A 57,671-nucleotide genomic window follows, 5' to 3' on the forward strand; every position below is an offset into this window, starting at 1 on the left:
TCGGACCCGGGAAGTTCTTCGTATTCCTCAGCATACCCGACATCGACGAACCGGAGCTGTGGGCCAGATGGTACGCGGGCATATTGAACGAAATACGTTTCTAGGAGTCTCGAAAGCTGGAAAGATTGGCTCAGAACTACTGAGATAACAATAAACGTAGCTCTTATAAATTGAAAACACGCCGGAGAATCCCTCTCCGGCGTGTTCGTTAAAAATACTCCTCAGCTTCGATTCACTCGAGCATTTTGCGTATCTTTTCGATGTCTTCTTCGACTTCCTCCGAAGGATCGATCTCCATGAGCGATTCGAGGTATTCCAGCCTCAGGTTCAGTCTTTTATCGACCCACGCCTCGTCGTCGTTTATATCCAGGGCGAGCGAGTTGTTTCTTAACAATATGCTCAGGAGATACACTCTGGTATCAACCGAGAGTTCTCTTTCCAGGAAAACTCCCAGGGCCGTCTCTATCTCTTCGATAGTGCCCAGCACATAATCCACAAAGTCCATGCCGTAACTACTCTGCTTGGCGTAAAAATATGCCGAATCGCTGAACGTGCGTTCAAGGTCCTGAAGAATTTCATTGTAGTAATCGCCGGCCACAACGGGGTCGTCGCCTTTCAGTCCGTACATCATCTGAAGTATCTGGCCCTTTTTCTCGCCCGTTTCGTACAGCCTGGCTATCGCCATTTCATAGCGCGGATCGTTCGTCAGGCCGAGCATCTGGGAAAGCTCAATGAAGACGGCGTACTCGACCGGCGCAGGGCTTTCGACCGCCCCATCACCGAAAAGCCTGGTGGCCAGACTGGCGATCATTTCAAGCGAACTTTCCCTGTCGGCGGATGCGTCTATGAAGCTTTTATAGAAGAGAAGTTCGCTGTCGAGTATCTCGAAATCGAATTTGTTGGCATCTATGTAGGCTTCGATCCACTCAACATAGACATCGTCACGGTACCTCTCGACAAAATCGCTGTATGTATCCTCGCTGGCTTGTAGGTCGGAAAGCGAATCGATCTCTATCCTTTCTTCGACCACTATCAGGTGATATCCCGACATGGTCTTCACGGGGCCGTAGAGCTCGCCCACTGGTGCCGTGAAGATGGCTTCCTCGAACTCGGCGACGGTGTCGCCTCTACTAAGATAATCCAGCTCTCCGCCGTTCAGGGCCGAACTGGAATCTTCCGAATACTGAGCGGCCGCATCGGCGAAGGTTGTCTCTCCGTTCTTTATTTTGTTTTTTAGAGAAAGCGCCGTGGCCTCTTCGCTGACCAATATGTGCCTTGCCTTCACCGTCTCGTACAGGTTCCGAATGGTCTCGATGTTTTCCGTAAAGTAAGTCAGAAGCGATTCCTCATCAGTCGGAATTGCTTTATCGAGAAAGCGATTAATCTTTAGCGAATAGGTGACATATTCTTTGATTTCTTCGGCAAAGACGTCTATTGAACCGTATGCCGCTTCTATCTGCCCGACTGTGTATAAGTCTGAAGTGTACATCGAAAGCATGGCTGCCGTCTCGCTGGCCACTTCGTCCTCTGATGGGAGGAGCCCGTTCTCCAGTACGTAATAGTCGACAAGCTTTTCGTCAACTAAATAGGAGATGATTATCAGCTTCATGTTGTGCTCGCTTGGAATGTTCATATTAGTGAAGTACGGGTCGAACACAATTCCCTGGCCGGCAGCGTCTGAAACGTTCGAATAGAAAGCCTGAACTAGTTCTTCTGAAGATATCCAGAACTCCTCGGGAAGAGCCTCGCCATTTCTGGTAACTTTTACTGCATATTCAACAGCCTGAAGAGTGATGGAGAAAAACACCAGTAGCACCAGTAGAAAAGCTTTTTTCATGACCTGTGCCTCCTAATAAAGTAGATACAACAATGATAGCACTTTGATATACGGGAATTGTCAAAACAGGTTCGGGAAACGAAAAAAACAACGGATCATTTGAATACCTGAAAATCCGATACAAAGACTCTGAAAAGCTCCCGGACCTCCTTGAGAGAGTCGCATTTCATGTATTCTTTTCTCATATTCGAGGCGTACCTGATGTTTCTGGTGTAACCGGCGAAGGACTTGCGCAGGTCTCTAACGGCCTGATCCTCACCGACTACGTCGGCCAGCCTTTCAATGTGGTTCAGAAAATGTTCCAGTCTCTCGCTCAAACCGAACTCCTCGTAAGCACCGAGCTCCATCAAATCTCTGGCCTGTTTGAAAATCCAGGGATTGCCTATCGCACCTCTGGCAACTACAACGCCGTCTATCGAGTGATTGTTGAGAGCCTCCGCAATGGCCTGGGGTGAAAACAGGTCGCCCGAACCGTAGGAAAGGATTCCTTCCCGACGGAGCGTTCCGGCGATCCTATCTATCTCTTTCCAGTTGGCCGAACCGGAATACCCCTGCGAAACGGTTCTTCCGTGAATAAAAACCGCGTCGGGTCTTGCTTCCGCGATGGGCGGGATGATTCTCTCGCTCTCGACGCTCTCCCAGCCGAGCCGGATCTTTACAGATACGGGTACGCACGATACTTCCTTCAGGGCTTTTATCATCTCTCCTATCTTGCCGGGATCTTTCAGAAGGGCACTCCCCGCACCACGCCTGGTTACCTTTCTAACCGGGCAGCCGGCGTTGATATCGAACCACGTGGCCACGTCCTTCAACTTCAGAGCGGCCTTCGCCATTCTGCCCGGATCGGAACCGAAGAGCTGTATCCGGCAGGGGCCGGAGGGGATCACTTCTTCGGTCTTTTCTGTAGATCTCAGCACGCCCTCCACGCTGAGCATCTCGCTGAAGGCGAAATCGGCGCCCCACTCCATGACCAGCTCCCGCATTACGCCGTCAGTGTAGCCGGCCATGGGGGACAGCCCTATTTCTTTATACATAAGTCTTTTCGACCTCTTCGATTATCGATCCGGGAACCATTCCCAGCAAAGATCTCTTCGATCTTACCCTCTTCCTTATCTCGGTAGATGAAAGCTCTATCATCGGCGCCTTAAGCAACACCGCTCCTTCCACAAGCTGCAACGGCTTTTCGTTGCACGAACGTGGATATACCGCCAGCCGGGACTCTTTCAGAAGCATTCTGTACTCGTACCAGCTTTCCAGGGCGCGATAACTGTCCTCACCGGCGATCAGGTAAGGTCTGCAAGAGTGTTTCTGCGAGAAGTACCTCATCGTGAAGAGCGAATAGGAGATACCTCCCCTCTCTTTTTCGTAATCTGAGATCACTATCTTTCCGATCCCTTCGAAGCCTTTTTCCAGCCATTTTTTTCTGAGTTCGTACGGTGCAAGGTTTATCTCTCTCTTGTGTGGAGGCAGATAGGCGGGGACGATGTACAACCTGTCCAGTTCCAGCTCTTCCAGAGCCCTGATCGCAATGATGATGTGACCGTTGTGGACCGGGTTGAACGACCCGCCGAACACTCCAATCCTATTCTCTGAAGACATATTCTCTATCATCTATCACGACGGTATCGCCCTCTTCGATACCGGCATTTTTTAATTTATTCGTGAGTCCGCCCTTTTCGAGCTTGTCCATTATGAATCTATCCCTGAACTTCTGCGCCTTGATTTTCCTGAAGTAGAAATCCACTGCCGGTCCGAAAACTACGAACCGGCCTCTGGAATCCTTCTCGACTTTGAAGTTCTCCGGTTCGGGAGCCGTGTACACGATAGCTTCCACTACCGGCAAGGGGAGATCTTCCTCGACTTTCAGCCTGTTCAGGAAGGACTCGCTATCGCCGATAACGTTCCATACGAGTCTTTTGAGATCATCGACTCCCTTCGAAGTGGCGGCCGAGATAGGCAGGATCTCCTTGCCGGTCTTTTCTTTGAAGAGTCTCACCCGCTCGTTCAACATGTCGGGGGTGAGAAGATCGCTTTTATTGCCGACCACTATCTCCGGCTTTTCCAGGAGCTCCGCTCTGTAAAACTCCAGTTCATAACGGATGTCGAAGTAATCCTGCACGAAATCCCTCTCCTCGGTCTGCGCAATATCCAGCAGATGGACGAGTATCTTGCATCTCTCTATGTGCCTCAGAAAACTGTGTCCGAGACCTACTCCCTGGTGCGCGCCTTTGATCAGACCGGGCACGTCGGCCACGATGTATCCCAGAAACTCCGTCGCCATTACGACTCCCAGATTGGGAGAGAGCGTTGTGAAGTGGTAGTTGGCTATCTTTGGTCTTGCGTTTGACACGACCGATATCAGGGTCGATTTGCCCACGTTGGGAAAACCGATGAGTGCAACGTCGGCTAGAATCTTCAATTCGAGCCGCACATACAGCTCCTCGCCGGGCTCGCCGTTCTCGGAGGCTTTGGGAGCCTGGTTGGTGGAAGAGGTGAAACGTGCGTTCCCCCTGCCCCCTTTTCCGCCCCTGGTGAGAACGACCGTTTCGCCGGGTCTGTTCAGATCGGCCAGCGTCTCGCCGGTTTCGGCGTCGTAAGCGATGGTTCCCACAGGCACTAGAATAACGAGGTCCCTGCCCTTCCTGCCGGCCATGTTTGACCCCCCGCCATTTTCTCCGTCCTGCGCCATGAATTTCCTTTTGTGTTTGAACTCGTAAAGCGTGTTCCTGCTGTTACTTGCTCTCAAGAAGACGTGTCCTCCGCTCCCGCCGTCGCCGCCGTCCGGTCCGCCGTAGGGTATGTATTTCTCTCTTCTGAAGGAGACGGCACCGTTGCCGCCGTCGCCGGCCTTGACGTAAATTCGCCCCGTATCTACGAGGCTTTCCTGATCGTTCGCGAGCATCCCAGCACCTCCTTGGGTCTTCTATTATGTTATAATAACATCGTTGAAGGAAGGAGGAAAGTCGAAGTGGACCACATTGTCAATATTGGTTTCGAATCTTTTGTCGTGAAAGATAGGGTACTGGCCGTTCTTCCAGTTGCAAGCTCGGCTGTGAGAAGATTGAAGCAGCTCGGTATGGAGACTGGAAAGATCGTCAACCTGACGTTTGGTAAGAGAACCAAGGCGCTTCTCATAACCGATAGTGGTCACATCATCTTCTCGTTCCTTCCGCCAAGAAGAATCATAGAAAAACTTTTCAAGAACTAGGAGGAATTATGGACATAAGTATGGCGCCTTTCGTACCCTACGTAGTTGAAGATAGAGGAAGGGGAGAGAGGATATTCGATATTTTCACCAAACTTCTAGCGGAAAGGATCGTCTTTCTTGGCTGGCAGATAGACGACGAGATCTCCAATATCGTCGTAGCCCAGCTTCTTTTCCTTGAGTCGCAGGATCCGGATAAAGACATCAATCTTTATATAAACAGCCCTGGTGGATCGATCACCGCCGGCCTGGCGATCTACGACACCATGCAGTACATAAAGCCCGATGTCTCGACGATTTGTATAGGCATGGCCGCTTCGATGGGAGCGATCCTCCTCACCGGCGGCACGAAGGGAAAGAGATATGCACTGCCCAGTTCGAGAATAATGATCCACCAGCCTTTCGGAGGCGCCGAAGGGGTCGCGAAGGATATAGAGATCAGAACCAAGGAGATCCTTTACCTGAGGGACGAACTCAACAAAATCCTAGCCTTCCACACGGGTCAGTCGATAAAGAAGATAGAGAAAGACGCCGACCGCGATTACTTCATGAGCGCGACAGAGGCGGTCGATTATGGAATGATAGACAAGGTGATAGAACCCAAGAATAGAGAGAAAGCCAAAGAGTGACTGATTTTTCTCTTATGGCCGGCGCAAAGCGCCGGCTTTTGACGTATCTGGGGTTGGTAGTGTGTCTGAGATAACACCGATGATGCAGCAGTATCTCGAGGTCAAAAACAATTACAAAGATTGCATAGTCCTCTTTCGTCTTGGAGACTTCTACGAGACGTTCTTCGACGATGCCAGACTGGTCGCCGATGAGCTTCAGATAGTGCTCACTTCGCGAAACGGCAATCCCATGGCCGGCGTCCCCTACCACGCGATCGACGGTTACGTGAAGAAGTTGATCTCCGCCGGCCATAAAGTCGCCATCTGCGAACAGACCGAAGACCCGGCGCAGGCTAAGGGATTGGTGAGGAGAGAGGTAACCCGCGTCATGACTCCTGGAACCCTCATGGAAGACGAGCTTCTCGCCAGCCAGTCCAACAATTATATGTTGACCGTGTCCGAAAAGAAGGGCACGTTTGCGGTTATCCTGAGCGATATTTCTACCGGGGAAGTGGTCGCTACTACCTGCGAAAGCCTTCCGGAACTCCTGGATATAATATCCGGTTTCGAACCGGCCCAGATACTTCTCAAGGAGAGTCTGAAAACCTTGAAAAAGGATATCATGACGGTTTCCAGTGCCTTCATAGAGATCTTCGAAGACTGGAACTTCGCGCTCTCCTCCAGTCTCAGGTATGTAAAAGAATTCTATTCTCTGGCCTCCATAGATCACCTGGAGCTCGATTCATCACAGCTGGAGGCTCTCGGAGCACTCTTCAAGTACCTTCAGATCACCAACCTCAAACCGATGAAACATCTATCGCTGCCCAGAGTTGTCAAAAAATCCGAAACCATGCAGCTGGACGCCTCCACGATAGAAAATCTCAACCTTCTGGCTAGCCAGGGAAAGGGTTCGCTCATAGCGATAATGGACGAAAACATGACCGGTATGGGAAAGAGGAAGCTGAAGCAGTGGCTTTTGACACCCCGTACCGATGTTCATAAAATAGAGCGGAGGCTCGATACCGTTCAAAGCCTTTCGGAGGATCCGCTCCTTCTGGAAGAGCTCAGGGAGTATCTCGGCTGTATCTTCGATCTGGAGAGAATAGTTTCCCGTCTGGCCAGCGACCGGGCCTCTCCCAGGGATCTCCAGTCTTTGAGAAACTCCCTCAGAATCCTTCCCCTCGTAAAGCAGCTTCTCATGAGCAACCCTTCTCTACGTGAAACGGGAGAGGGGATAATTCTCTTCTCGAAAGAACTCGAGTTACTGGAAAGGGCGTTGCAGGACGAACCGTCCGCGTTCGTCGGCGATGGCAAGGTGATAAGGGAAGGTTTCAGCCGGGAACTCGACGAGCTGCGGGATCTCATGGAGAATTCCGTCGAGAAGCTGAAGGAGCTGGAACGGAGAGAGAAGGAAGCGACTGGAATAAGCACTCTCAAGGTCAAGTACAACAAGGTATTCGGTTACTTCATAGAGCTGCCCAAGGCCCAGGCTTCGAAGGCTCCGGAAAGCTACACCAGGAAGCAGACCCTCGTGAACTGCGAGAGGTATATAACCCCCGAACTGAAGTCTTTTGAAGAAAGGGTTCTCAGCGCCGGCGAGAGAATAGATTCGCTGGAAAGATCGCTGTTCGAAGATCTCTGTCGCGAGACGGGAAACTCGGTGAAGGATCTGCAGGAGCTTTCAACAGTGTTAGCGGAGCTGGATGTCCTTCAATCTTTCGCCTCGATAGCCAGAAAGTACGGGTACATCAGACCCGAGTTTGCATCGGACGGTACCACCAGAATCGAAGCCTCCAGACACCCGATAGTGGAGAGGTTCGTGGGCGAGTTCACACCAAACGATATAGCCTTCGGCGAGGAAGGGCGTTTCTTCATACTCACCGGTCCCAATATGAGCGGGAAGTCCACATACATAAGGCAGATAGCCCTCATCTCTATAATGGCCCAGATCGGTTCTTTCGTTCCGGCCTCGAGGGCGGTTTTGCCTGTTTACGACCGGATCTTCACAAGGATCGGTGCCAGGGACGAGCTGGCCGGCGGAAAATCTACCTTCCTTGTGGAGATGATGGAAACGGCCACTATCCTTTCAAGAGCCACCGAGGGCAGTCTGGTAATACTGGACGAAGTGGGAAGGGGAACGAGCACTTTCGACGGCATTTCGATCGCCTGGTCGGTCTCGGAATACATATATGAAGCCATCGGGTGCAACACGGTTTTCGCGACTCATTTCACCGAATTGACGGAACTCTCTCAAATGTACTCAGGAATAAGAAATAAAACAGTTAAAATTATGGAGACCGAAAAGGGTATAGTCTTTCTACACAGAGTGATTGAAGGTGTTGCAAGCAAGTCGCACGGTATAGATGTCGCGAAACTGGCGGGTATTCCCGGCGTGGTTCTGGAGAGGGCCGAAGAGATACTCAGGGTTATCTCCAAACAGTCGGCGCTCGATAAGGCCGTTCGAGTGCTGACGACAGACGATCTTGTCGAAATACGCAGAGCAAAGAAGGGCAAGATGAACCGCAACCAGATAACGTTGTTTGACACATAGATCAATGGAGGTTGAGCATGTCGAGAATTGAACAATTCAGAAGCAAACTGGCCGAAATGGGACTTGAAGGTTTTGTCCTTTACAACTACGAATCGAGTAACAAGTCGAGTTCCTGGTACCTTTCGGATTTTTCCGGTTCTTTTTCTGTACTTGTCGTCTCCCCGGTAGGTGAGTATATCATCACCGACTCCAGATATTACACCCAGGCTTCGATCGAGACCGGTTTCAAATTGATACCCTACAAGAGCGGCGATGAACTCAAAGACTTGATTTCAAACATACTCAAGAACGATGGTGCCGGAAAGGTCGGCTTCGAAGAGGACACGATCAGTCACGGTCTCTACAAGAGAGTCTTCGAGAATCTCGGCGTTGAGCTTTTTCCAGCCGACGTGATTTTGAAGGAAATGCGTATGGTTAAGACGCCGCAGGAGATCGAGAAAATAAAAAGTGCCGTGGTAGTGGCCGAAGAGGCTCTCCTGGAAACTCTCAACTATATAAGACCGGGAAAGAGCGAAGAGGACATAGCGGCCATTCTCGAGCACGAGATAAGGACACGTGGCGGTTATCTAGCCTTCGACACTATAGTCGGCAGCGGTCCGAGAAGCGCGGTGGTACACGGTAAGCCTTCAGACAAAAAACTCCGCGAAGGCGAGTTCGTGCTCATAGATTACGGCGCGAGAGTTGACGGTTATAACTCGGATATCACCAGAACCTTTTCGCTGGGAAGTCCCAGCGAGGAGATGATAAAAGTTTACGAAGTCGTCTATGAGGCCCAGAAGGCGGCAAAAGAAGCGGCACGCGCCGGAATTATCGGCAGCGACCTGCACGAAGTGGCCGCTTCGATAATAAGGCAGGCCGGGTACGGCGAGTACTTCGGGCACGGTCTGGGTCACAGTCTGGGAATGGATACCCACGACGGATCCGGTGGCGCGAGCCCTTCGAACAAGAATCCCATTCCCGCAGGGGCCGTGATCACCATCGAGCCGGGTATATATTTGCCGGAAAAGTTCGGGGTCAGAATCGAGGACGACCTCTATTTCGGAGAAGATAAAACCGAGGTGCTTACGAACCTCGATAGAGAACTCAAGATACTGTAACGATCCGGAGGTGGCTTCTACATGATAGAAGTTGGCAAGTTAAGAAAGGGAATGCCTCTGCTTATCGATGGAGAGATTTACATCGTTCTGGAGGCGAATAAACACTCCATGGGACGGGGAGATGGAATAATAAGGACACGAATGAAGAACCTCAAGACCGCGCTGGTCAGGCAGTTCACCTTTCAGGCCAGTGAAAAGGTCGAGGAGGCTTCGCTTTCGATAAGGCACGTCCAGTACCTTTATTCCGAAGAGGATTTTTTCCATTTCATGGATCTTGAAACGTTCGAGCAGTACACGATCGGTCCCGACGAAATGGGAGACGGCCTCGAATATTTGAAGGGAAATGAAGAGGTAGATCTTCAATTCCACGAGGAAAGGCCGATCGGAGTGATCCTACCCAACACCTTAGTACTCCAGGTCACGGAGACGGCACCGGCCTACAAGGGCGACACAGTTTCCGGAAGCGGTAAACCGGCAGTTCTGGAGACCGGTTTGAAAGTGACAGTACCGTTCTTCGTTGAGAACGGCGAAATGATCAGAGTCGATACTAGAACCGGCGAATACATCGAAAGAGCCTGATAAGGAAAGGAGGGAGAAGAATGGATTTCGAAGAGACGGATCTTGGAAGGATCGAGATCTCTGAAGCCGTGATCCGGGATATAGCGATTCACTCCTACATTGAATTCTTGAAGTTCGATCCCAGAGAAAACAAAGCCAGGAAGGAAGCCAAATCAACCGTCGATATCGATCTTGACGAAAAAGTGGACGGAACGAAAACCGTTAAGATCACCGTGAATACGAAGATCAAATATGGGGTCTCTATTCCTTCTTATGCCAGAAAGATGCAGGAGAAGCTTAAGAACGACGTAGAGAGTTTCAGTGGTCTGAAAGTGGAGGATGTCTCGATAAGTATCGAGGATGTCTATGAAGAGCCCCAGAAGCCTGCCGTTATCGAAGAGGACGAGCCCGAGCACGAGGCGGCCCTTCCTCAGCAAGAGAGCCAGGCCGTTGAAAGCCCTGTTGCCGAAGAAGAGATAGAGAAGGAAGAGGAAAAGAAAGAGAAAGAGGTATAACTCCACAATGACGGGTCCAAACAAAAGCCGGCGGAAGATGCGCGAAATTGTCTTCAGCGCCATATACCAGTTCGACTTTACTGAAGATGCAGAGACTTCTTCTGCCTATCTTGAGAGGGAACTGAGCTTTTTTGCCATGGACATGGAGATGAAGCTCATAACCCGAAAGTATTTCGAAAATATACTTCGAAGAAGGGAGGAGATCGACGGGATAATAAGAAAACATCTGATGAACTGGACCTTCGACAGGCTCGCCTCGACCGACAGAAACGTATTGAGGCTCGGCACTTATGAAATCATCTATGAAAACGCGGTGCCGATTGAAGTGACGCTGAACGAAGCGATAGATATTGCAAAGAAGTACGGTTCGGAACAGGGAGGAAAGTTCGTCAACGGAGTTCTTGATAGGATTGCCAGGGAATGTGCACCTGTCGCAAAAAAAGACTTATAATGGGAGGGTCAGTATGTTAACCGATCTAGAAATAGCTCAAAAAGCGGAACTCAAAGAAATCAGCGAAGTAGCTTCCTCGTTGTCGATACCTGAAAAATACATAAGGCAGTACGGAAGAAACATAGCCAAAATATCCCACCACTATCTTGAAGAGCTGCAAGAAAAACCCGACGGAAAGCTCGTACTAGTTACAGCAATAAGTCCTACCAGCGCGGGTGAGGGAAAAACGACTACCTCGATAGGACTGGCAATGGCACTCAACAAGATAGGGAAAAAGACATTTGTTACTCTGAGAGAACCCTCTGTCGGCCCTGTGATGGGTATAAAAGGCGGTGCCGCAGGAGGAGGTTATTCTCAGGTCCTTCCGATGGAAGAGATAAACCTGCACTTCACTGGCGATTTCCATGCTGTTTCTCAGGCTCACAATCTGCTTTCAGCTGCAATCGACGCGCATATAAAGTTCGACAACAAGCTCGGTATCGATCCCGCAATGGTTTTCTGGCCGAGAACGATGGACATGAACGACCGCGCCCTAAGAGAAATCATCGTCGGTCTCGGCGGGAAGAGCAACGGCTATCCAAGAGAGGAGTCTTTCGTCATAACGCCGGCTTCCGAAGTAATGGCGATAATCTGTCTTTCCAAAGATATCGATGACCTCAAGGAGCGACTGTCTAGAATAGTCGTGGCGAGATCGAAGGATGGCGGCTTCATCACTGCGAAGGATCTCAAAGTCCACGGTGCCATGGCCGCCCTGTTGAAAGATGTGCTCGATCCCAACCTTGTCCAGACCATCGAGGGGACTCCGGCCTTCGTTCATGGCGGTCCTTTCGCCAACATAGCCCATGGGACAAATACAATAATCGCCACCAAGATGGCTTTGAAACTCTCCGATTATGTTATAACAGAGGCTGGCTTCGGCGCCGATCTTGGAGCGGAGAAATTCCTTGATTTTGTCTCGCCCGTTGCGGGATTTAAACCGTCATCGGTCGTTCTCGTAGCCTCTATTCGCGCCTTGAAAATCAACGGCGGAGCATCGAAAAAAGAAGTTAACCAGGAGAATCTCGAAGCGTTGAGGGCTGGCTTCGAAAACCTTAAAGTCCACCACGAAAACCTGAGAAAGTACGGAATACCCGTTCTGGTAGCATTGAATGAATTCCCCAGCGATACGGAAAAGGAAAGGGAGCTTTTTGATTCTCTGTGCAGCGCTAACACCATTTCTTACGAAGTTTCCAGAGTGTGGGAGAAGGGTGGAGATGGTGGAATTGAAATGGCAGAAAAGCTAGTTCAGCTCGTTGAGAATGGCAGCAACAATTACAGGCCGATCATAGATCTCGATATGCCCGTTGAAGAAAAGATAAAGAAACTGGCCAAAGAGATATACAGGGCCGGAAAGGTTGAGTTTTTACCTGAAGCTCAGGCCAAGCTCAAGCTGTTCAAGAAGCAGGGACTTGACAGATTACCGGTTATCGTTGCCAAGACACAGTATTCCATAACCGACGACGAGAAGAAGCTGGGAGCTCCATCCGGTTATACTTTCAACGTTAGAAACTTGAATCTCTCTGCTGGAGCAGGTTTCATAGTAGCCGTTTCGGGAAACATAATGTTGATGCCGGGCCTTGGAGAGGAATTCTGCGCCCAGCAAATAGATGTTGATAAAAATGGCAAGATAAGCGGACTATTTTGAGGTGGTTTCCATGATACTTGACGGAAAGAGCGTCGCAGAGAAGACATACTCCGAAATAAGAGAAAAGATCGAAGGCATGGTTTCGCTGCCTTCACTGGTTCTCCTCTGTGATGAGCCCGATAGTTCGAACAAGACCTACATGAAATCCATAGTGAAACAGGGTGAAAAACTTGGAATCAATGTAGTGATTGAAAACACCGGAGAGGATCCCATCGCTCAGGTACACAGGATGAATTCCGATCCCTCCATTGCCGGTGTGATGATAATGCATCCGCTCAAAAACGCCGACGAAAAATCCGTGCTTGCCGCACTCGATCCTTCGAAGGATCTCGAAGGGCGTACTGTCTCTAATCTCGGGGGAATTGTCAACGATGAAGAGTTTTTCGCTCCTCCGACCGCTGAAGCGGTCATGGAGATGCTTTTTCAGTATGATATCAATCCTAAAGGGCGCGATGTCACGATAGTGGGACGCTCGAACACGGTTGGTAAACCCCTCGCTCTGCTTTTACTTAAGAAAGGTGTCGACGCGACAGTGACGGTCTGTCACTCCAGAAGCAGGGATATTGCCGAGAAAACGTTCAACTCCGATATAGTCGTGAGCGCCGTTGGAATAGCGAAGTTCCTCAAGAGGGAAATGGTAAGGCCCGGTTCCATAGTTATAGATGTCGGAATCAACTTCCTCGATGGAAAACTGGTTGGCGACGTCGATTACGACGAAGTAAGCCAGATCGCGGCCGCTATAACCCCTGTGCCGGGTGGTGTGGGAAGTGTAACTACGGCTTTGCTCTTCAAACATTATTTGAAATCGCTTGAACGTATGGGGAGAATTGCCCGATGAATGAAAGCCCTCTTTTCAGGAGATTGAAGGATTATACATATCCGCAGCTGGCCATGCTAGCCGAAGAGATAAGAGAGACAATAACATCGGTTGTGGCAACAAACACCGGCCATCTCGCCTCGAATCTCGGGACAGTGGAGCTCACCCTGGCCCTTTACAGGGTCTTCGATCCAGATAGAGACATAATAATCTGGGATACGGGCCACCAGGCTTATACCCACAAGATACTAACCGGGCGGTACGGTTCCTTCAGATCTCTCAGAAAAAAGGGCGGTTTGAGCGGCTTTTTAAAAGTATCGGAAAGTCCTTACGATCGTTTTGGCGCCGGTCACGTGGGAACGGCACTCCCCGCGGCACTCGGTATGGAGAAGTCAGACGAGCTCTTCAGAATCTCCAGAAATATTATCGTAGTGGCCGGTGACGGCGCCATTACTTCTGGAATGGCTCTGGAAGCATTGAATCAGATGAAGGATCTCGGTTCTAAAATAAAAGTAATAATGAACGACAACGGTATGAGTATAGGAAAGAATGTAGGCAGTCTTTCATCGGCGATGGCCGAGATGAGACTCAACCCCTTCTACAGAGAGATCAAGGGAGATCTGAAAAATACGCTTGAAACGATGAGGCTCGGCGGCCTGGAGCAATTTCTTTCAAAGATAAAGAGCGGTCTCAAGGCCACCATTCTCGGCGGAAACGTTTTCGAAGATATGGGCTTGAACTATATCGGACCGGTAGGAGGACATGATATTCAGGAGATGGAAACGCTTTTCAACGCGATAAAGGAGATTGATGAACCCTTCTTCGTGCATGTAGTTACGAAAAAAGGAAAGGGACTCGAGTATGCAGAGAAGAATCCAACACGTTTTCACAGCGTTGGAAAGATAGATCCCGAAAGCGGCGAAAAGCTCTTCGACTCGGCGGAGGTATCGTACAGCGATGTTTTTGGAAGAACCCTTACAGAGCTGGCTTCTCTCGATCCTTCGATCGTCGCCATTACTGCTGCTATGCCCGACGGAACGGGATTGTCCGGCTTCATGGAAAAGTTTCCCGCGCGTTTTTACGATCTTGGTATAACGGAGCAACTATGTACGACCTTCGCGGCCGGAATGGCAATCTCGCACAGCAAACCCGTCTTCGCGGTTTATTCTACCTTTCTACAGAGGGCCTTTGACCAGCTTGCTCACGATGTGGCCCTTCAGGATCTGCCGGTGCTTTTCGCGATCGATAGGGCCGGAATAGTTGGTCAGGATGGTCCGACCCATAACGGTATTTTCGATATTGCTTTTCTTTCCATGCTCCCTAACATGAGAGTTCTCTCTCCTTCGAGCGTCCAGGAACTCTCGAATATGCTGTACACCCTTCTTCTGAAGAAGGGTATGGAACATCCCACCGCCATAAGATATCCTAGAGAGGCCGAGATCATCTCTCTAGAGGAAGTTCTATCATCCATGAAAGAGATAGATCTCTGGAAATGGGAAGAGATAATGCACGGCGAAGGAGGTACGATACTGGCTACCGGCTCAATGGTGTCGCGTAGTTATGAGGTCGCTTTGAAATACGGCTACTCGCTTTACAACTGTCGCTCGATAAAACCGCTAGACGAAAGCACGCTAGAATATATATTCGGCAAGTACGATACGATCGTCTGCGTCGAAGAGGGAATCAAAAGGGGTGGTTTTGGCTCCAGTATAGCTCTTGAAGCCATCGAACGCGGTTACACAGGTAAAATTGATATTGTGGCTATCGACGATTGTTTCTCGCCCCATGGAACCCGGGACGAGATTCTATCTGAACTGGGACTCGACGCCAGGGGAATAGAGAAAACTATCTCTAAACTGAGAGGTGAAAAAAATGCAAGTGACTACGGAATTCGGTAAAATCGATATTTCTCTTCAGGCAATCTGCTCAATAGTAAAGAAAGTAGTTTCCGAATCTTATGGACCGGTTAACGTAGGAGCACCACAGACTGGCTTTCTGGCCAAATTGTTTGGAACTGCCGAAGATACAAGAAAGGGAATTAAAGTAACCGAAGAGATCGATGGCACTCTGGAAATCGACGTGGATCTGATCCTCGAATACGGTGTGAGGATTCCTACTGTTGTGGAAAACATACAGGAGAACGTCTTCCATAAACTTAAGGAACTCACGGAAGCCACGAATATCAAAGTGAATATACATGTTGTTGGCTTACAGGATTGACAGGAGGCTTTAGCGATGAAACGTATCAACGGCAAGTTCTTTGTCGCCGCCTTCCGGAAAGCCGCTGAACGTCTTCTGGCCAACAAGGATGAAATAAACGCTTTGAACGTCTTTCCCGTTCCTGACGGCGATACGGGTTCGAACATGTCCGCGGCCATGATAGAGGCATGTGAGTATCTGGACAGGTTGAAGAAGGACGATCTGGTCAGCGTCCTCGAGTCCGTCAAGACCGGAATGTTGATGGGTGCCAGGGGTAACTCCGGTGTCATTCTATCTCAAATATTCAGAGGTTTTGCAGAAGGGATAGGAAACAGAAAATTCGTCAGTACGAAGGCCTTCACCGAAGGTCTTATAAAGGCGAAGGAAATTGCCTACAGGTCCGTCATGAAACCTGTAGAAGGGACCATGTTGACCGTCATGAAAGTCGTGGCCGAAACCGCCAATGAGCATTATACGGAGCTGGAGGATTTCGAAGAGTACTTCGACGAAATGGTGAAGACGGCCTTCGACACGGTTGAAAAGACACCCAGTCTCCTGTCTAAACTCAAAGAGGCCGGCGTGGTCGATTCCGGTGCCAAGGGTCTTGCCTACATCTTCGAGGGTTTTCAGCTGGCGATAAAGGGAGAGCTCGAAGTTGATAACCTGATACAACAGATGCCTCAGGCGATAGGCTCTTCGACAGAGCGAATAGTGGAAATAGTAAGAGAGGAATTGAAATACACCTATTGCACCGAACTGATCGTCAACCTTCACGACAGCGAGAATCCCGAAGAAACCTACGATGGGTTGAAGGCCTTCCTTGAAGAGATGGGAGATTCGATCGTCATGGTCAATCAGGACGAGTTCATAAAGGTCCACGTGCACACCGATCATCCTGGAGACATTATCGAAAAGTTCCTGCACGTAGGTTTTCTCCAAAAGGTGAAGATAGACAACATGAAGGTTCAACATGAACACATTGTAGATATCCAGACAAAGACATCGGAACTCTTCGGAAAGGGTAAGAAACACGGAATAGTTGTCATCTCCCCTGGGGAAGGCCTGGCCGATGTTTTAAAGAGTTTGGGAGTAGATTATACGGTAAGAGGCGGCCAGACCATGAATCCCAGCCTCAAAGATCTGTACGAAGCGATAAGTCACATGGAACCGGACAAGGTCATTGTCCTGCCCAACAACCCCAATATTATACTCACGGCCAAAGAGGCGGCCAACGCTGTTCATGACGAGAATCCCAAAAAGGAAGTGTATATCATTCCGACCCGAACGGTGCAAGAAGGTATCTCGGCCATGACGGTGTACAACGATGATTCCGATACTAAGGAACTGATAGAGGAGATGACGCAGGCGGCCGACGCGGTTACACCTATTTCCATAACCTACGCCGTTCGTGACTCGAGTATGAAAGGCAAAAAAATAAAGAAAGGCGAGTACATCGCCATCGGAAAGGATGGGCTTCTTGGCTCCGGCAAAAAGCTGGACAAGCTCGTACAGGACTCGATAAAAGCGGTTATTGGAAAGGAAAGCAACAGAGAAGTCGTGACGGTGTTCTACGGGTCCGACGTTTCCGAAGAAACGGCAGCAAAGTTGGCCGAGACATTATCTTCAAATTTTTCCGATCTCGAATTCGAGATCCACAGTGGCGGACAACCGTATTACTATTACCTGATTTCCATTGAATAATTCAGGAGGAGAAGATGTACCTACAGAACGTAATAGCTAACCTCAACAACTACTGGTCATCCATGGGATGCATCATAGACCAGCCTTACGACGTTGAGATGGGTGCAGGGACCTTTCATCCCTCCACCTTTTTGAGATCTCTGGGCAAGAAGCCGTGGAAAGTGGCCTTCATTCAGCCAAGCAGACGACCGACCGATGGCCGTTACGGTGAAAACCCCATGAGAGTTCAGCGCTACTTCCAGTACCAGGTGATAATCAAGCCGAATCCCGAGAATTCGCAAGAGCTGTACCTCGGATCGCTGGAAGCGCTTGGGATAAACCCTGTCGAGCACGATATACGTTTCGTGGAAGACAACTGGGAGTCCCCCACACTGGGTGCCTGGGGAGTCGGCTGGGAGGTCTGGCTCGATGGAATGGAAGTTACCCAGTTCACCTACTTCCAGCAGGTCGGGGGTATCGACGTAGATCTGGTCTCCCTGGAAATAACTTACGGGCTCGAAAGGATCACCATGTATCTGCAAAAGAAAGAGAACATATTCGATATAGATTGGAACGGAGAGTTCAAATACGGCGATGTCTTTCTGGAGAACGAGAAAGAGTTTTCCGCCTACAACTTCGATGTGGCCGATACCGCAAAACTCTTCGAGTTCTACAGGATGTACCGCGACGAGTTCGACCTCTGTATGAAGAATGGGCTTATCAGGCCCTCTTACGACTATATGATCAAATGTTCCCACGCTTTCAACCTTCTAGATGCGAGAAACGCCATAAGCGTCTCTCAGAGGCAGAGTTACATCAAGTCTATAAGGGAAATGGCCCGATCGGTGGCACAGGCTTACGTTGACAGGGAGGGTGAAAGCGATGCATAAGAAGAAAGCGTTGCTGGAAATCGGAGTCGAAGAACTTCCCTCAAGCGAAGTCCTGGCGATAAGGAACCAGCTCAGAGAGAAAATCGAGAAGAGTCTCCAGGCCAGCAGATTGGGTTACGACGGACTAAGAATCTTCACGGCCAGTAGAAGGTTTGGACTATACATCGATGGTCTCTCTCCGAAGCAACCCGATTACCTAGAAGAGAAGAAGGGGCCGTCGGAGAAGATTGCTTACAAAGACGGAGAGCCTTCCAGGGCCTTACTGGGCTTTCTCAAGAACAACGACGCAGGAAGTGAAGATATCACCGTCAAAGACGGATACGTTTACATAGAAAGGAAGATACCGGGTAAGTCGTCGCTGGAGATTCTGCCCGGTATATTCAGGCAGGCCGTGCTGTCGCTGGAGTTCAAAAAGCCGATGCGCTGGGGCGATGGCACTTACAGATTCGTCAGGCCCGTGAAATGGGTCGTATCCATGATAGACAACACCGTGCTCGAGATGGATCTCTTCGGAAAGAAGGCCTCCGATACGACTAAGGGCCACAGATTCTACTTCGACGAAATACGCGTCTCACCTGAGAATTACTTTGAAAAACTTAGAGAGGCGCTTGTGATCGCTGACGGTTCCGAACGGGAGAGGCGTGTTCTTTCGGAGATAGAGAAAACCGGAGAACTCCTCCAGGGAAACATTCCTGTCGACGGGGAGTTGCTCGAAGAAGTGGTCTCCCTCACAGAGTATCCCACGGCCGTTGTCGGACGTTTCATGGAGAAGTACCTGGCGCTCCCGCCAGAGGTGATAATCGTCACGATAAAACATCACCAGAGGACCTTTCCAGTTTACAGAGAAGGAGTGTTGACCGATAACTTCGTTGCCTTCCAGGACGGCCCGGGAGACTCTCTGGGGAATATCCGGCTCGGTTATGAAGATGTTATAAATGCAAGGCTCGAAGACGCCTTCTTCTATTACGAGAAGGATCTCGAGAAACCTCTGGAAAGTTACGTGCCGGGTCTGGAAGAAATACTCTTCCAGAAAGGCCTCGGTTCGTTCATGGACAAATCTAAGAGAACGGCGGCTCTGGCAATCAAAATTGGAAAGCTGCTCAAGGCAAAGAGTGGGGAACTGGAAAGTATCGAAAGAACTGCTCTTCTGGGCAAGGCCGATCAGGTCACACGGGTGGTTCAGGAATTTCCGGAAGTCCAGGGGGTCATGGGAAGGATATACGCCGAAAAATCCGGCGAGAGTGAAGAGGTAGCTCTCGGGATCGAAGAACATTACCATGACCAAAAAGTACCCTCGACTCTCAGCGGCGCCGTCGCGGGCGTCGCCGACAGAATAGATACGGTCGTCGGAAACTTCACGATCGGCAACATTCCATCGGCCTCGAAGGATCCCTACGCGTTGAGACGAAAGATGGCCTTCATTTTCCGGACGATGAATTACCTGGGATGGAAGATCGATCTTAAAGAGCTCCTGAAGGAGAGCACCGGCATCCTCGGCGGTCAGGCGTTCGATACTTTGCAGTCTGTCGCCTCATTCTGTCGTTCCCGGTATGAAGCCTACCTTCTCGAGCAGGGCTTCTCGATCAACGTGACCAGGGCCGTCAGCGACTGGTGGAGGTTCCCTTATCTTGGCGAGAGAGCCGCGAAGGCTATAACCGAATACGTTGAAAAAGCCGAATTCACGGATCTTCTGATCGCTTACCAGAGGGTTCACAATATAAGCAAGAACCACGATTGCGACGCGTTCGAAGGCTCGAAGTTCGTTGAGCAGGCCGAAAGGGACCTCTTAAACGAGTATCTCGAATGCTTCGAGAGCGTCAGTTCGGCCCTTGAGAAAGACGACTTCGAAAAGGCGCTCCAGCTTCTTACGGGATTGAAGTCGTCGATCGACAGGTACTTCGACGATGTCTTCGTGATGGATAACCAGGAAGATATAAGGTTGAACAGGCTGGGCTTCCTCAAATCGCTCGATGGGCTCTTTCTGAAAGTGGGGGATCTCTCCCTGCTTCTGGAAGAAGAGAGAAAATGAGCGAAATCTTCAAATCCGGGATAGTTGCCCTCGTTGGTAAACCCAACGTGGGCAAGTCATCTCTTATCAACCGCATAATCGGCGAAAAGATAGCCATAGTTTCCGACAAGCCGCAGACGACCAGAAACCGTATCGGCGGTATCTACACGACCGATCAAGGTCAGATAGTCTTCTACGACACTCCCGGAATACACAAGCCTCTACACAAACTCGGCCAGTATATATTGAAAGTCGCGACCTCCTCTCTGCTGGGCGTCGATCTTCTACTGGTCATGGTCGATCCCACCGACGGGCTCAGGGAATCGGACAGACTGGTCGCCACTCACGTCAACGGAAGCCACGTCCCGGTCTTTCTCGTGATCAACAAAATAGACGCGTACGGTGACAGAAAACTCCTGGAGAACTTCTCGGAAAACGCCTCCCGTCTTTTCGAGAATGTTCTGGAACGTTTTTACATCTCTGCCGAAAAGGGCACCGGCGTCGATTCACTGATAGAAGCGATCTTCAAATTCCTTCCCGCTGGAAAGATGCTTTTCCCCGAAGATTACATTACCGATCGTTCCTCAAGGTTCATGGCCTCGGAAATCGTCAGGGAAAAAGTCCTCCAGCATACCCGCCAGGAAATCCCGCATTCGGTCGGCGTCTCTGTTCACGAGTTCAAAGATGAGGGCGATTTGCTGAGGATCAGGGCCGATATCGTGGTGGAGAGGAATAGCCAGAAGCCGATAATACTCGGCAAAGGCGGTTCTATGATAAAACTCATCGGTAGCGACGCCCGAAGGGACATGGAGTACATCTTCGATCAGAAGGTCTTTCTCGACCTCTTTGTGAAAGTCAGAGAAAAGTGGAGAGATAAGGATTCAATGATACAGGAGTTCACCAATCTGAAAGACGAACTCAGCTGAAACCGGGGGGGTTAGTATGAAAAAGAGTCGGGCCAGGATCGTACTTTTTCTCATGCTCTTCATGATGGTTTTTCTCAACGCGGATCAGATGGTAATGTCTCCGAACATCGGAGAGATAGAGGCCGAGTTCGGTATAACCAAGGCCGACATCGGCCTGATTCAGGGATCATTCACGATCGTGGGAGCCCTGGTCTCGCTGGTCTGGGGCTTTCTGGCCGATAAGTACAACAGGAAGCTTTTATTGTTGCTGAGCGTGCTGGTCGGAGAGATACCCTGTTTTCTTTCGGCTTTCGTTCAGAGCTTTCCACAGTTGTTCATAACCAGAGCTTTGACGGGAATCGGTGTGGGGGCACTCTTTCCGGTCGTTTTCTCCTTCGCGGGAGACACCTTCAAAGAGTCGCACAGGCCAAAGGTCAACGCCTTTCTCTCCACAGCCATTTCTCTGGGGGCGATCGTGGGAATGGTTATCGCCGGGTTCACCGGCTCGACGCTGGGGTGGCGTATTCCATTCATAATCGTCTCTCTTCCAAACATCTTTCTGGCCCTGGCCTTCTACTTCCTGGCCGAGGAACCCAGGAGGGGCGCCGCCGAGGTTGCCGTTGGAGAGCTTGTAGATAAAGGCTACAGCTACGCCGGGAAGGTGAAGCTCTCCGATTACCTCAACCTCTTCAGAGTCAGGACGAATCTGGTACTCTTCATACAGGGAATACTGGGCACCATTCCCTGGGGTGCTATCCCTTACTACCTGGTCAACTACTTCGAGACTTACAAAAACCTCTCAAAAGAATCGGCCACGCTTATCTTCATGTTTTTCGGCGTGGGGAACGTTCTCGGGATTTTTCTGGGCGGCCTGATCGGCGGTCTGCTGTACAAAAGGAAACCTTCCTACATGCCGCTTTTCAGCGGCGGTATGACGATCGCCGGAACGTTTGTTGCCCTGGGTGCCTTAAACTTTCCGCCGGTTGAAGGTACGGGCGGTTTTCTCATGCTGGGACTTCTCGGGATGGTGGCAGCCGCGACGGCCTCGATGACCGGTCCAAACATGAAAACCATGCTTATGAACGTTAACGAGCCGGAAAGCAGGGGCAGGATCTTCTCGGTTTTCAACCTCACCGATTCTCTGGGCACGGGGTTCGGTCAGTTCTTCGCTGGCACTCTCGCCACCGCCGTCGGCTCTCTGGGCGTAGCCATGAACGCTTCGGCGCTCTTCTGGTTGCCCTGCGGGCTCGTTCTTCTCGTCGCCGCGTTGACCTTCCCGCGAGACATCGCCAGGCTACATACTAGGATGCAGGAAGTGGCGAAAACAATGGAAAGTTGTAAATGAAAGCTATCTGAAAAATTTTTATACCGAATGACTTCTCGATTTTGATTCTGGAGAAAAAAGTTGTATAATAAAGATGCTGAAGTAACCCTCAGACCGCTTCGCTGCCCTCGAAAGGGGCAGCAATTTTTTTTACATTTCGGCCTATCTCCTCCCCTGGCGCATTCAAGGCCTCTCCGATTTCACTCGAATCGAGTTTCCGGCAAGATAGCCGGTCGAGAAAGCCGCCTGGAGGTTGTAACCACCAGTCTCTCCGTCGAAGTCGAGAACCTCGCCGGCGAAGAAGAGGCTGGGAACCAGACGCGATTCCATGCTCCTGGAGTTAACCTCCGGGATTGAAATCCCTCCCCTCGTCATCATGGCGGTTAGAAAGTCCCCGGTCCTGGACACTTTCATTTCGAGACCGGTTAGGAGTCTCTCCAGTTCCTTCCTCTCCTGCTTCTTTATCTCCGCTCCCGTTCTCGCCGCTGCTCCAGAGAGTTCCACCAGCTTTTCGGTCAACCTCTCCGGAAGGTCGAGATCGGCGAGGATATTCTTGACGTTCTTCTTGCCATTGGCGGTCAATTTCTCCAGCAGCAGCCTGTCGGCATCTTCCCTCTTCCAGCCGGCGAGATTGATAAGCAGAGTGTCATCCGGGAGTATCTCTCTTGAGAGATGCAGAATGGATGGACCGGACAGTCCCGTGTGGGTCAGCAGGAGATCCTCTCTCCTTTCGGCTATCTTGCCGCCGTTTCTCCAGAGTGAGACCTCTGCCCGCTTTATGGAGATGCCTGAGAGATCCGAGAAGGGAAAATCGTCTATATATACGGCCGCCAGCGCAGGCCTCGGCTCCTGCGTCGTGTGCCCCATCTTTTGCGCAAAGAGGTAACCGTCACCTGATGAGCCGGTGTAGGGGTAGCTCTTGCCGCCGGTCGTTATGGCCAGATAGTTGGCCTGAAGATCTCCACCCGGGGTCTTGACCAGAAAGGTCCCGTCGTCGTCTCTATCGACGGAAGCAACCCGGCAATTGCACTGGATGACTATACCCTGCTTTTCACACTCTGCCAGGAGCACTTCCAGCACATCCCTGGCGCTGAGGGTTACGGGAAAGACCTTTCCATCGTCTCTAACGGTCATCTTCAGCCCTCTCTTTTGAAAGAATTCGATCAGTCTTGAACTGTCGAAAGCCATCAGGGCAGGCTTCAGAAACCTTTGCGCTTCGATCCCGAAGTAATGCTTCAGCATCGCCTTCGGAGCCTCAGAATTGGTGAGATTGCACTGTCCCGATCCCGTCATCAGAAGCTTTTTACCGGGCGAGTCGTTCTTATCGAGTACGGTGACGTTTCTACCCTCGGTCGTGCAGCTTATGGCAGTGAAGAGGCCGGCCGGGCCGGCGCCTATAACCAGTATATTTCTCAATTTAAGGACCTCCTATCGTGTCTGGCCGCCGTTTTCGAAAGGGGCGGCAATTTCAAAGCTCATGAACGCTTCATCGAGCGAACCCGGGAAAGACCGGCAACAATCTCGCTCCGTGCGCTGAACAGAAAGAACGCGAAGAAAATAACGTTCCCCAGCAGAAGCCAGAGCAGGGTGGTGGAAAAATACTTCAAGGCGAAGACAAAAAGATAGAGAGACACCGCGCAAGTCAAGAGCAGCATGATCCTCCTGAAGGGCATGAAATTCATCCCTTCCTTTCTTATCAGGAGGTTGTAAATCACCGTCGAATTCAGTGAAACGAGCGAAGTGCTGGCGGCTATGCCTGCGTGGCCTAGAGGTTCCAGCAGCAACCAGTCGAAGAGAACGTTGAGCATGATGGATATAAAAGATATAAGGGTTATGAAGCGAACCTTCCTCCGGGCTATGAAGTAGCTGGAACAGGTGTACGATACCGGTGAAATAACTATGAGCGCGCCGTACCCTATCAGGGCCATGCTGACGAGCCTCGTCGAATCGGCGTCGAACTCTCCACGCTGGTATATGAATCTCACCAGAGGTTCGGCCATCGATATCACCCATACCGCCAGAGGCAGGGCAATGTTAAGCGAGCTCGTGACGGTTTTTCGCAACCTCTCACGTGTCTTTTCACGCTCTCCGGATACGATGAATTCCGAGAGCTCGGTGTAGGAAGTCATCAAAAAGGCCGTAACAACGAACGTGATCAGTCCTAAAAGCGTGTGCGCATACTGGAGAGACGAGACCCTCCCGGGCGGAAGCAGAGAGACGAAGGCTTTATCGACCATTCCATTTATCAGGCTCAGACTGCCAGAGAGGACCAAAGGCAGAGAAAGGGTGAGCGTCTCGACTATTCTGGTGCCCCTGTCAAACTTCAACACGAAGAGATCCCTAGACTGGAGAGCGTAGAGCAAAACCGTCAGGGCGTTTCCGACGATCCACGCCAGTATATACGAGGCTTCCGAGAGAAAGGGAGAGGTGAAGAGGATAACCGGTATGGCCACAACGTTGAAGATCAATTGGGAGATACCGAACTGAATGAATCTCCTGCTTGCCTTCAAAAGAGTTCCCAGAAGGTTTTCCAGCCCGCCTATGAGCGGATATATCGAAAGGAATCTCAGCTTCCTGGCGGCGTAAGCGATGGTTTCCTCAGAAAAGCCAGGAGCGAAGAGTCTTATCACCAGATCGGGTATCAGCAAAAAAACTATGCCCATGGAGAGAAAGACAGCGCTTCCCGCCAAAAACACGGCACCGGCGTATTTTTTCGATCGAAGGGGATCTTCGTTCCTTATAGAGTGATAGATGGGTACGAAGATCGAAGCCAGGGCTCCGGCGACTATGCTGGAGAGAGTGGTGGCTGGAGTCATGGCGATGAACACGGCGTCGAGATTGCCAGAAGTTCCGAAAAGACCGGCGATGAGCATCTCTCTGAAAAAACCCATCCCCTTCGATATGATTGAGAATGTGAGTATGGCCAGCGTTCCAACGGCAACTGAGCTGGATCTAGATATTCTTCGCATGCTTTCCTCCGATCTCCCTAACAAGTATATGATAGTTATCGCTTTCTTTCCTGCAGGAATGCTAGAATTTCAGCGGGAGGTTCACGGCCGATGAGAAGGTTACCGTTCTTCATAATACTTATAGTGGTTTTCCTGATTTCTTCATGCTTCAGGCTCCCCTCGACCCCGCTTAGATACCTCAGGTTCACTTTCTCGCCGCGGGAGCCTTTTCTGGAGATCGTTCCCGGCGTAAAGCTATCTCTGAAGGACACGGAGAAAACAGGAACGTTAGCCTATGCGGTTCAGAGGCCCTCCGGAGACAGTCTTTTGCTGATCTTCGAGGATGGCAGCCCCCTTTCAGGAATGATCATGGAGCTCTCTCATGAGTTGCTTGGAGCGGGAGTGTCACAGGTGCTGATGGTGCAGCCTCTGCTTAGAGACGGTACCTTCTCGCCGGCCGATTCCGGTTGCGAGATCGCCGTGAGCCGCGATGCTCTGGAAACCGTGGTGAGGTTCACGCAACTTCCCTACTGCCTGCTAATAAGCTGGGCCGACGCTCTTTACTTCGCACAGCATCTGCCAGGCAAGTACCTTCTCGAAGGAGATCTGCTGTACCACATAGGGCCGAACTGGCTCCCCTCACACTCGGGAATATACCTCGGAGTCGATAGAGAGACGGCCATGTCGAATGAAAACTACGGCTCCAACGACGGCGTGACCTTCGCCGATTCCTATCCCTACCAGACCCACGGTTTCAACCTCATCGAAGAGGGAGTCTTCGTCTTTCCCAACGATCTTGACGGTTCGAGATACGTCAACCTTTTCAACTACGACACATACGCTTCACGATGGTTGAAATACTGGGCCCCGGCCTTCACCGGCCCCAGAAGATACGCTGGAGAGCTCACAGATGAGCAAAGAAGGAAGATCTCGAGGTACCTCTACAGAACCGCCGATAACGGTGCCCTCTGGTCGGTCGGTCTGGCCTGGTCGGGTTACAGGGATCTCCCCTTCACAAAGAGGGACCTTTACTCTTGCGTAGGCATAGTCGAAAAGGCTTACGAAAGCGCTGGAGCGAACATAGTGCCTTTTTGGGACGACTGGTTCTACCTCAACTCCTTCGAGGAGTTCTGCAGAACTATCGCGATTCCCTCGATCAGCGAATACGAAGGCAACACTGTAGAATTCAGGGTCAATGCCCTGCTGGCCGACTGGCAGTACGTAGGATCGACCGCATGGTACGTTCCAGAATTTGCCTGGGTCTGGCGATCAACGGCCGGGGTCGAACTGGTCGATTCGCCCGGAACCCTGATTGCAAAGGGAGATCACTGCATCTACAGCTGGACTCCTCCTCGGGCCGGGGTTTATGAAGTGACCTTCAGGTTTCACGGGCTTTTCGAAGGACAGCCGGTCGAGAAGAGCCATACCCTCGAGATAAATGTGCTTCAAAAAAGATAGAGTTCGGGCCCCCGCCAGCCGTACACGGAAAGATCGACAGTATCGCTCTCGTCGAATTCGATGCCTTCGCGCTCCAGAATGGCTTTCTGGAGAGAGTAACCGGCATGATCGCGTATGCTGATCTTGCCTTTGGAGTTTATCACACGCTGCCAGGGAACTTCCGGGTCGCTAACTCCGGCCATGGCGTATCCCACCATTATGGCCGTGCAACTCCCGACGATCCTGGCTATCTGCCCGTAAGTGGCAACTTTCCCTGAAGGTATCATCTTGACTGTTTCATAGATCCTTCTGTAAATGGACGTCTCTTTCTCTTCCATCCTCATCACCCCGAAACTCCACAAACATTTTTAAAGAAACCGGCGGCGGACGGGTGAGCGCCCGCTGCCGGGAAATAGCAAGGAGGTACCGGAGCCGTCGCCCTTACTGTCCGACGGCTTCCATTCCGGCCTTGACCGCCTGGATGTTGAGATCTATGAGGTCTGCTTTCTCGCCTGTGAGCTTCTTCTCGAAGGCTTTTCTCACACCCTCGAGCGTAACGGCGCCGGTCTTTGCGATATAGGCTCCAAGGATCACCATGTTGGCCACTTTCATGTTTCCAAGTCTTTCGGCCACGGCACCGGCATCGATCTTGAAGATTTCTATGTCCTTTCTAGTTGATTCTCTGTCTACAACCGACGTGTTGATTACCATGACTCCACCTGGCTGTATCTGCTTCTCGAACTTTGTCAGCGAGGGGATATTCATCACGATCAGCTCGTTGGGACTCTCGGTTATCGGGGAACCTATCGGTTCGTCGTTTATCACTACCGTGCAGTTGGCCGTTCCTCCCCTCATCTCGGGACCGTAGGAGGGAAGCCATGTGGTGTACTTTCCATCGAACATGCCGGCCGTCGCTATAACCTGACCCAGGAGCATCACTCCCTGTCCTCCGAATCCGGCAGCCACCAGAAGATGTTCTTTCATTTCAGATCACCGACCTTATCGACAAAAACGCCGAGAGGGTATTCCTTTTTCATATTTTCGTTCAACCATTTTATCGATTCGACCGGACTCAAACCCCAGTTCGTCGGACAGGTGGAAAGCACCTCGACCATCGCGAAGCCCAGGCCCTTGAGCTGAACTGTGAAGGCCTTCTTTATCGCCGCTTTTGCCTTTCTCACTTCCTGTGGAGAGCTTACCGCAACTCTTTCGAGATAAACTATTCCGGCCGTTTCCTTTAGCAGCTCCGACACGTGAAGCGGGAAGCCTTCGGTTTCGGATTTTCTACCGTACGGGGAAGTGGTGGTCTTCATCCCCAGCAGAGTGGTGGGAGCCATCTGGCCGCCTGTCATTCCGTAGATCGCGTTGTTGACGAAGATAGTCGTTATCTTCTCTCCCCTGTTGGCGGCGTGAACTATTTCGGCCGTTCCAATGGCGGCAAGGTCACCGTCGCCCTGGTAGGTGAAGACCACTCTATCGGGCAACGAGCGTTTCATCCCGGTGGCAACGGCCGGTGCCCTTCCGTGCGGCGCAACTGTACCGTCAACGTCGAAGAACTCGTAGGCGAAGACTGAGCAGCCCACAGGTGCGACCATCAACGTCTTTTCTCTTATGTTCAACTCGTCTATTGTCTCGGCTACAAGGCGGTGTATTATACCGTGATGGCATCCCGGACAGTAGGAGAACTCTCTTTTGGCAAGTGATTCCGGTCTCTTGTAAGTCGCTTCAGTCATATCATCACCTCATACATGCTTAAGTAGCTCTGCGAGAACTTCGTCGGGCGTCGGAACCATTCCACCGGTCCTTCCGTAGAACTGAACGGGGACGGAACCTTCGACGGCGAGCCTGACGTCTTCCACCATCTGTCCCATTGACATCTCGACGGTGAGGATCGTTTTAACACCTTCGGCAGCTTTTTTCAGCTCGGCGTAAGGGAAGGGCCAGAGCGTGATCGGTCTGAAGAGACCGACTTTGATGCCTTTACTTCGGGCCAGCTTCACTACGCTGCCGAGGATTCTTCCCATAGTTCCGTAACCTACGAGCATATACTCGGCATCCTCGAGGCCGATCGTCTCGTACCGTACCTCTTTTGCCTTAATTCTTTTATAAATTTCTTGAATAAATATATTCATCTTTTCCAGGTTCACGGGATCGATGTCGAAAGAAGTAACCTTGTTGGCTTCGCGCCCTGTCGCTCCCCGAAGTGCCCAGGCAGAATGGTCGTTTATCCCTTCCAGTTTGACGAACTCCGGGAACTCGACCGGTTCCATCATCTGTCCGAGCATACCGTCGGCCAGAATAAGCACGGGCATGCGGTATTCGTCGGCCATTCTGAAGGCGTCTTCCATGAGATCTACGGACTCCTGAATACTGCCGGGCGCGAGGACTATAAGGTGGTAATCGCCATGGGCACCTCCCTTGGTTGCCTGGAAGTAGTCGCTCTGGGCCGGTTGTATATCTCCCAGCCCCGGACCTCCCCTCACGACGTTCACGAACACTGCCGGAAGCATGGCTCCGGCTATGTAGGAAACCCCCTCCTGCATCAAACTAAAACCGGGACTGGAAGTGGATGTCATCACCCGGTTCCCGGTGCAGGCAGCCCCGTAAACCATGTTGACGGCCGCGACCTCGCTCTCGGATTGCAGGAATACACCCTCAATCTGTGGCATTCTACGGGCCATATATTCGATGAACTCGGACTGGGGGGTTATGGGATATCCAAAATAAATGCGGCAACCGGCCCTTACGGCGGCCTCGGCCATCGCTTCGTTTCCCTTGACCATCACTTTTTCGGCCATGTTATCACTCCTTCAGACCTTCGCCGTCTCTTTGAAGACGGTTATAGCGGTGTCGGGGCACATCATGTAGCAGAAACCGCACCCGATACAATTATCGGGATCGTGCTGTCTGGCGGGATGATAGCCCTTGCTGTTGAACTTTTCGGAGAAACTGAGTACTTTCTTCGGACAGAAGTTTATGCAAAGGCCGCAGCCTTTGCAACGCTCTTCGTCTATTTTCACGAAATTCTTACTCATTCTCTACCTCCCAAGGATTTTTCATGTATTTAACTATACGAAACTCGTGGTATCTTCCTTTAAGGGCCTTTACACCGTTCATGACGACGGTGAAGGCTACGGGGATGGTCGTTATTTTCGAGATCTCCTCGATGAAGTCCTCTCCGTGCAGTATCTCTTTTCCGGTCGTTTCCGGGCCTATGTTGGAGTTGTTCACGAGAAAGTCTATCCTCATCCTCGATTTCTCCCTTAGCCTTTCGACGTGTGATACGGCGTTGGCGATCGTATCGTTGAAAGGTCTGTAGGGATTCAAAACGTAGAAAGTGGTGCACCTCTCCGCCGGCAACCTACGGCTCAGAGACGATAGAACCACCGCGCCGTCGTCGTTTCCGCCGACGTCTATAACAATTCTGTATTCGGGGTTTTCCACATAACCGAAAATTTCGGGAGATATGATCGGAAGATCGGCATGGGCCAACTTTCCGGCCGGTGCAATTATCTTTATGCCATCTTTTCCAAAGGCTTCCCTGAGATCTCTAGATCTGTAGTAAGGGCTTATGGTATCTATATCGGCGAGCGCTACCCTCTGGCCGGCCTTCGAAAGCGATTGTGCAAAATTGAGAGCGATTTCCGTCTTTCCACTCCCGAACATACCCATGAATATCAGTATCTTACCGGGAAATTCCATCGTACTCTCTGGCCTCCTCTGAACCTTCGATAACCCTGAGGCCGGCCATGGCGAGAGCCAGTTCTTCGTTCCCACCCGGTACGATATCTATCGGAGCTATGAAAGACAGCTTTTCGGTGAGCCATGGGATCATGAAATTCTTATCGTAGGCTATGCCACCGGTGATTATTATTGAATCCACCTCGCCTCTGAGAACGGCGGCCATCTTCCCGGCCCATTTGATGATCTGGTAGGCCATCGCTCTGTAGGCCATCTTGCTGTTCTGATCGCCCTGGCGAATGTACGTCTGGACTTTCTGGCAATCTGTCGTACCGGTGTGGGCCATCAATCCGCCCCTGCCCTTTATAAGCTTCTTCATCTCGTCTTTTGTGTAAGTGCCTGAGAAGCAGAGCTTTATGAGACCGGTCAGCGGCAAAGTCCCCGATCTTTCGGGGCTGAAAGGACCGTCGCCGTCGAGAGCGTTGTTGACATCGATGACCTTTCCCTTCCTGTGGGCGCCTATCGAAATGCCTCCGCCCATATGAATGACCACGAGGTTCATCTCTTCGTACCTTTTGCCGTACCTGGCGGCCACCTGTCTCGCGACGGCCTTCTGGTTGAGCGCGTGGAATATCGATCTTCTCTTGAAATCGGGATGGCCGGAGTATTTGGCGAGCGGTTCCATCTCATCGACCACAACGGGGTCGGCGATGAAGATCGGTATGTCCCTGCCGCTCTCGCTCAAAAGCTCTCTGGCCAGTATCGCTCCGAGGTTCGAGGCATGTTCTCCGTAACGGGCCGTTTTCAGGTCCTCTATCATACTGTCGTTCACATGGTACGTACCGCCCTGGAGCGGCTTTAGCATTCCGCCCCTTCCGACTATCATATCTATTCCATCGAGCGGATAGCCGCTGCTCTGGAGAAATTCGACTATCAATCTCTTGCGGAAGAGCCTCTGCTCGTAGAGAGTGTTGAACTGAGCGAGCTCTTCGGGCTGGTGTCTTATGGTGTGTTCCCTAATGAGTTCGCGATCATTGAAAAGCGCGAGCTTGGTAGATGTGGAGCCGGGATTGATTACCAGGACGATTGGCATTCATACCCCTCCCGCCAGCACGACGTTGAGAGCGATGGACTGGAGTTTCGTCCTCTCGGAGTCGGCTCTGGATGTCAGAATTATCGGCACCTTCCCGCCCACAATCGTACTTGCCAGCTCTGCACCCGATAAAAAGGCCATAGCTTTGTAGAAGATGTTTCCGGCTTCGATATCGGGCATTATAACTATGTCGGCGTCCCCCGCTACCGGGCTGACTATACCCTTGTGCTTCGCAGCTTCGGCGGAGATCGCGTTGTCCAGCGCGAAAGGACCGTCAACCTCCACCATGCCCAGCTGACCGCGGGCGGCCATTTGAGAGAGTACTGCCGCATCAAGAGTGGCCTGCATCTTCGGATTTACGACTTCAACCGCTGCCAGAACGGCAACCTTCGGCACTTCAATACCCAGCGCTCTGGCGACCGAAGCAGCATTCACGATGGAGTCGGCTTTCTGTTGCAGATCTGGAGATATCACCATCCCGGCGTCGGTGACCAGGAGGAGTTTATGATATCTTTCCAGCTCGAAGACAGTCACCAGGTTCATGGTTCTGCCTGTCTTGAGGTTGAACTCGTCTTTGAGAAAGGCGCTCAGAAGCTCCCCCGTTTTTATATACCCTTTCATGAGAAGCTGACTCTCGCCGGAGGAAACTGAAAGTATCGCACTCTTTATTGATTCTGCCTTATTTTTGCAATCTATGATCGTGTAACCTTCTTTGAAATTCAGAGCCGAACACATCTTTTCTATCTTATCGGCCGAACCGTAGAAGCGGAAGGTGGCGATCCCTTCTAGATAAGCTTCCCTCGCCGATGAGATAACCACTTCATCTTCGGCGGCAGCCACCGAAACTACCTTCGGATTTTTCTTTGCCAGTTCCACGAGCGTTGAAAGATTGGTTATCAAAGTACCACCTCCGGATGGAACTCTCTCGCTTTTTCGACACCGGTGAGTACACGCTCTGCTCCCATAGCCAGCGACATGAGCTCATTCTCACCGGGTTCTATGACGACGAGAGCGAATCTGCTCACGTATCCTTTGATCATTTCTACAAAGCTGCCGTTGTAGGCCATGCCCCCTGTGAGAACTATCGCGTCTATCTGTCCCCCGGCCACTGTGCACATTCCACCTATCTCCTTGGCGATCCCGTAGGCCATGGCTTCGATCACTTCGCGCGCCTTTTCATCGCTTCTGGCCATTTCCATAGCTATTCTCAGATCGTCGGTACCCAGATAGGCGACCATTCCACCGGCTTTGGTGTACCTGGACAACAGCTCCTTCTCGGATAACCCGCTGCTGAAGCAGGCTTCCACGACGCTTCCTACCGGCAGCTCTCCCGACCTCGTTGGACTGAAAGGGCCTTCGTCGTTCGCGTTGTTTACATCGACCATCTTTCCTCTCAATTGAAGCCCAACGGATATTCCGCCTCCAAGATGCACCACTACCAGGTTGAGGTTCTCGAGATCTCTACCGAACTCGGCCGCCACCTGTCTCGCCGCCGCCTTCATGTTAAGCGCATGCAGGAGCGAAACCCTGGGTATCTGGGGAAGGCCTGAGTAACGTGCCTCGGGCGAAAACTCATCAACGGAGACCGGGTCTGTTATGAAGACAGGGATACTGCCACGTGACAGCTCCATCCCTATCGGGGCGGCCAGATTTGCAGGGTGATCCATTTTAGAGCTGTGAACCAGGTATTGGCACATCTCTTCGTTCACCCTGTAGGTACCACTCTCCATGGGAGGTAGTATCCCTCCCCTGCAGGCTATCGCATCGAACTGCTCAAGAGAGATCTCTTTGACAGCGAGAAAACTCCGTATCTCATCGGCTCTCGACGCCACTCCCTTGTCGTGCGGAGAATCTTCACGCTTCACATGCTTCAAAGACTCGGCGAGCACAAGCGTAGAGTCTTCGAAAACACCTATCTTCGTGGAAGTTGATCCCGGGTTTATAACCAGAACTTTCATAGTCTCACTCCCTCAAAGAAGATTCCGTTCCTCGCCGTATTCCATTATAACCTTCTTCAATCTTCTAACTCCTTCTATTATGTCGTTTTTTGGAGGGAGACAGAAGGAGAGTCGCATCGAGTTCTTGCAAGTGTCATCCAGTGAAAAAGCGATTCCCGGTACGAAGAGAACGTTCTCGGATTTGCCCATTTCCAGCATTTCATCGGTGTTGAAGCCTTCCGGAAGGGTGAACCATATGAAGAGACCGCCATCGGGTCTGGTCCAGTGGAACCCTTCCATATCGCCGAAGTTCTTCTCGAGTTCTGCCAGCATCAGATCTTTCTTCTCTTTGTAAAGGGCTATGGTCGGTTTGATCTGTGCCATAATATCGTGTCTCTGAAGGTATCTGGCCGCGAGCCTTTGCGTGAGACTGGGCGTGCAGAGATCGGCCGCCTGTTTGGCCATGACCATCTTTCTAATGACATCGTGACTTCCGATCACCACTCCGAGTCTCAGACCGGGAGAGAGTATTTTACTGAAGGTTTTGAGAAGCAGAACCCTGTCTTTTCCACCGATTTTGAATACGGAATCTATGGCTTCGCCATCGTACCTGAGATCCCCGTAAGGATCGTCTTCGACTATCAGGACATCGTACTTTTCGGCTATTTCAACCAGTCGCTTTCTCTTGGCCAGAGACATCGTAACGCCGCCGGGGTTGTGGAAATTGGATATGACGTATATGAACTTGACCTTTCCGATATCTCCCCTGACCTTTATCTCTTCGAGGCTCTGTTCGAGTTCATCGAGATCCACGCCGTCTTCGGTGAGATTCATGTAAACGTACTGTCTGGATCTCAAAGAGAAGGTGCTGGCAGCTCCCAGATAGACTGGCTTGGAAACGAAATAGATGCTGTCCTCGTCCAAAAAAATCTTACTCACCAGATCCAGCGCACTCTGAGAACCTACGGTGATGAGAAGGTTGTCCAGTTCCAGACCTTCGATCCCGTTCTCTCTCTTGAGCAGGGAGATGTACTCCTCTTTGAGTATCGGGTCTCCCTCGGTAGATGCGTATTGCAGTGTATATCTGTATTCATTTTCCAGTATTTCTCTGGATATTTCGGCCATTTCGTGCCTTGGAAAGGTCTCCGGATCGGGAACTCCCCCTCCAAAGGAAATCATTCCGGGTTTGCCGGTGACTTTGAGCAACTCTCTTATGATGTTAGACTTCATCTTTTTGGCCATCTTGGAAAACTTGTCGGTCATTGTGGAACACCCCCTAATTTTTTTTGTTTTTTCGATTTATGTTTCAATGTGTTAAAAGCAAAAACATGCCAGACCATTCGCCAAATCAGGTCTGGCTTTTAAAGCGAATTATAGAAAATTAAACTTCAGAAAGGCCTGGGTTGTGCAAGTGTTTGCGTGCAGTCTTGTTCAACACTGCAAATCTCTGCACTTATGCACAGGAAGTGGATCAAAAACTGAAGAACCTTCCGTATCCAGCCTTAAAATTGAATCCCAGCTTCTCGCCGAACGATAGCAAGGATGAGAATAAAAACTCCTGTCTGCCATCGGGGCTGTAGTGTAGATTAAAACTCAGCAAGGCCTTTCTGGTGATCGGTTCGGCCAGTCTGTACCAGTCGTATTCGAAAGGTTCGCCGTAATAATTGTCGATCTTGTAAACGCCCGATCTAAGATACTCCAGGCGGATTTCGGTCAGCACCTTTTCCGTTTCGTACGAGAGCGCGAGAAGGTCCAGAGTCACGTCCGGGCCGTAAGGGAATCCGTAGAAGCCGTTCACGACCACGTACTGTCCACCCTCTATATCACCGGCGTTGAAGCGGATCGGATTGGTGTATTTTCCCTCTTCGAAGTCTCTGTTGTAGAGGTAGGGAGTGCTGTGGTAATGCTCGTACTTCAATTTCAGTCCTCCGGAGTTCTCGAAAACAGTCTTTTCGCGGAGTGTGAACTGACTGTCCCATAGAAGCGGACCGGAGTAATTCCCGCCATCGATAAAAGTGTATGTACCGCCGGCATACCAACCCAGAGAAGTGGGGTTTTTCGTTCTGTCTCCCGGTATAAGTATGTCGTCGGCGTACAGTAACCCGTACAGATCGAAACGGTCGAGATCCAGCTCCAGGAAAATACCGGCGTTCACATTTGAGTTCCTGGCGTAATTGTTGTGGAAGATGGTGAAGGGGCTGAGGTCTCTCAAGTCGGGAAAGGTTTTGCTGATCAGGTTGGTTTCGACCAGACCTAACCTCAGGAGTTCGTTGCTGAAGCCGAACGAGTGACCGATCAAAGTCTTAGGACTGTTATAGACCGATCTATCGGAAGAGATGAGGAAAAAGTTGTAGAAATATCTGCCGTAGGAGACCTCTGTGTTCAAATCGAACCACAGATGTTCGAAGTAAGGAACGGTTTCCGACAACACGAAGTTGTACGTGGCCGGCCCGAAGTGGAGCTTCCTCTTGCCTGCCGAAAGTCTGATCAGGGAGTTCTCGTATTCGGCCAGTCCGACCCTGGGCAGATCGGTGTCGATATAGAGAGAGTTCTTGTTTGGATCTAGTGGCAGGTTGGACCAGCCTTTACCCCGCAGGTAGGCCGAAAGATCCTGCCTGAAATCGAACCTCAAGAGCGCCCTGTAAGAGGGGCCGGATAATTCGATTCCGAAAGTCGCAAAAGCCGGGTATGTGAAGTAGTCGTACATATCGTACATAGTCGGCCGGTAGTCTCTATCGTGCGCCGGTAGATTGTTGAGCGAAAGCACCGGAAAGAAACTGATGAAGAATCCCGGGCCGGAAAAGGCGAAAACCGTCACTATCAAGAACATTAAGATCAGAAAGAGCCTCTTCATTTCGAACTACCTCCCATAAATTCCTGAGTTGGATTGATCGCAATTAATTAAGTCAACTTGACTCATCCATTAATTATCGCTTCGATATCCCTCATCACCCCGTCCAGATGGCCGGGGTTAGTCACAATATCGACTATTCTGGCATCGATCCTGTACACCGGAGAGCGGTTGTAACTCCCTATCCAGTCGGAGTAAAGCCTATCCAGCTGTTCCCAGTACGCGATCGGTACGGCCAGCTCCATTTCGCGCCCTCTTCTCCTGATGCGCGTGAGAATCGTGTCGATATCGGCGTCTATGTAAACCAGAAGGTCGGGATTCTTCAGATAGTCGATCATCGCATAGAACATGGTTGTATAGGCATCATATTCTCTCCGGGACATCTTTCCGGTTTCAAAGAGGTTGCGGGCGAAGATCTCGGCATCTTCATAGATGGAGCGATCGAAAACCATGTTTTCGTTGGCCTCCGCGTGTTTCAGTGAACAGTATCTGTGATAGAGAAAGTAAGTTTGCAGATGGTACGACCATCTCTTCTGATCGTAGTAAAAATCCTCCAGAAAGGGGTTGTCGGAAACGGATTCGAAATGGACTCCGTATCGCAATCTCTCGGCCACCGCTCCGGCAATCGTGGATTTTCCGGCACCGACATTCCCAGCAAAGACGATTATTCTTCCCAAAGTTTATCTCCTCCGGTCATCGCAAAGTGGATTGGCAAGACAAAACCGGCATGATTGCCCTACAACAGATTCTATCATCAATGACAAACAAAGAAAACAGCGGCAGATACAACTTCCATTTTTGAGAATACGGGTCGGCCGGTAGATTGTTCAGTACGATTGAATTGATGATGTTCAATAGATGGTCTTAACGGAAGCGTTGTTGTATAATCTCTTTAAGGAACTCCGGTTGAGTTCGCACAAAACACTGAGGAGGGATAGAGATGAAGAAACTGCTTTTGCTGTTTGTGGTTCTTGGACTGGCCGTGGCGCTTTTCTCAGAGCCTTTGATCGTATGGCCCGATAAGGCTCATGGAAAGCCCCTGGTGGCCGGGCTGCATTCCCCCGTGTACGGAGAGGCCAAACTGGACGTCTTTGGAAACATAACCGGCTGGACTGGGCCGAACCTTGGGCTGGGCTGGACCTGGAAAACCTATTTCAGTCCTCTCGAATTGCAGAAGGTCAATTTCTACTATGAATTTGGAACCAACCTCGTGATCTTCCCCTACATCGGTGCGGGATTCGATTATGCCCTGGTTCTCCAGAACAACCAGACTCTTCTACTTGGAGCAGGGATAGCCGCTTCACCGCTTCAGGTTCTGTCTGCGATTCTCGCTCCTACAACCATTCCCGCAAGCATAATCTCGGCGATAAAGTTGAGTGTAGCCGTCGTATTCTGAAAAATCTGAGCGCAACCGATATAATAGACCCCGAAAGGGGTCTTTTTTGTTGAGCGAAGATCTTTCTAGCAAACAAGAACATGATAGCGAAGTAAGATCGACAATCACCAAATACTCCATAATCCTGGGCATAGCCCTGGCGATTATACTTATTCTTCTCTCTACCAGGGGACGGGTGGAGAGCTTTGATCCGGAAAGCACGATCGGTACGATAGAGCGGACCGCGGAGCTCTTCATAAAAGAGAGATTGCTGGATGAGGGCGAAAGTCTGGAGAGGATTGAGATTGTCAAAGTCAATTACTCCACCGTTGAATGGGGTGAGTACACCTACGAAGCCACCATCCAGTACAGAACTCTTTCGGGAGAGGAAACACTTTTCACCGGCTGGAAGTATTCGGTGAAAAGTGACAGTCTCGATCTCCTTCTCTACTCCAGGGGAGACGGTCCACCGGTAGAACCGTAGCATTTTGAAGGCTATGGGCCTGTCAATTCGATCTTAGAGATGAACAAGAGATTGACTTAAGGCATGGAATGAGTGTAAAATCTAATTATGTTTGAGATGCTCTATAAATCCTTAAAAGGGGGTATTCACATGAAAAAGCTGCTTATTCTGGTTGCCGTGCTTATGGTTGCTTCGATCTTTGTTGCAGCTCCAAAGAACTTCATTCTCGGTCAGGGTCTCTACGGAGATGTGGTGTACGATATGATGGGCAACATCACCGGTTTCGAGGGAATGGACTTCTTCCTTTTCCAGGCGAGCACGTATTACGAGAAACCGCTCACACCAAACGAAGTTAACGCTTTTACGTTCGATGGAAAGTTCCTGTTCTTCATCCCCGTCTTCGGCAGAGGCTGGGAGTTTCTGCTGAGACCTGCGGAGAGTTTGATACTGAGCGCGGGCTTGAGCCTTCTGTACAATTTCCTGCCCGGTGTGTATTTGAATCTAACGATCCTTCTATAAGGCAAACTTTTACGGAAGAAGCGGTGAGAAATCACCGCTTCTTTTGTTTAATATACCTGTACCCGACTTATAGCCGGGAGATGACGTTCCCCGGTTGGCAGGTCTTCATGAGTTATTTAAATCGCCGTGGTAACATAGTGAACAAGTCTTGAGTTCGAGGTGATGATAATGAATACTATAAAAGAAGATGCGCGTTACATAATTGAGAGATCCATAGAGACCGTACTGCCGGAGAAGGCGGTTTTCAATTCCCTGGAGAGTCTGCACTTACCCGGAAAAACTTTCCTGCTGGCTATCGGGAAGGCCGCCTGGAGGATGGCTAAAGCGGCGAGGGAGAAGCTCGGGCAGTCTATTACGGCCGGTGTGATCATCACCAAGTACGGACACGTTGAAGGAGACATACCGGGAATCGATAGTTTTGAAGCCGGGCACCCTCTTCCTGACGAAAACACAATCGCCGCAACGACGAAAGCTCTGGAAATGATAAACGCCATCAACCCCGACAGTATATTGTTTCTGATCTCCGGGGGCGGTTCGGCTCTCTTCGAAAAGCCCGTGGAGGGAGTTACTCTGGATGATCTGGTGGATATAAACAACCGCTTATTGAGGTCGGGAGCGAACATCGTCGAGATCAACGCGGTTAGAAAGCGTCTATCGGTAGTAAAAGGCGGACGTTTCGCGAAGATGTTCGCTCAAACTACGATACATTCACTGGTACTCTCCGATGTTCTTGGAGATAGACTGGATTCGATCGCCTCCGGTCCGGCATACCCCGACAGCAGTACCTGCGAGGATGCGCTATCCACAATTGATAGGTACGGTCTGGTTCTCAGACCGGAACTCCGCGAGATCTTGAAAATCGAAACGCCGCATCTTTTAAGTAACGTTCAAACCAGAATCATAGGGAGTGTCGGCAGGGCCTGCGAAGCTGCCGGCGTCTTTGCCAAAGAGCTCGGTTACGAGCCCATGATATTGACCACAACGCTCGATTGCGAGGCCAGAGACGCGGGAAGCTTCCTGGCGGCGATAGCCCGAGAAGAGGTGTATGACCGGCCTTTGAAGAGACCGTGCGCGATAATCCTCGGGGGGGAGACAGTGGTCCCCGTCAGGGGAACGGGACTTGGCGGCAGGAATCAAGAACTGGCCCTTTCATTCGCGATCGCGTCGAACGGGCTGGACAACGTTGCTCTGGCCAGTGTCGGGACGGATGGGACGGATGGTCCAACCGACGCCGCAGGCGCGATAGTGGATGGTGGTAGTGCCAGAGAAATGATCGAGCGGGGAATAGATCCATACATCTACCTCCTGGACAACGACTCCTATCACGCGCTGGAAATGTCCGGTGAACTTCTCAAGACCGGCCCCACCGGAACTAACGTCAACGATCTGGTAGTTTTGCTTTGCCGGTGAGAAACAAGAAGATCATAAGCAGTCGTTTTCGTTCGCAACTGGTCTTACCGGGGGAATTATACTTCCATTCCGTTGTATTTCGACATGACTTTTTTGAAGTCGCCGGCCACGATTTCCCGCGCAGACTGAACGGCGAGATCTATCGCTTTGCTCACGGTTCTGTAATCCTCGTCTGAAAACTGCCCGAGCACGTAATCGATCATATCGCGGTTCTCCGGGAGAGGTCCCACGCCTATGCGGATTCGTGGAAAGTCCTTCGTTCCCAGTTCGGTGATTATCGATTTTAAGCCATTGTGTCCTCCGTCTGAGCCATTCTCCCTGATCCTTATCCTTCCCAGAGGGATCCAGATATCGTCATAGACTATCACGACCGTATCCTCCCGGGTGAGGTTAAGATCCGCGATCAGACTCTTCACCGCGATACCGCTGAGATTCATGAAGGTCAGTGGTTTCGCCAGATATATCTTGGGCTCTCCCTCCAGAAGATAGGCTTCGTAAATCTTCTTTTTGGAGGTCTTCCGGACTCCATTCCTCATCATCTCGTCCACGAAGAGAAAACCCACGTTATGTCTGGTGAAAACATAACGTGGGCCGGGATTTCCCAGACCTATAAAAAGGAACACTATTTATTCCTCTTCTTCCTCTTTCTTTCCCTTGTTTATAACTTCGGGTTCGGTACCCTCTTTTTCTTCCGGCGCTTCTTCTACTTCGGCTCCTCTGGCTGCCCTAGGAAGCTCTATAACAAGAACTGGCTCTTCACCGTCAGCCAGGGGCTTCATTCCTTCGGGAATCGGAAGATCTTTGACTCTCAGTATCTTGCCGACATCGAAAGAAGAGATATCGACATCTATCGATTCAACGATATCCTTTGGAAGCACAGAGACGGGAAGCTCGTTGATTATATGCTCAACGATTCCACCTTTTTCAATGCCGATCGGCTTTCCGCTCAGCCTTATCGGAATGTGAATCTCCATTCTGCGACCTTTGGACGGAGAGTAGAAATCCAGGTGTATAATCGCGTCGGTCACCTTGTTTCTTTGAACGGATTTCAGAAAGACATGGTGCTCTTTGCCATCCATGGAAAGGACGACGAAAGTTGTTTCAGCGATCTTGTTTATATGTCTGAGTACCTCGACTTTGTCGAGGCTTACAGAGAAAGTCTCCACTTCGGGTCCATAAACTACCGCCGGAATCCTTCCCTGATTCAGCAGGTTCTTTGCTCTGGTTTCTCCGCTGCGAATTTCGGCAACGAAATTTATCTCGTGCATTTGTTTCCCTCCTCTATCTGAACAGAATACTCACCGAGAGATTTTTCCTGACACGCGTCAAAGCCTCTGCCAGAAGAGGAGCTATAGACAACATCCTTATGTTTTCCGGCAGATCGTCGTGGTGAATCGTATCGGTTATGAAGACCTTCTCCAGTTCGGAACCGGCAATTATCTCTTTGGCCTCTCCCGACAGGACACCGTGAGTCGCACAGGCGAATATCCTCTGAGCGCCGTTGGATTTTAGCATCTTGGACGCTTCCACAAGTGAACGACCGGTGTCAATTATATCATCAAAGATTATGGCTGTCTTACCCTCCACCTCACCAATTATGTGCACCATCTCGGCCACGTTGTCCTTGGGTCTCCTCTTGTCGAGAATCGCCAGGGGAACACCCAGTTTGGCTGCGAACTTGCTGGCCCTTTTCACCCCGCCGATATCTGGTGAAACCACTACCGTTTCGTCTTTATTGAAAAAACGTCCGCTGAAGAACTTCGAAAAGACGGGGAAGGACCAAAGATTGTCCACGGGGATGTCGAAGAAACCCTGGATCTGTTCGGCATGAAGATCGATCGTTATTATCCTGCTGGCACCTGCGGTGGTGATGAGGTTGGCGACGAGTTTGGCCGTTATAGGGTCTCTTCCTCTGGCCTTTCTATCCTGACGGGCGTAACCGTAGTAGGGAATCACGACCGAGATCGAGTGAGCAGAGGCCCTTCTGAAGGCGTCTATCATGATCAGCAGCTCCATCAGGTTTTCGTTTGCCGGGCTGCAGGTAGATTGAATTACGAATATATCGTGACCTCTGACGGTTTCGTCGATCTTGAGGTTTATTTCACCATCCGAAAACCTCTTCGTGTGACAGTCTCCAAGGTGAACTCCAAGATAGTCGGCAATGCTCTTCGACAGAGCGAGATTGGCCGAACCCGCAAAGATCTTCATTTCATTCGTCTGATATGGCATCAGTCCTTCTCCTCTCTGTTCTTTTTATACTTACCCTCTTTGTTGATCTGTCTGGCCCTTCCGAGCGCCAGCGAGTACGGGGGGACATCGTCGGTTATGACCGAGCCCGCCGCCGTGACGGACCCTTCACCGATCTCGACCGGCGCAACCAGCGAGGAGTTACTCCCGATGAAGGCCCTGTCGCCGATACTGGTTTTGAATTTGTTCTTGCCGTCGTAGTTGCATGTGATCGTTCCAGCGCCTATATTGGCATCTTCACCTATGATAGTGTCGCCCAGATATGTGAGATGGTTGGCTTTCGATCGTTTGCCGAGGATCGATTTCTTGAGTTCCACGTAGTTGCCGACATGAGCCTGTTCCATGATCACCGCTCCCGGCCTCAGACGGGAATAAGGCCCAACCCTGGCTCCTTCCCTTACATCTGCTTCCAGTACTTCCGAGCGTACTATTTCGACATTGTCTGCAATTTTTGAATCCTGTATCCTTGTCATCGGTCCTATAAGACAGTTCTGACCGATCGTGGTCTTACCATAAATAAAGGTCATGGGTTCTACTACGCTGTCGATACCGATCTTCACTCCCGGCCCTATGTGTGTAGTTTCTGGATCGACTATCGTCACACCGGCTTCCATTAGAGTGTTGTTTATCCTCTTTCTGGCGATTCTCGCTACCTGTGCAAGCTGTGCCCTGTTGTTTATACCGAGAACCTCCTCGGCATCGGCTACAACCAAGGTGTCGGCTCTGCCGGCAATGCCGACCGTATCGGTCAGATAGTACTCCCCCTGGTCGTTGCTGTTCTTAAGGGTTACTATCGAGTTACTTATGAAAGCTCCCCGGAAGGCGTAAATGCCGGTGTTCACTTCCTTTATATTCCTGATCTCTTCGCTGGCATCTCTCTCTTCGACGATCTCAACCTTTCCGTCACGCTTCACAACCCTGCCATATCCGGAAGGATCAGGCGGAACCATCGTGAGAAAAAGCACGTCCAGATCGGCCTCTCTCCTCCTGCGGACCATCTCCCGAAGAGTCGAAGGCTTTATCAACGGTTCGTCTCCAGCCACAATCACGACATCGTCGTCGTCGAGAAAATCTTTGGCCATCATGACAGCGTGTCCGGTACCCAGTTGTTCATTCTGTCTGACGGTCAGTATATCGCTTTCCAGAAGCGATTCAATTATCTCCGCTCTGTAACCGGTTACGACCACCACCCTGTCGACTCCGGCCTCTTTCAGGGATGAGACCACCCAGTTAACCATCGGCCGATCGATAATCATATGTGCGACTTTCGGCAGGTTCGACCTCATTCTCTTGCCGAGACCTGCGGCAAGAACTATTCCAGTCACTCAATATCCCCCCTTGAGTTCAGATCGTCTGCGCTCTTTTCTTTCACTAGTATTCCCGCATAATTATATAGCAGCATAGTTAACATTCGATGGCCCGGTAAAATAAAAGTGTGACTCCGGAAGTCACACTCTGTACCGTTATTCGAGAAGTGCGGCCACTTCTTTTAGCTTCTCTATTATGGGTATTTTCTGCGGACAGAGCTCCTCGCATCTACCGCATTCGACACACATGGATGCTCTGTTCTCGGGTTTGAAGAAGTTGCTGTAAGACCTTCTCGCACCTTCCACATCGTCGAACATCGCGGCATCGTTGTAAACCTCAAAAGAATCGGGTATAGCCACGTTGTTGGGACAGGGCATGCAGTACCCGCAGGCGGTGCAATTGATCTTTATCCGGCTTATGTATATTTCTCTGACCCTGGTTATAAGGGAGAGTTCCTGAGAGGTCAATGAATTTGGAAGGGCCGCGCCTGCTATCTCCAGATTCTGCTCCACTTGTTCCATGCTCGACATACCGCTTAGCACAACCCCGACAGCCGGATCGTTCCACACCCATCTTAGTGCCCACTCGACGGGCGATCTCTTCTGTGGAGCCAAATCCCATATCTTCCGCACATCTGCGGGGATACGCCTGACGAGTTTACCGCCCCTGAGAGGCTCCATTACTATAACACCCATCTCCCTTTTGGCCGCGTAGTTGAGCCCATCGGTTCCGGCCTGGTAGTCGGTGTCGAGAAAGTTGTACTGTATCTGGCAGAACTCCCAGTCGTACGCATCGACGATCTTCTTGAAAGTCTCCAGCGTATCGTGAAAGGAAAACCCGATGTGCTTTATTCTACCGCTCCTTTTTGCCCTGTCCATGAAGTCGAAGACGTTGTTCTTCACAAGGTTGTCCCAGAATCTGCCGTTCAGGGCGTGAAGTAGGTAGAAGTCTATAACATCTGTCTGGAGTCTCTTGAGCTGCTCGTTGAGATAGTGATCCATGTCTTCGTGACTCTTTATGAGCCAGCTGGGAAGCTTCGTGGCAAGATTCACCTTTTCCCTGTACCCGTCTTTGAGGGCTTCGCCTACGAACGGCTCGCTCTGGCCGTTGTGGTAACCCCAGGCCGTATCGACATAATCGACCCCGTTATCTATGGCGTGTCTCAACATACGCGTCGCTTCGGGTATATCTATGCCGCTGTCGAGCGTGGGCAACCTCATACATCCGAACCCCAGGGCAGATACCTTTTCTCCGGTCTTTCCCATTTCTCTGCGAACCATTTTATACCTCCGGAAGAATATAGAAGATTCTTGAAAGCCACATTATATTCTACAATATCTGCCCCGGATTTTCGACCCGATTTATGATCAACTCCTAGAGAGCGTCGTAGATTCTTTTTTCACCCTCCAGCTCCCTTAGAGGAGCGATATCCTGTGTCACTTCGAGCGTTCCTATGTACCTTTTCTGTGAATCCCTGAGGGCTATGTATTTTATGTATACCATTTTTGGGCCGAGGTTGAGCCAGAAGTCTGCGACATCACGTTGGCCGGCTTTGAAATCGGCGAGGATTTTGTTGACGACGTTCACGCTTTTTTGCGGATGGCAGTTCTGAACTTTCCGTCCTATGACCGCACGCGTTCTCACAAAGATCCTGTCCGGTCCTTCACTGAAGAAACGAACAGTGTCGTCGCCGTCCACAAAGGTTATGTCGAAGGGTAAAGAGCTCATCATCGCTCTGAGCTGCTCGAAAGTCAGGTAGCCACTACCCAGGTTCAAAAGGCCTTCCCTACTGGAGGCTTCCATTTTCGATTCCGAAAGTGAGAATTCCACAGGCATCGGTCGATATGCGAAATAGCCTATCCCGTCGAACTGTATCCTGATGTCGCGCCACTCTTCCAGTGAGAGCAGTTTCAAAGCCGAGGGGAAGAGTATTTTGTGCTCTTTGAAGATGTGATTGGAAAAGATCTCCCCGATACCTATCGAAAGATCGAAAACCTTTGCCGGTTCGACTGTGCCGTCGTCTATCATCTCTCTCAGCTTTTTGCGCAATCCACGAACCTCATCGTGTTCCTTCCACATGATCGCGGGCGGCTGTACCAGTCCGTGCTTTTCCAGATAGGGAAAGAGTACGTTCTCCTCCTTGAGGAAATATTTCTCTACCTCGTCCATGTAGTCGAGCAGATTGGCTATGGCCTGGACGTCGCTCTGCGTTAGATCTCCGTTTCTTATACGGCCTGCTCGATCGCGCAGTTCTTTCGACCTGTTGAGGATGTCTCTATGTTCCTCGACCAGTATGTGGAGAGGGTGCCACGGCTCAACGTCGATCTCATCTTCACTGAGCGCCTCTTTGAAAACATCCAGGTGAATGTTGCACATGAGCTGGATACTCTCTGCGGGCATACCCTCGTTGACGAGTTCCTGCTCGATCTTTGCAATCTCTATAGGAGTCATTTCCCTGACGACTCTCATGAAATCCTCTTTCACTTTCTCGAGGTTTTCCGGATCATCGTGTATTCTCTTTATAAGATTCTTGAGAAAATCTTCCCTGTTGAACAGTTCGCTCATTTTCACACCTCCGTCTTCTAAATCAGATGATACTTCAGCGTGAAAGAGAGGTCAGTAACATATGTTACCTCAACGGTCGATTATCTGGCCGTGTACCCGCCGTCAACCATCAGCGACTCCCCGTGTATGAATGATGCCTCGTCGCTGGCTAGAAAGAGCACGACACTGGTAACTTCTCTGGGTTCTCCGAACCTACCGACCGGATGGAGGGCCACCATCATCTCGTAGGCCGGCGAGGTTTGGCCCATACCGGCCGCTTCCAGCAGGGGGGTCTTGATGAAGGCCGGGTTGATCGAGTTTATTCTGATATTCCTGCTGGCGTATTCGAGCGCCGCCGCTTTTGTCAGTCCAACCACGCCGTGTTTGGAGGCCGTATATGCCGAAGCGTTGCTGAAGCCGACTTTTCCGAGAATCGAAGAGTTGTTTATTATGGCTCCTCCACTCTGCTTAAGCATCTGTTCGACTTCGTATTTCATAGAGTAAAAGACCCCGCTCAGGTTTATGGAGATTATTCTTTCCCATGTATCAACGGGATACTCGGCTACCGAAACGGAAGGGCCGCTTATGCCTGCGTTGTTGAAGGCTATGTCGAGCCTTCCGAATTTCTCGACGATTGTTTTAACGACTTTTTCCGTCTCTTCGGCGCTGGAAACATCGTGCTTCAAAAAGATCGCCCTGCCGCCATGGCCGTTTATCTTTTCTACGAGTCCTCTACCCTTCTCCTCATCGATATCGGTGACAACCACCGTCGCACCTTCATGCGCGAAGGCTTCAGCCGCATCGGCACCTATTCCGGAACCTCCACCCGTAACCATCGCAACTTTTCCTTCGAACCTTTTCATAGTTATTCCTCCTTTCTCTCACGATATCCGATGTTATTTATCGGCTATATTTATTATATCACAAAGGCTCGAAGGGTTACTGTTCATAATAATTAGCAAGATTTCCGAGTTGTGCGATGAGAGAGGCCAGAGATAACAGTTACGAAGAGTGAAAGATTTTCACGCTCATTCCTCTTACCTTCAATATCAAGACCCCGGCGCGTGAAGGCAGAAGAGAATTACCCTCCAGGAATGTATAGATTGAAGGCATCTTTCAGGTTGGCGATTTCTACTCCCGGCATTCTGGAGAGTTTTCCCGAATCGAAGCCGAAGAATATTAGATAGACCGACTCAGGCACTCCGGTCCTTATGTAGGCGTCTTTGTTCAGCATTATCGTGTATTTGGTCTCTATCTCGGGATTTTTAAGGTAGTAGAACTTCTCTTGAGACAGACCCGGTTTGAAGTTTTTCTGGAAGTAGTATGCCGAATCGCTCGAGCTCTTTTTCATCCCTATCCAGACTTCCTTGGTGCCAGTCACGAAGACTCTGAAATAGGGTCTGTCGCTCTGATGCTGCATTTCAGTCAGTATAGCGTCTAGATCTACGCTGGTATTGGAAAGGAAATTTTTGGCCACTATGTATTTCTCTAGCGTGCCACCCCCTCCAAGCAATCTCTCTATACTGGCTAACTTGGTCTGGAAATCGGCCTCCATCTTCTCTATCTTTCTCTCGTAAGAATTCTTCAGTTCGGTCATCTCTTTCCTGACCTGCCCAACACGGTTCACTGCCATCAACGAGAAGACAAATCCAACTATCGATGCCAGTATCAGTGTCAATCCAATTATCATTGCCGGTGATTGTTTACGTCTCTTCGCCATGTTTCTACCTCTTGATTGCACAGAAGAACAGGTGCTCGGATCTTGAGAAGGTCTCTTTCTGTCTGCAATAACGATATTCCCACTCGCAGGCTTTAGAGATGTTCGACGCCAGCGAGACTTCGTTGTAGGGATAAAAGGCAATGAGAGAAGCCATATCGACTAGTTCGAAGCCGCTGGATCTTAAAATGCCGCTTATCTCTCCAGGAAAGTATACACGAGAAAGAAAGTTCTTGTTACTCACCGACCTGTCGCCTATCGGAATCTTCCTCTCGTCCAGCAACTTCTGGGCCATCGAATATTCAGCAAGGGAGAGAAAGTCCTGGAGGAAAGCCCAGGCATTATCGACACTCGCGAGGAGTTTACCACCTTTTTTGAGTACTTCACCAACTTTTTTCAAGACCTTTTCCGGCTCCACAGCATAAGAGAGCACATCCCCCATTGCCAGAACGCTATCGAAGTAAGCTTTCTCAAAAGGAAGGTTCTCTCCACCGACTTCTAGAAACTCGATCTTCAGTTCAGCCAACTCGGCCTTCATCCGGGCCACTTTCAACATCTCCCCGGCCGGATCTACGCCGATGACATCGTGCCCGTCTTCGGCCATTCTTAATGCCCATCTTCCTGTTCCGGTGCCGAGGTCGAGCACTCTGGAACGGTGAGTTATATGATCATCCACCAGCCTTTCCACTAGCATGTGGTAAAGTTGCCAGTAAGGCTCCTCGTACATGTAATCGTATCTAGTTGCGATATCGTTGTAATATTCCCACGACTCCCTCAAACCTCGCACACCTCGCACCAAATAATGAAGGATCTATATCAATCTACCGGATGCCCGAAGAACCTGCGAGCTTCGGGTCAATCCTAGTATAATACATAATCGATGAGAACAAGTCTCCGGTTGATTTCGACGGACTGAAGAGAGACCCGAGGAGATGAGCGGACAAACCGGGGAGCCTCTCCCCGGTTATTTTTCTTCTTTTAAACTGAAACCGCTCATGAAAGTCTTCTGGAATATCAAAAGCATTATGAGAGGTACTATCATGGCCGTTATCGTTCCTGCCATGATGATGTTCCATTCCGCTGCCTGGGCTTCGCTGGCCAGCAGCATCTTGATGCCGATCTGAACGACTCTCATGTCGTTGGTTGTAGTTATTATGAGGGGCCACAGATACTCGTTCCAGATGAAGTTGAACTCTATCAGAAAAAGCGCGCCCATATTGGTTTTTGAAAGAGGAAGGAGCACATTGAAGAGAAACCTCATAGGACCGGCACCATCTATTCTCGCGGCGTCCGAGAGCGATGTCGGGACGGTCATAAAGAGCTGGCGGAAGAGCAGCGTCCCCGTGGCGCTGGCAAAGAAGGGTATTGTGAGAGCGTAGTAGGTATTTATCCAGTCGAAGCTCTTCATCAGTTCGTAAGTCGGTAAAATCCTCACAGGAAGCGGAAGCATGTGTGTTATCAGTATCATGCCGAAGAAGAAGAACTTTCCCTTGAAGTCGCCGAAGTAAGTGAAGGCGAAGGCCGCCAGTATAGCGAAGCCTATCTTTCCGGTCGCCACGATGAAGGCCGTGAAACCGCTGTTTAGCATAAGTCTGCCCATGTTCACAGTCTTCCAGGCCGTCACGTAGTTCTCTATTATGTTCTTTCCAGTTGTGAAACGGGGTGGGTAGCTGTAGGACTCGGCTGCCGTGAGCGTGCTCATACTGAAGGCGTAGTAGATCGGGAACATCACCACCAATGCCATGCCGGTGAGCACCAGGTATATCACCATTTTTTTAAGATTTTTCTTCTTCATGTTTATCCATCCCCACCCGTTATCCGTAGAAGACTTTTCTTTCGGTGTATTTGAATTGGAGGACGGTCAGAATGGCGACGAAGACGAAGAGGACGACCGACTGCGCGGAAGCGAAACCGGTGTTCATGCTTATGAAACCATCCCTGTAAAGCTTATAGACCAGCAACTCGGTCGCGTCGCCCGGACCACCTTTGGTCATAATATCTATCAGTCCAAAGACATCGAAGAAGGCGTACAGCATGTTCATAATCAGAAGAAAAAAGGTCGTCGGCGAAAGGAGCGGCAGGATGATCTTGAAGAACTTCGTTACGCCGGAGGCACCGTCTATAGAGGCAGATTCCAGGAGTTCTTCGGGAATAGCCTGCAGGCCGGCCAGGTAGAAGATAATGTTGTAACCCAGCATCTTCCACGAAGCGGCTATGACAACGACCGCGAGAGCGAGGTTTCTATCGGTCATCCAGTTGATCCCTATCCCCGTGATACTTCTTATTATATAAACTATCGGACCGCTCGACGGGTTGAACATGAGCGCCCATATGGTCCCGGCGATGGCCGGTGAGATGGCGTAGGTCCAGATGAAAAAAGTCCTGTAAACGAATAGACCGCGCAGCTTCTGATTCAGTAACACGGCTATGACCGTTCCCAGCGACAGGCCGATGAGCACCACTAATACGGCGAAGATAAGGGTTATTATCAGGCTGTGCAGATAGGCTGACGATTGGAAGAGTCTGGTGAAGTTCTCGAAACCGACGAAGAACTTTCTATCGCCGAATGGAGAAACCCTGAAGAAGCTCATATATATGGACTGAACGGTCGGTACGATGAGAAAGATAATAACTATAACAATCGAGGGAGAGAGCAAGATGTACGGGAGCACTCGATTGGGAAATCTTCTCTGCATTTTTTTCTTTCACCGCCTGAAAATGGATTAAGGGGAGGGGAAAAACCCCTCCCCGTCGAAAAGCAAATCAATCACCGTATAGTTGAATGTACTCTCTCAGTATGTTGTTGCACTCTTTTGCCGCATCGTCGAGAATCCTCTTGGCTTCCTTTTCGTAATCCTTTCCCTTGTACTGAACGGCCTTTTCGACGGCTGAATCGACTACATCTCTTATCGCGACGAAGTTACCCAGTCTGACTCCCTGTGCTTCGGGTATGTTTGATCCGCTGAGTATCTGCAGGAAGGCGGTCAGGTGGTTTGGCTGAGAAGCGAACCAACCCTCATCCATGAGTAGCTTGACGGTCGTGTTGCTCGAGGGGAAGTAACCGGTGCTCTTATGCCATTGCAGAGAGACTTCGGGCCTTATTATGTACTTCAGGAATTCCCAGACAGCCTTGTTTTCAGCTTCGGACTTTCCCTTGAGAACCCATATCGTGGCGCCTCCGATAACCGAGTTTCCTCTGGGGTAACCTTCCATTCTCGGCAGGAAGGAAGTCCCGACGTTGAAAGAGGCGGTCTTCTGAATGGAACCCACCGAAGAAGTCGATTGGATCAACATGGCGACTTGCCCGGTGAGGAAAGCAGTGTTGGCGCTGTACTCCCTACCACCATAGACGAAGACCTTGTCCTGTGCCCACTTCATCCACTCGATGAAAACCTTCTGACCGAACTCTCCGTTGAATAGAACCTGCGAAGCCTTGGCCTCTCTACCGTTTTGGTTGTTGGCGTAGAACTGCGCATGAGTTGCGTGCATCTGCTCGAAGACCCATGCCGGCCAGCCGAACGAGATACCTCCCTGAGATGCGCCCGATTGTACAATCTTTTTGCCCATTTCGTACAGTTCGTCGAAGGTTGACGGTGGCTTGTTGGGGTCCAGCCCGGCCGCCGCGAAAATATCTTTATTGTAGTAGAGGATGGCAGTCGACGAGTTGAATGGCATGGAGTAGAGTTGATCGTTCACCGAGTAGTAGTTCAGGATTGGGGTGACGACGTCTCCCCAATCGAAACCCGGCTCGGCCAGCTGGTAAACTGGAAGGATAGCTCCGCTATCTAGCATGGTCTGTAGTCCGACTTCGTAAACCTGTACGATGTGGGGGTGTGTTCCAGTTCTGTAAGCTGCTATCGCTTTGGTGAGAGTTTCGGCGTAACTCCCGGTGAATTGCGCAACCACTTCGATCTCGTTCTGGCTTTCGTTGAATCCCTTGACGACATTATCAACGGCGGTGAGGTTGCTGCCACTCATCGCGTGCCAGAAAGTGATTGTTGTTTTGGAAAAAGCCACGACCGAGAGAAGAACCAGAACAACGACTAGTATCTTCTTCATGCAAATGCCTCCTTGTTGAAAAATGGAAGTACGATGGATCGCAAAATGATTATAACACCACCACTCTCGACAAAAAACCCTTCGACTCGCGCCGAAGGGTAAAAAAACCTTTTGAATACGTGAATACAGTCTATACGGTCTTTTATTTTACGCTTCTCCTGACTCTCCTGTCACCTATTCCTTCGATCATTTCCACGAAGACTCTGTCAACTACCAGAATCACGAGAAAGCAGAACCCGAAAAATTTCCTCATAATCGATCCCTCCTGAAACTTTGGATTATTTATACTCAATTCTCAAATAATTTTATATCTTAGTACATTTATACTATAGCTTGGCACAATAATTTGTGTTACGCAGATATTTAATCGATGAAAAGAAGATAATTGATTATTTTGGCTCATATATTAGATTTATTGAATTAAATACTGTGATTAGTGAATTCAGTATTTGAAATAATATCTCCAGGAATTCTCAAAAAGCAAGAAAGAGCGAATGTGTTACCGGGAAACTCGTTACAGTTGCGCAGAGGGTAACCATACCTTCAGGAAAAAACCGATCGTCTTTTATCGATATTCCGACTTCTATGGTCTATAATTTGAGCAATCTAGTCTGAACGGAGGGATTGTTTATGAGCATAGGCATAGTCACAGACAATACGTGCAACCTTAAGTCCGCTGAGATTGAGAAGCTGGGGGTATATATAGTATCGCTCTACGTCAACAGGTCCGGTAAATACACCAGAGCGCTCGATCTCGATCTCGATTCCTATTACAACGAGCTGGGGACTGTAGCGGAACTTCCGACCACTTCGCAGCCCTCTCCCCAGGATTTTATGGAGGCCTTCGACAGGGCACTACAAAACTTTGATGTTCTCGTTGTTCCTCTGATTTCAGGTAAGCTGAGCGGCACTTTCGTTTCGGCGAGCATAGCTTCCAGGGATTTCGATATGCCCGTTCACGTCATAGACACGCTGCTCACGGAAAATGGTCTGGGGATGCTTATCAGGAACCTGTCGAAAATGATCGAGGAAGGCAGTGATACAGATACTCTGGTCAAGTACGCAACCGATTTTTACAAAAAAATCCGCACGATCTTCTCCGTGGATGACCTCAATTATCTCTACAAGGGGGGTAGGATCGGAAAGGCTAAAGCCCTTATGGGAAACCTCCTGAAGATGAAACCCGTTCTCCAGATGGACGAAGGCGAACTGAAGCCCGTTGAAAACGTCAGGGGAAACAAAAAGCTCCTCCAGAGTATGGTGGATCACACTCTCAAAGGTAAGGACCCGGCCGAGCTCAAAAGGGTCGATATCGTGTACATAAAGAGAAGCGAAGATGCCACAGAGCTGAAGAGAATACTGCTTGAAAGGGTTCCAACTGTCGAGGTCGAGATCTCGTTGATCGAACCTGTTATAGGTACGCATCTCGGCCCGGAGGGGATCGGTATAATCAGCGAATGGGCATAGTCTGATCCCGAAATTTGACGGCGATTCGAGCGGAGGGGCTTTTGAAGCGCTTGAATTGCCGTTTTTTATATGGTTAACTATCAAAGACTGGGGGTGTTCAGGTGAAAACGATCGATAGAGTCGAAACAAGAAAGGGAAGGATCTACGATTTTTTACCGGGGATATACAGGCTTACAAACAACGAAAGGCTGGTCGAACACTTCAAAGAGCTTACGCCGGGCTACAGGCCCGTCGGCGAGATAGCCGAATGGGTAAGGATCACTCTCAAAAAGCTACCTGAGTCGATACTGGAAAAGATGGATCTGTACTTCAACTGGCAGACGCCGCTTGCCATGAGATTGAGTCCGATCATAAGCGAAAATGGTCTCAAAACGGTTGACGAGTTCTTGAAAGCCCTGCGGGCAGTACCCCCGGAAGATCTGCTGAGGGACTTCCTCCTGATCGGTCTCGGTCCGAGGGCCGTAGGCTTCGATGAAAGCATAATCTCGCAGATGCTTGGCGACCAACAAAAGGCGCTAGTTTTCCTGGCCAAGAAAGCCGTGCTGACACCCCATCAGAAAGCTGTCATGCTGGATTTCTTCTCCAACCCAGTTTCGATGAAAGACGATTTCGTGTATCTTCTGGAATGGTACGCCGAGCACATCTTTCCCACAATTTCCTACGACGAAGGTGCCATGGAAGAGAGCGAAAGAGATCTGATTAAAAACCTCCAGTCCAGGGGCGAGGAGTACCTTCTAAAACTCATAGACAACATGCGTTACGATGAGTTGGAAGACGGGAGGAAGATACTGCTGGCCATCTCCTATTTCGTGGAGAACGCCCAGGGCGGTGTCTTCCATCCCAGAGCGAGAAACGACCTCTTCGTCGTAGGATACAGATTCGTGAATTCAGTTCTCGAAGACGACCCACTTCGTCAGGCCGCCGCGAGGTACAGGGCTATGGGAGAACCCAGACGCATAAAGCTTTTGCGCATGCTCTTCGGGAAACGCTACACCGGCTACGACATCTCCAGAAAGTTGAAGATGTCCAACGCAGAAGTTACTGAGACCTTCAGCAATCTGGTCGCCTGCAACCTCATAAAGACCTACCGCACTCAAGAAGGAGTTTACTTCACCGCCGACCGCGATGAAGTGATCGATTTGCTGATCGGACAGCTGTCAGAAAACGACTAGAACGACCAAAGCGTCTGGAACGGTTAGCGCAGCTCCTTTCCGCCGGAACTCTCCGGTTTGTCGTACCTTTCGAACATCGGCTTGTCCAGGCTACCGTCGCTGCTATATCCAAGGATCTCCCAGTATCCTCGGTAAGTCTCATCGTCCGAAAGTTCTATTTCTTCTACCCAGCGAGCCCACTTGTAGCCCCATTTATCTTCCGCCACCACTATGAAAGGAAAGCCCTGCGCCGGGGGTAGTTTTATACCATTCAATTTATCGGCGAGTATGATGTTCCTTTCCTTAACATAATCCAAACTCAGGCTGGTAGTGTAGCCGTCTGTGGATTTGAAGATCACGTTATCCACCTCCGCTGTTGGGCCGGCCTTCTCTATGAGTTCCACGAGCGGTATCCCTTCCCAAAGCATTTTGGCGGTCCATCCCTCGACGCAGAAAAGAGTCACGACTTTCTCCATGTGTTCCAGTTCCTGAAGAGTGGAGTAACTCATCTCGTAAGGCCTTTCGACAAGTCCGCCGATCCTGAGAATGTAATTCTCTTCGTTGACGTACTGTACACCCTTTATGGAGTTCTCTCTGAAAGCGCTGAGATCATCTAGCCTGATTCCCTGGTAATCTCTCACCAGTATCTCCTGTACATCTTTTTTCGGTGAGTTGTTTATTCCAAAGACTATCACTGTAACTACGATTACGCATAAGAATATGAAAAGCAGAACCTTCACCAGTTAACACCTCCGACGACTTATCTGGTACCGTTATAATTAGACATCGATGCTTAATTTGTAGTTCGCCAGCCTGGCAAAGAAAAGCCCGGAGAAGACTCTCCGGGCAGGGTGGTAGGAGAAGAAGCCTTGTCAAGCGAAATTATGACTTCTCCAACCTTTAAAGAGTTCAGATCTAAACTTCATCTGAGCAAAATCGTCTTCATCTCAAAGGAATCGAGGATCGTCATGGCGACTCCGAACTCCTCGTTTCCGAACTCGCTATCCACATATGGATTTTGCATGGTGATCTCCAGGAACTGATTATCGGTCGGTCTCTCATCTGGCATGAAATCCACAGAATTCTGGACAACAAACCTTAAAGGGTCCTGGTTGCCGAAAAAGTAATCTATGAAATCCTGTCGCTCCTCTTCGGTGATGCCCACGGTGTAGGTCGCAATCTGGCCCGCAGAGGTATCGACCGGGACCCAGCCGTAGTTTGGCAGATAGAACTCGGCCCAGAAATGTGACCCGAGCTGGCCGGTGAATATCTGAAAGCCTCCCGGTGCCCTCGCCGGTATCCCGATGGATCTGCAGAGTGCCGAGAAGATAATGGACTGAGTTCCACAGTCTCCGTAGCCGTGTTCGAATGAGTAAACACTTTCGGGTATTCCTTCGGCCCCGATCGTAACGTGAGCCATATAACTATACAGGATGTTTTCTACGACATAATAGTATATTTTCTTCGCCTGGAGATACGGGTTCGTCTCTTCCCCAACGATGCTTCTGGCAAGCTGCTCGAACCTTTCATCGAAGTAGATACTGCCTTCCGACTTCGTGTAATCCCTATACAGTGAGCTTTCAGTATCGTAGTTTCCCACTTTTTCCGGATCTATGTCGAACTGCTGCTGGTAGTGTCTGAAGGTGAACTTCACCGAGATGTCCAGGTCTTCTTCTAGATCAGAGAGTTCGAATTCAAGAAGAACATATGCAATATCACCGTCAATTCTGGGAACCCCGACGACTGCTTCCTCTGGAGTCACTTCCAGGATATAGATGTTCTCCTGTGTGGCCGTCTGCAAAGGTAGGGGAAACCAGATCTTCAGAGAGCCCTTTTCCGGTAACAAATTTCTTTCGGTGTGTACTGTGTATTCAACAAGGTAGTCTTTGGGATTGAAATAGGGGCTAAAGTCAGGTTTGAAATTGGCGAAAGGTGTCTGCCGCGGCCCGTATTCGCTGAGAAGATATTTGACCAGCAGGGCGTTGGTGGCCGACCATTCGGGTTCTCTTTTGACCAGTTCGGGGTCGCGGGTGAAGAGATTGTGTTCAAATTCTCCAAAATACATCTCAACACCGTCAACGGTACGCCTCTGAATATCTCTATCCACTATGAATCTTCTTACGTCTTCATCACTCTTGAGCTCGGGATAGTGCTTGACTATGATCTCTTTGGCCTCTTCGAAAGTCAGCGAGAATTCGATCGCGAGTTTAATCTCATTCTGCTTTTGAAGGTATTCGTCAGATTTCTGAAGCGTGGTTCCGAGAGCCATCGTAGCTATTAGTACGAGTAAAAGAATCAGTTTCGCTTTCATAACTGTACCCCCCATCTTGTCTTTCAAGAAGACATAACACAGGTAGTATATAACTATTCATACCTATAATTCAAACAATACATGTGATCTTTCGACCCAAAGTCCAGGTTTTTGCATTAATTTTCAGTCCGGCATCACCATCGTCGATTGAGAGCTTTAAGCCAGATATATTTCCACCATCGACCGTGATAATATCTTTCTGGAGGTCGAGAAGTTATGGCTAAAAGCAGGCTATTCACGAAGAGGAAACCGCCGTCGGGATCCGTACCGGGCACCCTGAGCATAGACGAGTCCTCGCCTTTTCCGGTAATGAAGCTGATAACTTTCAATGAGAAGGAGATAGAAGAGGTCACCGTCGAAGATCCCTCATTGCTAGAGGAGCACATCTTCGAGAAGGGACGGGTAAACTGGATAGACGTTCAGGGTCTGGGCGACGAAAAAACGGTGAGAAAGCTGGGAGAGATCTTCAAGCTCCATCCACTGGCTCTGGAGGATATCACCAACGTCCCACAGATCCCGAAAATAGAGGAGTACGAAAACGGCCTTTTCATCTGTCTTCGCATGATAAGACTCGAAGAGAAGGAAGTGATCTCCGAACAGGTCAGCTTTTTCGTTGGTGAGACTTTCGTCTTGACTTTCCAGGAAAGGTATGGGGATGTTTTCGACCCAGTAAGGCAGAGGATGCGCCGTGGATCCACCATAAGGAAACTCGGCAATGACTTCACGGTTTATGCTCTTATAGATACCATCATAGACAATTACTTCCCTGTGCTCCAGGAAACTGGGAGTTCTCTGGAAGCACTCGAGGATGAGATGATCCTCAA

At 50.2% G+C, this 57,671-nt stretch carries 56 protein-coding genes (1 of these 56 running past the window's edge); 24 read left to right on the forward strand and 32 right to left on the reverse strand.

Features of this window, described 5'->3' with window-relative positions; translation table 11 throughout:
- Positions 1-232: 232 nt before the first annotated feature.
- From PKX57_RS02620 to obgE, 4 genes are all read right to left on the reverse strand, one after another.
- Entirely contained in the window at positions 233-1,837 is a 1,605-nt protein-coding gene (locus tag PKX57_RS02620) for a peptidylprolyl isomerase (RefSeq protein ID WP_214050108.1), read from the reverse strand.
- Positions 1,838-1,932: 95 nt separating this feature from the next.
- The gene (locus PKX57_RS02625) at positions 1,933-2,871 is read right to left on the reverse strand and encodes a tRNA-dihydrouridine synthase (RefSeq protein ID WP_214050107.1); all 939 of its coding nucleotides are present in this window, start codon (positions 2,869-2,871) and stop codon (positions 1,933-1,935) included.
- Positions 2,864-3,436 (reverse strand): nicotinate (nicotinamide) nucleotide adenylyltransferase, encoded by a 573-nt coding sequence (gene nadD / locus PKX57_RS02630; protein ID WP_470745828.1) that lies wholly within the window; start codon positions 3,434-3,436, stop codon positions 2,864-2,866. The genes PKX57_RS02625 and nadD overlap by 8 nt, the downstream gene beginning before the upstream one ends.
- Entirely contained in the window at positions 3,420-4,739 is a 1,320-nt protein-coding gene (obgE, locus tag PKX57_RS02635; protein WP_214050106.1) for a GTPase ObgE, read from the reverse strand. The genes nadD and obgE overlap by 17 nt, the downstream gene beginning before the upstream one ends.
- Before the next feature lie 66 nt (positions 4,740-4,805).
- Between obgE and PKX57_RS02640 the strand changes: the two genes are divergently transcribed.
- The 16 genes from PKX57_RS02640 to PKX57_RS02715 all read left to right on the forward strand — a co-directional run bounded on the left by PKX57_RS02640 (position 4,806) and on the right by PKX57_RS02715 (position 22,350).
- Complete coding sequence (locus tag PKX57_RS02640; protein ID WP_169698069.1) at positions 4,806-5,045, forward strand: DUF370 domain-containing protein; 240 nt, start codon at positions 4,806-4,808, stop codon at positions 5,043-5,045.
- An 8-nt stretch (positions 5,046-5,053) separates the two neighbouring features.
- Positions 5,054-5,671, forward strand: a complete 618-nt coding sequence (gene clpP, locus PKX57_RS02645; RefSeq protein WP_169698070.1) for an ATP-dependent Clp endopeptidase proteolytic subunit ClpP — start codon at positions 5,054-5,056, stop codon at positions 5,669-5,671.
- 61 nt (positions 5,672-5,732) lie between these two features.
- Positions 5,733-8,201 (forward strand): DNA mismatch repair protein MutS, encoded by a 2,469-nt coding sequence (gene mutS, locus PKX57_RS02650; RefSeq protein WP_472415952.1) that lies wholly within the window; start codon positions 5,733-5,735, stop codon positions 8,199-8,201.
- Positions 8,202-8,218: 17 nt separating this feature from the next.
- A complete protein-coding gene (locus PKX57_RS02655) occupies positions 8,219-9,298 on the forward strand; it encodes a M24 family metallopeptidase (protein ID WP_213919933.1) in 1,080 nt (359 codons plus the stop codon).
- A gap of 21 nt (positions 9,299-9,319) precedes the next feature.
- A complete protein-coding gene (gene efp, locus PKX57_RS02660; protein ID WP_213919934.1) occupies positions 9,320-9,877 on the forward strand; it encodes an elongation factor P in 558 nt (185 codons plus the stop codon).
- Positions 9,878-9,897: 20 nt separating this feature from the next.
- Positions 9,898-10,371, forward strand: coding sequence for an Asp23/Gls24 family envelope stress response protein (locus PKX57_RS02665; RefSeq protein ID WP_213919935.1), 474 nt, complete (start codon positions 9,898-9,900; stop codon positions 10,369-10,371).
- A 7-nt stretch (positions 10,372-10,378) separates the two neighbouring features.
- A complete protein-coding gene (gene nusB / locus PKX57_RS02670; protein ID WP_213919936.1) occupies positions 10,379-10,822 on the forward strand; it encodes a transcription antitermination factor NusB in 444 nt (147 codons plus the stop codon).
- A 13-nt stretch (positions 10,823-10,835) separates the two neighbouring features.
- Positions 10,836-12,506, forward strand: coding sequence for a formate--tetrahydrofolate ligase (locus PKX57_RS02675; protein WP_472411632.1), 1,671 nt, complete (start codon positions 10,836-10,838; stop codon positions 12,504-12,506).
- Between the two features lie 10 nt (positions 12,507-12,516).
- Complete coding sequence (locus PKX57_RS02680) at positions 12,517-13,344, forward strand: bifunctional 5,10-methylenetetrahydrofolate dehydrogenase/5,10-methenyltetrahydrofolate cyclohydrolase (RefSeq protein ID WP_169698074.1); 828 nt, start codon at positions 12,517-12,519, stop codon at positions 13,342-13,344.
- Positions 13,341-15,221, forward strand: coding sequence for a 1-deoxy-D-xylulose-5-phosphate synthase (gene dxs / locus PKX57_RS02685; protein ID WP_169698075.1), 1,881 nt, complete (start codon positions 13,341-13,343; stop codon positions 15,219-15,221). The genes PKX57_RS02680 and dxs overlap by 4 nt, the downstream gene beginning before the upstream one ends.
- Positions 15,196-15,543 carry an Asp23/Gls24 family envelope stress response protein gene (locus PKX57_RS02690; protein WP_169698076.1) on the forward strand — a complete coding sequence of 116 codons (348 nt, stop codon included), beginning with the start codon at positions 15,196-15,198 and terminating at the stop codon, positions 15,541-15,543. Before dxs ends, PKX57_RS02690 begins: the two co-directional genes overlap by 26 nt.
- A gap of 15 nt (positions 15,544-15,558) precedes the next feature.
- Positions 15,559-17,223: a DAK2 domain-containing protein gene (locus PKX57_RS02695; protein ID WP_472415954.1), complete on the forward strand. Its 1,665-nt coding sequence runs from the start codon at positions 15,559-15,561 to the stop codon at positions 17,221-17,223.
- Between the two features lie 14 nt (positions 17,224-17,237).
- The gene (locus PKX57_RS02700; protein ID WP_213919942.1) at positions 17,238-18,092 is read left to right on the forward strand and encodes a glycine--tRNA ligase subunit alpha; all 855 of its coding nucleotides are present in this window, start codon (positions 17,238-17,240) and stop codon (positions 18,090-18,092) included.
- Positions 18,085-20,121 carry a glycine--tRNA ligase subunit beta gene (glyS, locus tag PKX57_RS02705; protein ID WP_472415956.1) on the forward strand — a complete coding sequence of 679 codons (2,037 nt, stop codon included), beginning with the start codon at positions 18,085-18,087 and terminating at the stop codon, positions 20,119-20,121. The genes PKX57_RS02700 and glyS overlap by 8 nt, the downstream gene beginning before the upstream one ends.
- Positions 20,118-21,026, forward strand: coding sequence for a GTPase Era (era, locus tag PKX57_RS02710; protein WP_213919944.1), 909 nt, complete (start codon positions 20,118-20,120; stop codon positions 21,024-21,026). The genes glyS and era overlap by 4 nt, the downstream gene beginning before the upstream one ends.
- Positions 21,027-21,042: 16 nt before the next feature.
- Entirely contained in the window at positions 21,043-22,350 is a 1,308-nt protein-coding gene (locus PKX57_RS02715) for an MFS transporter (protein WP_472415958.1), read from the forward strand.
- A 162-nt stretch (positions 22,351-22,512) separates the two neighbouring features.
- Here the strand turns inward: PKX57_RS02715 and PKX57_RS02720 are convergent, their stop codons facing one another.
- Positions 22,513-23,745 carry an aminoacetone oxidase family FAD-binding enzyme gene (locus tag PKX57_RS02720; protein ID WP_214047913.1) on the reverse strand — a complete coding sequence of 411 codons (1,233 nt, stop codon included), beginning with the start codon at positions 23,743-23,745 and terminating at the stop codon, positions 22,513-22,515.
- Positions 23,746-23,804: 59 nt separating this feature from the next.
- The gene (gene murJ, locus PKX57_RS02725; protein WP_213919947.1) at positions 23,805-25,298 is read right to left on the reverse strand and encodes a lipid II flippase MurJ; all 1,494 of its coding nucleotides are present in this window, start codon (positions 25,296-25,298) and stop codon (positions 23,805-23,807) included.
- A gap of 90 nt (positions 25,299-25,388) precedes the next feature.
- Between murJ and PKX57_RS02730 the strand changes: the two genes are divergently transcribed.
- The gene (locus tag PKX57_RS02730; RefSeq protein WP_213919948.1) at positions 25,389-26,735 is read left to right on the forward strand and encodes a hypothetical protein; all 1,347 of its coding nucleotides are present in this window, start codon (positions 25,389-25,391) and stop codon (positions 26,733-26,735) included.
- Here the strand turns inward: PKX57_RS02730 and PKX57_RS02735 are convergent.
- The 12 genes from PKX57_RS02735 to PKX57_RS02790 form a co-directional block, all read right to left on the reverse strand.
- Positions 26,723-27,058: an MGMT family protein gene (locus tag PKX57_RS02735; RefSeq protein ID WP_470745906.1), complete on the reverse strand. Its 336-nt coding sequence runs from the start codon at positions 27,056-27,058 to the stop codon at positions 26,723-26,725. The two genes, PKX57_RS02730 and PKX57_RS02735, sit on opposite strands and share 13 nt — an antisense overlap.
- Before the next feature lie 97 nt (positions 27,059-27,155).
- Positions 27,156-27,698, reverse strand: coding sequence for a 2-oxoacid:acceptor oxidoreductase family protein (locus PKX57_RS02740; RefSeq protein WP_213919950.1), 543 nt, complete (start codon positions 27,696-27,698; stop codon positions 27,156-27,158).
- The gene (locus tag PKX57_RS02745) at positions 27,695-28,447 is read right to left on the reverse strand and encodes a thiamine pyrophosphate-dependent enzyme (protein WP_472415960.1); all 753 of its coding nucleotides are present in this window, start codon (positions 28,445-28,447) and stop codon (positions 27,695-27,697) included. Before PKX57_RS02745 ends, PKX57_RS02740 begins: the two co-directional genes overlap by 4 nt.
- Before the next feature lie 9 nt (positions 28,448-28,456).
- On the reverse strand, positions 28,457-29,512 hold the full coding sequence (locus tag PKX57_RS02750) for a 3-methyl-2-oxobutanoate dehydrogenase subunit VorB (RefSeq protein ID WP_214047912.1): 1,056 nt from the start codon (positions 29,510-29,512) through the stop codon (positions 28,457-28,459).
- Positions 29,513-29,524: 12 nt separating this feature from the next.
- Positions 29,525-29,749, reverse strand: coding sequence for a 4Fe-4S dicluster domain-containing protein (locus PKX57_RS02755; protein ID WP_213919615.1), 225 nt, complete (start codon positions 29,747-29,749; stop codon positions 29,525-29,527).
- Positions 29,742-30,416: a nucleotide-binding protein gene (locus PKX57_RS02760; RefSeq protein WP_213919614.1), complete on the reverse strand. Its 675-nt coding sequence runs from the start codon at positions 30,414-30,416 to the stop codon at positions 29,742-29,744. Before PKX57_RS02760 ends, PKX57_RS02755 begins: the two co-directional genes overlap by 8 nt.
- Positions 30,400-31,488 (reverse strand): butyrate kinase, encoded by a 1,089-nt coding sequence (buk, locus tag PKX57_RS02765; RefSeq protein ID WP_214047911.1) that lies wholly within the window; start codon positions 31,486-31,488, stop codon positions 30,400-30,402. The genes PKX57_RS02760 and buk (PKX57_RS02765) overlap by 17 nt, the downstream gene beginning before the upstream one ends.
- Positions 31,489-32,388 (reverse strand): bifunctional enoyl-CoA hydratase/phosphate acetyltransferase, encoded by a 900-nt coding sequence (locus PKX57_RS02770; protein WP_214047910.1) that lies wholly within the window; start codon positions 32,386-32,388, stop codon positions 31,489-31,491.
- The gene (gene buk, locus PKX57_RS02775) at positions 32,385-33,446 is read right to left on the reverse strand and encodes a butyrate kinase (RefSeq protein WP_213920484.1); all 1,062 of its coding nucleotides are present in this window, start codon (positions 33,444-33,446) and stop codon (positions 32,385-32,387) included. Before buk (PKX57_RS02775) ends, PKX57_RS02770 begins: the two co-directional genes overlap by 4 nt.
- Before the next feature lie 12 nt (positions 33,447-33,458).
- Positions 33,459-34,688, reverse strand: coding sequence for an aminotransferase class I/II-fold pyridoxal phosphate-dependent enzyme (locus tag PKX57_RS02780; protein ID WP_213920483.1), 1,230 nt, complete (start codon positions 34,686-34,688; stop codon positions 33,459-33,461).
- A 208-nt stretch (positions 34,689-34,896) separates the two neighbouring features.
- Entirely contained in the window at positions 34,897-36,279 is a 1,383-nt protein-coding gene (locus tag PKX57_RS02785; protein WP_213920482.1) for a hypothetical protein, read from the reverse strand.
- Between the two features lie 62 nt (positions 36,280-36,341).
- On the reverse strand, positions 36,342-36,953 hold the full coding sequence (locus tag PKX57_RS02790; protein ID WP_213920481.1) for a deoxynucleoside kinase: 612 nt from the start codon (positions 36,951-36,953) through the stop codon (positions 36,342-36,344).
- A 263-nt stretch (positions 36,954-37,216) separates the two neighbouring features.
- Here PKX57_RS02790 and PKX57_RS02795 point away from each other — a divergent pair, with 263 nt between their 5' ends.
- The 4 genes from PKX57_RS02795 to PKX57_RS02810 all read left to right on the forward strand — a co-directional run bounded on the left by PKX57_RS02795 (position 37,217) and on the right by PKX57_RS02810 (position 40,043).
- Complete coding sequence (locus PKX57_RS02795; protein ID WP_213920480.1) at positions 37,217-37,672, forward strand: hypothetical protein; 456 nt, start codon at positions 37,217-37,219, stop codon at positions 37,670-37,672.
- Between the two features lie 49 nt (positions 37,673-37,721).
- Positions 37,722-38,135: a hypothetical protein gene (locus PKX57_RS02800; protein WP_470745831.1), complete on the forward strand. Its 414-nt coding sequence runs from the start codon at positions 37,722-37,724 to the stop codon at positions 38,133-38,135.
- 129 nt (positions 38,136-38,264) lie between these two features.
- Complete coding sequence (locus PKX57_RS02805; protein WP_213920478.1) at positions 38,265-38,633, forward strand: hypothetical protein; 369 nt, start codon at positions 38,265-38,267, stop codon at positions 38,631-38,633.
- 168 nt (positions 38,634-38,801) lie between these two features.
- A complete protein-coding gene (locus PKX57_RS02810; RefSeq protein WP_214047909.1) occupies positions 38,802-40,043 on the forward strand; it encodes a DUF4147 domain-containing protein in 1,242 nt (413 codons plus the stop codon).
- A 56-nt stretch (positions 40,044-40,099) separates the two neighbouring features.
- On the opposite strand, the gene pth is transcribed toward PKX57_RS02810, so the two are convergent.
- The 12 genes from pth to PKX57_RS02870 form a co-directional block, all read right to left on the reverse strand.
- Positions 40,100-40,666, reverse strand: a complete 567-nt coding sequence (gene pth, locus PKX57_RS02815) for an aminoacyl-tRNA hydrolase (protein WP_213920476.1) — start codon at positions 40,664-40,666, stop codon at positions 40,100-40,102.
- A gap of 3 nt (positions 40,667-40,669) precedes the next feature.
- A complete protein-coding gene (locus PKX57_RS02820; RefSeq protein WP_213920475.1) occupies positions 40,670-41,311 on the reverse strand; it encodes a 50S ribosomal protein L25 in 642 nt (213 codons plus the stop codon).
- A gap of 13 nt (positions 41,312-41,324) precedes the next feature.
- Positions 41,325-42,272, reverse strand: a complete 948-nt coding sequence (locus tag PKX57_RS02825) for a ribose-phosphate diphosphokinase (protein ID WP_213920474.1) — start codon at positions 42,270-42,272, stop codon at positions 41,325-41,327.
- A complete protein-coding gene (glmU, locus tag PKX57_RS02830; protein WP_214047907.1) occupies positions 42,272-43,615 on the reverse strand; it encodes a bifunctional UDP-N-acetylglucosamine diphosphorylase/glucosamine-1-phosphate N-acetyltransferase GlmU in 1,344 nt (447 codons plus the stop codon). Before glmU ends, PKX57_RS02825 begins: the two co-directional genes overlap by 1 nt.
- Positions 43,616-43,753: 138 nt before the next feature.
- Complete coding sequence (locus PKX57_RS02835) at positions 43,754-44,878, reverse strand: aldo/keto reductase (RefSeq protein ID WP_470745832.1); 1,125 nt, start codon at positions 44,876-44,878, stop codon at positions 43,754-43,756.
- A gap of 94 nt (positions 44,879-44,972) precedes the next feature.
- Positions 44,973-46,163, reverse strand: coding sequence for a DUF438 domain-containing protein (locus PKX57_RS02840; RefSeq protein WP_470745833.1), 1,191 nt, complete (start codon positions 46,161-46,163; stop codon positions 44,973-44,975).
- A gap of 80 nt (positions 46,164-46,243) precedes the next feature.
- On the reverse strand, positions 46,244-47,005 hold the full coding sequence (locus PKX57_RS02845; RefSeq protein ID WP_214048732.1) for a glucose 1-dehydrogenase: 762 nt from the start codon (positions 47,003-47,005) through the stop codon (positions 46,244-46,246).
- Positions 47,006-47,223: 218 nt separating this feature from the next.
- Positions 47,224-47,862 carry a hypothetical protein gene (locus PKX57_RS02850; RefSeq protein WP_214048733.1) on the reverse strand — a complete coding sequence of 213 codons (639 nt, stop codon included), beginning with the start codon at positions 47,860-47,862 and terminating at the stop codon, positions 47,224-47,226.
- Between the two features lie 4 nt (positions 47,863-47,866).
- Positions 47,867-48,637, reverse strand: a complete 771-nt coding sequence (locus PKX57_RS02855) for a class I SAM-dependent methyltransferase (protein WP_472412745.1) — start codon at positions 48,635-48,637, stop codon at positions 47,867-47,869.
- Between the two features lie 186 nt (positions 48,638-48,823).
- Positions 48,824-49,654, reverse strand: a complete 831-nt coding sequence (locus PKX57_RS02860) for an ABC transporter permease subunit (RefSeq protein WP_213920792.1) — start codon at positions 49,652-49,654, stop codon at positions 48,824-48,826.
- 19 nt (positions 49,655-49,673) lie between these two features.
- Positions 49,674-50,555 carry an ABC transporter permease subunit gene (locus PKX57_RS02865; protein ID WP_214048734.1) on the reverse strand — a complete coding sequence of 294 codons (882 nt, stop codon included), beginning with the start codon at positions 50,553-50,555 and terminating at the stop codon, positions 49,674-49,676.
- A gap of 67 nt (positions 50,556-50,622) precedes the next feature.
- A complete protein-coding gene (locus PKX57_RS02870; RefSeq protein ID WP_472415962.1) occupies positions 50,623-51,918 on the reverse strand; it encodes an ABC transporter substrate-binding protein in 1,296 nt (431 codons plus the stop codon).
- A gap of 630 nt (positions 51,919-52,548) precedes the next feature.
- On the opposite strand from PKX57_RS02870, the gene PKX57_RS02875 reads away from it, so the two are divergent.
- Together PKX57_RS02875 and PKX57_RS02880 are read left to right on the forward strand one after the other, a co-directional pair.
- On the forward strand, positions 52,549-53,385 hold the full coding sequence (locus tag PKX57_RS02875; RefSeq protein ID WP_213922107.1) for a DegV family protein: 837 nt from the start codon (positions 52,549-52,551) through the stop codon (positions 53,383-53,385).
- 101 nt (positions 53,386-53,486) lie between these two features.
- Positions 53,487-54,557 (forward strand): winged helix-turn-helix domain-containing protein, encoded by a 1,071-nt coding sequence (locus PKX57_RS02880; RefSeq protein ID WP_213922108.1) that lies wholly within the window; start codon positions 53,487-53,489, stop codon positions 54,555-54,557.
- A 23-nt stretch (positions 54,558-54,580) separates the two neighbouring features.
- Here PKX57_RS02880 and PKX57_RS02885 read toward each other — a convergent pair whose 3' ends face one another.
- Both PKX57_RS02885 and PKX57_RS02890 read right to left on the reverse strand, forming a co-directional pair.
- Positions 54,581-55,276, reverse strand: coding sequence for a molybdopterin-dependent oxidoreductase (locus tag PKX57_RS02885; protein ID WP_213922109.1), 696 nt, complete (start codon positions 55,274-55,276; stop codon positions 54,581-54,583).
- 182 nt (positions 55,277-55,458) lie between these two features.
- Complete coding sequence (locus tag PKX57_RS02890) at positions 55,459-56,847, reverse strand: transglutaminase-like domain-containing protein (RefSeq protein WP_472415964.1); 1,389 nt, start codon at positions 56,845-56,847, stop codon at positions 55,459-55,461.
- 216 nt (positions 56,848-57,063) lie between these two features.
- Here PKX57_RS02890 and corA point away from each other — a divergent pair, with 216 nt between their 5' ends.
- Positions 57,064-57,671: the 5' portion of a magnesium/cobalt transporter CorA gene (gene corA / locus PKX57_RS02895; RefSeq protein ID WP_472415966.1), read on the forward strand. 460 nt of this gene lie beyond the right edge of the window; the window shows 608 of its 1,068 coding nt (coding positions 1-608); its start codon is at positions 57,064-57,066; its stop codon lies off the right edge, out of view.

It is taken from the genome of Mesotoga sp. (assembly GCF_035363035.1).
Lineage (GTDB): Bacteria > Thermotogota > Thermotogae > Petrotogales > Kosmotogaceae > Mesotoga.

Bases quoted from the DNA above. Each gene is read 5' to 3' on its own strand.
- nadD (WP_470745828.1), bottom strand. From the start codon at position 3,436: ATGTCTTCAGAGAATAGGATTGGAGTGTTCGGCGGGTCGTTCAACCCG.
- PKX57_RS02860 (WP_213920792.1), bottom strand. From the start codon at position 49,654: ATGAAGAAGAAAAATCTTAAAAAAATGGTGATATACCTGGTGCTCACC.
- PKX57_RS02700 (WP_213919942.1), top strand. From the start codon at position 17,238: ATGTACCTACAGAACGTAATAGCTAACCTCAACAACTACTGGTCATCC.
- PKX57_RS02820 (WP_213920475.1), bottom strand. From the start codon at position 41,311: ATGCACGAGATAAATTTCGTTGCCGAAATTCGCAGCGGAGAAACCAGA.
- PKX57_RS02845 (WP_214048732.1), bottom strand. From the start codon at position 47,005: ATGAAAAGGTTCGAAGGAAAAGTTGCGATGGTTACGGGTGGAGGTTCC.
- murJ (WP_213919947.1), bottom strand. From the start codon at position 25,298: ATGCGAAGAATATCTAGATCCAGCTCAGTTGCCGTTGGAACGCTGGCC.
- PKX57_RS02690 (WP_169698076.1), top strand. From the start codon at position 15,196: ATGCAAGTGACTACGGAATTCGGTAAAATCGATATTTCTCTTCAGGCA.
- PKX57_RS02755 (WP_213919615.1), bottom strand. From the start codon at position 29,749: ATGAGTAAGAATTTCGTGAAAATAGACGAAGAGCGTTGCAAAGGCTGC.
- PKX57_RS02745 (WP_472415960.1), bottom strand. From the start codon at position 28,447: ATGACTGAAGCGACTTACAAGAGACCGGAATCACTTGCCAAAAGAGAG.
- PKX57_RS02795 (WP_213920480.1), top strand. From the start codon at position 37,217: ATGAAGAAACTGCTTTTGCTGTTTGTGGTTCTTGGACTGGCCGTGGCG.
- PKX57_RS02840 (WP_470745833.1), bottom strand. From the start codon at position 46,163: ATGAGCGAACTGTTCAACAGGGAAGATTTTCTCAAGAATCTTATAAAG.
- glyS (WP_472415956.1), top strand. From the start codon at position 18,085: ATGCATAAGAAGAAAGCGTTGCTGGAAATCGGAGTCGAAGAACTTCCC.
- PKX57_RS02695 (WP_472415954.1), top strand. From the start codon at position 15,559: ATGAAACGTATCAACGGCAAGTTCTTTGTCGCCGCCTTCCGGAAAGCC.
- obgE (WP_214050106.1), bottom strand. From the start codon at position 4,739: ATGCTCGCGAACGATCAGGAAAGCCTCGTAGATACGGGGCGAATTTAC.
- PKX57_RS02785 (WP_213920482.1), bottom strand. From the start codon at position 36,279: ATGAAGAGGCTCTTTCTGATCTTAATGTTCTTGATAGTGACGGTTTTC.
- PKX57_RS02740 (WP_213919950.1), bottom strand. From the start codon at position 27,698: ATGAAAGAACATCTTCTGGTGGCTGCCGGATTCGGAGGACAGGGAGTG.
- PKX57_RS02620 (WP_214050108.1), bottom strand. From the start codon at position 1,837: ATGAAAAAAGCTTTTCTACTGGTGCTACTGGTGTTTTTCTCCATCACT.
- PKX57_RS02665 (WP_213919935.1), top strand. From the start codon at position 9,898: ATGGATTTCGAAGAGACGGATCTTGGAAGGATCGAGATCTCTGAAGCC.
- PKX57_RS02810 (WP_214047909.1), top strand. From the start codon at position 38,802: ATGAATACTATAAAAGAAGATGCGCGTTACATAATTGAGAGATCCATA.
- buk (WP_213920484.1), bottom strand. From the start codon at position 33,446: ATGAAAGTTCTGGTTATAAACCCGGGATCAACTTCCACGAAGATAGGT.
- PKX57_RS02850 (WP_214048733.1), bottom strand. From the start codon at position 47,862: ATGGCGAAGAGACGTAAACAATCACCGGCAATGATAATTGGATTGACA.
- PKX57_RS02675 (WP_472411632.1), top strand. From the start codon at position 10,836: ATGTTAACCGATCTAGAAATAGCTCAAAAAGCGGAACTCAAAGAAATC.
- PKX57_RS02870 (WP_472415962.1), bottom strand. From the start codon at position 51,918: ATGAAGAAGATACTAGTCGTTGTTCTGGTTCTTCTCTCGGTCGTGGCT.
- efp (WP_213919934.1), top strand. From the start codon at position 9,320: ATGATAGAAGTTGGCAAGTTAAGAAAGGGAATGCCTCTGCTTATCGAT.
- PKX57_RS02825 (WP_213920474.1), bottom strand. From the start codon at position 42,272: ATGCCATATCAGACGAATGAAATGAAGATCTTTGCGGGTTCGGCCAAT.
- buk (WP_214047911.1), bottom strand. From the start codon at position 31,488: ATGCCAATCGTCCTGGTAATCAATCCCGGCTCCACATCTACCAAGCTC.
- PKX57_RS02760 (WP_213919614.1), bottom strand. From the start codon at position 30,416: ATGGAATTTCCCGGTAAGATACTGATATTCATGGGTATGTTCGGGAGT.
- PKX57_RS02655 (WP_213919933.1), top strand. From the start codon at position 8,219: ATGTCGAGAATTGAACAATTCAGAAGCAAACTGGCCGAAATGGGACTT.
- PKX57_RS02835 (WP_470745832.1), bottom strand. From the start codon at position 44,878: ATGGTTCGCAGAGAAATGGGAAAGACCGGAGAAAAGGTATCTGCCCTG.
- PKX57_RS02750 (WP_214047912.1), bottom strand. From the start codon at position 29,512: ATGGCCGAAAAAGTGATGGTCAAGGGAAACGAAGCGATGGCCGAGGCC.
- PKX57_RS02805 (WP_213920478.1), top strand. From the start codon at position 38,265: ATGAAAAAGCTGCTTATTCTGGTTGCCGTGCTTATGGTTGCTTCGATC.
- PKX57_RS02780 (WP_213920483.1), bottom strand. From the start codon at position 34,688: ATGACCGACAAGTTTTCCAAGATGGCCAAAAAGATGAAGTCTAACATC.
- era (WP_213919944.1), top strand. From the start codon at position 20,118: ATGAGCGAAATCTTCAAATCCGGGATAGTTGCCCTCGTTGGTAAACCC.
- PKX57_RS02865 (WP_214048734.1), bottom strand. From the start codon at position 50,555: ATGCAGAGAAGATTTCCCAATCGAGTGCTCCCGTACATCTTGCTCTCT.
- PKX57_RS02625 (WP_214050107.1), bottom strand. From the start codon at position 2,871: ATGTATAAAGAAATAGGGCTGTCCCCCATGGCCGGCTACACTGACGGC.
- PKX57_RS02680 (WP_169698074.1), top strand. From the start codon at position 12,517: ATGATACTTGACGGAAAGAGCGTCGCAGAGAAGACATACTCCGAAATA.
- PKX57_RS02715 (WP_472415958.1), top strand. From the start codon at position 21,043: ATGAAAAAGAGTCGGGCCAGGATCGTACTTTTTCTCATGCTCTTCATG.
- dxs (WP_169698075.1), top strand. From the start codon at position 13,341: ATGAATGAAAGCCCTCTTTTCAGGAGATTGAAGGATTATACATATCCG.
- clpP (WP_169698070.1), top strand. From the start codon at position 5,054: ATGGACATAAGTATGGCGCCTTTCGTACCCTACGTAGTTGAAGATAGA.
- PKX57_RS02735 (WP_470745906.1), bottom strand. From the start codon at position 27,058: ATGAGGATGGAAGAGAAAGAGACGTCCATTTACAGAAGGATCTATGAA.
- PKX57_RS02875 (WP_213922107.1), top strand. From the start codon at position 52,549: ATGAGCATAGGCATAGTCACAGACAATACGTGCAACCTTAAGTCCGCT.
- PKX57_RS02730 (WP_213919948.1), top strand. From the start codon at position 25,389: ATGAGAAGGTTACCGTTCTTCATAATACTTATAGTGGTTTTCCTGATT.
- PKX57_RS02890 (WP_472415964.1), bottom strand. From the start codon at position 56,847: ATGAAAGCGAAACTGATTCTTTTACTCGTACTAATAGCTACGATGGCT.
- nusB (WP_213919936.1), top strand. From the start codon at position 10,379: ATGACGGGTCCAAACAAAAGCCGGCGGAAGATGCGCGAAATTGTCTTC.